At 70.0% G+C, this 57,671-nt stretch carries 45 protein-coding genes and 1 pseudogene (2 of these 46 running past the window's edge); 22 read left to right on the forward strand and 24 right to left on the reverse strand.

The window, feature by feature from the left end; genetic code table 11:
* The 3 genes from BLA60_RS15315 to BLA60_RS15325 all read right to left on the reverse strand — a co-directional run.
* Window positions 1-2,009: the 5' portion of an AMP-binding protein gene (locus BLA60_RS15315; protein ID WP_245811999.1), read on the reverse strand. Its footprint begins 2,662 nt before the window's first position; the window shows 2,009 of its 4,671 coding nt (coding positions 1-2,009); the start codon lies at window positions 2,007-2,009; its stop codon lies beyond the left edge, outside the window.
* 201 nt (window positions 2,010-2,210) lie between these two features.
* Complete coding sequence (locus tag BLA60_RS15320) at window positions 2,211-3,284, reverse strand: WxL protein peptidoglycan domain-containing protein (RefSeq protein WP_075133539.1); 1,074 nt, start codon at window positions 3,282-3,284, stop codon at window positions 2,211-2,213.
* A 64-nt stretch (window positions 3,285-3,348) separates the two neighbouring features.
* A complete protein-coding gene (locus BLA60_RS15325) occupies window positions 3,349-4,815 on the reverse strand; it encodes a choice-of-anchor M domain-containing protein (protein WP_075133540.1) in 1,467 nt (488 codons plus the stop codon).
* 405 nt (window positions 4,816-5,220) lie between these two features.
* Here BLA60_RS15325 and BLA60_RS15330 point away from each other — a divergent pair, with 405 nt between their 5' ends.
* Window positions 5,221-6,186, forward strand: coding sequence for an ATP-binding protein (locus BLA60_RS15330; protein ID WP_075133541.1), 966 nt, complete (start codon window positions 5,221-5,223; stop codon window positions 6,184-6,186).
* On the forward strand, window positions 6,183-7,202 hold the full coding sequence (locus tag BLA60_RS15335; protein WP_075133542.1) for an LLM class flavin-dependent oxidoreductase: 1,020 nt from the start codon (window positions 6,183-6,185) through the stop codon (window positions 7,200-7,202). The genes BLA60_RS15330 and BLA60_RS15335 overlap by 4 nt, the downstream gene beginning before the upstream one ends.
* Before the next feature lie 2 nt (window positions 7,203-7,204).
* Here the strand turns inward: BLA60_RS15335 and BLA60_RS15340 are convergent, their stop codons facing one another.
* Window positions 7,205-7,597, reverse strand: a complete 393-nt coding sequence (locus BLA60_RS15340; RefSeq protein ID WP_075133543.1) for an SCO5389 family protein — start codon at window positions 7,595-7,597, stop codon at window positions 7,205-7,207.
* A gap of 141 nt (window positions 7,598-7,738) precedes the next feature.
* Here BLA60_RS15340 and BLA60_RS15345 point away from each other — a divergent pair, with 141 nt between their 5' ends.
* From BLA60_RS15345 to BLA60_RS15370, 6 genes are all read left to right on the forward strand, one after another.
* The gene (locus BLA60_RS15345) at window positions 7,739-8,560 is read left to right on the forward strand and encodes a class I SAM-dependent methyltransferase (protein ID WP_075133544.1); all 822 of its coding nucleotides are present in this window, start codon (window positions 7,739-7,741) and stop codon (window positions 8,558-8,560) included.
* Window positions 8,561-8,776: 216 nt separating this feature from the next.
* The gene (locus BLA60_RS15350) at window positions 8,777-9,190 is read left to right on the forward strand and encodes a Fur family transcriptional regulator (RefSeq protein ID WP_425427061.1); all 414 of its coding nucleotides are present in this window, start codon (window positions 8,777-8,779) and stop codon (window positions 9,188-9,190) included.
* A gap of 121 nt (window positions 9,191-9,311) precedes the next feature.
* Window positions 9,312-10,883: an anchored repeat ABC transporter, substrate-binding protein gene (locus BLA60_RS15355; protein WP_075133545.1), complete on the forward strand. Its 1,572-nt coding sequence runs from the start codon at window positions 9,312-9,314 to the stop codon at window positions 10,881-10,883.
* Between the two features lie 10 nt (window positions 10,884-10,893).
* Entirely contained in the window at window positions 10,894-11,823 is a 930-nt protein-coding gene (locus tag BLA60_RS15360) for a choice-of-anchor M domain-containing protein (protein WP_075133546.1), read from the forward strand.
* On the forward strand, window positions 11,820-12,563 hold the full coding sequence (locus tag BLA60_RS15365; protein WP_075133547.1) for an anchored repeat-type ABC transporter ATP-binding subunit: 744 nt from the start codon (window positions 11,820-11,822) through the stop codon (window positions 12,561-12,563). The genes BLA60_RS15360 and BLA60_RS15365 overlap by 4 nt, the downstream gene beginning before the upstream one ends.
* A complete protein-coding gene (locus tag BLA60_RS15370; protein ID WP_075133548.1) occupies window positions 12,563-13,462 on the forward strand; it encodes an anchored repeat-type ABC transporter permease subunit in 900 nt (299 codons plus the stop codon). The genes BLA60_RS15365 and BLA60_RS15370 overlap by 1 nt, the downstream gene beginning before the upstream one ends.
* Window positions 13,463-13,518: 56 nt before the next feature.
* Here the strand turns inward: BLA60_RS15370 and ykgO are convergent, their stop codons facing one another.
* Genes ykgO through mrf form a run of 4 tightly spaced genes read right to left on the reverse strand, consistent with a single transcriptional unit; the run spans window position 13,519 to window position 15,303 of the window.
* Window positions 13,519-13,641 carry a type B 50S ribosomal protein L36 gene (ykgO, locus tag BLA60_RS15375; RefSeq protein WP_075133549.1) on the reverse strand — a complete coding sequence of 41 codons (123 nt, stop codon included), beginning with the start codon at window positions 13,639-13,641 and terminating at the stop codon, window positions 13,519-13,521.
* Complete coding sequence (gene rpmF / locus BLA60_RS15380; RefSeq protein ID WP_075133550.1) at window positions 13,638-13,820, reverse strand: 50S ribosomal protein L32; 183 nt, start codon at window positions 13,818-13,820, stop codon at window positions 13,638-13,640. The genes ykgO and rpmF overlap by 4 nt, the downstream gene beginning before the upstream one ends.
* On the reverse strand, window positions 13,820-14,086 hold the full coding sequence (locus tag BLA60_RS15385) for a type B 50S ribosomal protein L31 (RefSeq protein WP_075133551.1): 267 nt from the start codon (window positions 14,084-14,086) through the stop codon (window positions 13,820-13,822). Before BLA60_RS15385 ends, rpmF begins: the two co-directional genes overlap by 1 nt.
* Entirely contained in the window at window positions 14,083-15,303 is a 1,221-nt protein-coding gene (gene mrf, locus BLA60_RS15390; RefSeq protein ID WP_075133552.1) for a ribosome hibernation factor-recruiting GTPase MRF, read from the reverse strand. Before mrf ends, BLA60_RS15385 begins: the two co-directional genes overlap by 4 nt.
* A 106-nt stretch (window positions 15,304-15,409) precedes the next feature.
* On the opposite strand from mrf, the gene rpmB reads away from it, so the two are divergent.
* From rpmB to rpsR, 4 genes are read left to right on the forward strand one after another with little or no spacing between them, the layout of a single operon-like run.
* Complete coding sequence (gene rpmB / locus BLA60_RS15395) at window positions 15,410-15,646, forward strand: 50S ribosomal protein L28 (RefSeq protein ID WP_075133553.1); 237 nt, start codon at window positions 15,410-15,412, stop codon at window positions 15,644-15,646.
* Window positions 15,612-15,809 (forward strand): 50S ribosomal protein L33, encoded by a 198-nt coding sequence (gene rpmG, locus BLA60_RS15400; RefSeq protein ID WP_342744746.1) that lies wholly within the window; start codon window positions 15,612-15,614, stop codon window positions 15,807-15,809. The genes rpmB and rpmG overlap by 35 nt, the downstream gene beginning before the upstream one ends.
* Window positions 15,809-16,114, forward strand: coding sequence for a 30S ribosomal protein S14 (rpsN, locus tag BLA60_RS15405; protein WP_075133555.1), 306 nt, complete (start codon window positions 15,809-15,811; stop codon window positions 16,112-16,114). Before rpmG ends, rpsN begins: the two co-directional genes overlap by 1 nt.
* A complete protein-coding gene (gene rpsR, locus BLA60_RS15410; protein WP_154814369.1) occupies window positions 16,111-16,359 on the forward strand; it encodes a 30S ribosomal protein S18 in 249 nt (82 codons plus the stop codon). The genes rpsN and rpsR overlap by 4 nt, the downstream gene beginning before the upstream one ends.
* A 498-nt stretch (window positions 16,360-16,857) precedes the next feature.
* On the opposite strand, the gene BLA60_RS15415 is transcribed toward rpsR, so the two are convergent.
* Complete coding sequence (locus BLA60_RS15415) at window positions 16,858-18,489, reverse strand: choice-of-anchor M domain-containing protein (protein ID WP_075133556.1); 1,632 nt, start codon at window positions 18,487-18,489, stop codon at window positions 16,858-16,860.
* Window positions 18,486-19,928: a choice-of-anchor M domain-containing protein gene (locus BLA60_RS15420; protein WP_075133557.1), complete on the reverse strand. Its 1,443-nt coding sequence runs from the start codon at window positions 19,926-19,928 to the stop codon at window positions 18,486-18,488. The genes BLA60_RS15415 and BLA60_RS15420 overlap by 4 nt, the downstream gene beginning before the upstream one ends.
* A 112-nt stretch (window positions 19,929-20,040) precedes the next feature.
* Here BLA60_RS15420 and BLA60_RS15425 point away from each other — a divergent pair, with 112 nt between their 5' ends.
* Window positions 20,041-20,718 (forward strand): VOC family protein, encoded by a 678-nt coding sequence (locus tag BLA60_RS15425; RefSeq protein WP_075133558.1) that lies wholly within the window; start codon window positions 20,041-20,043, stop codon window positions 20,716-20,718.
* Window positions 20,719-21,090: 372 nt separating this feature from the next.
* Here BLA60_RS15425 and BLA60_RS15435 read toward each other — a convergent pair whose 3' ends face one another.
* Window positions 21,091-22,395, reverse strand: coding sequence for an RCC1-like domain-containing protein (locus BLA60_RS15435; protein ID WP_075133560.1), 1,305 nt, complete (start codon window positions 22,393-22,395; stop codon window positions 21,091-21,093).
* 256 nt (window positions 22,396-22,651) lie between these two features.
* On the opposite strand from BLA60_RS15435, the gene BLA60_RS15440 reads away from it, so the two are divergent.
* The 5 genes from BLA60_RS15440 (at window position 22,652) to BLA60_RS15465 (ending at window position 31,964) form a co-directional block, all read left to right on the forward strand.
* Window positions 22,652-24,205 (forward strand): alpha/beta hydrolase, encoded by a 1,554-nt coding sequence (locus BLA60_RS15440; protein ID WP_075133561.1) that lies wholly within the window; start codon window positions 22,652-22,654, stop codon window positions 24,203-24,205.
* Between the two features lie 275 nt (window positions 24,206-24,480).
* Window positions 24,481-25,665 (forward strand): sensor histidine kinase, encoded by a 1,185-nt coding sequence (locus BLA60_RS15450; RefSeq protein ID WP_245812000.1) that lies wholly within the window; start codon window positions 24,481-24,483, stop codon window positions 25,663-25,665.
* Window positions 25,662-26,345 (forward strand): response regulator, encoded by a 684-nt coding sequence (locus BLA60_RS15455; RefSeq protein ID WP_075133564.1) that lies wholly within the window; start codon window positions 25,662-25,664, stop codon window positions 26,343-26,345. Before BLA60_RS15450 ends, BLA60_RS15455 begins: the two co-directional genes overlap by 4 nt.
* Before the next feature lie 214 nt (window positions 26,346-26,559).
* Entirely contained in the window at window positions 26,560-31,338 is a 4,779-nt protein-coding gene (locus tag BLA60_RS15460) for a hypothetical protein (protein ID WP_075133565.1), read from the forward strand.
* Between the two features lie 2 nt (window positions 31,339-31,340).
* Window positions 31,341-31,964: a hypothetical protein gene (locus tag BLA60_RS15465; RefSeq protein ID WP_084734968.1), complete on the forward strand. Its 624-nt coding sequence runs from the start codon at window positions 31,341-31,343 to the stop codon at window positions 31,962-31,964.
* Window positions 31,965-32,221: 257 nt separating this feature from the next.
* On the opposite strand, the pseudogene BLA60_RS43275 reads toward BLA60_RS15465, so the two are convergent.
* Window positions 32,222-32,344 (reverse strand): annotated as a pseudogene (locus tag BLA60_RS43275) (transposase); the annotation flags it as partial.
* Between the two features lie 188 nt (window positions 32,345-32,532).
* On the opposite strand from BLA60_RS43275, the gene BLA60_RS15475 reads away from it, so the two are divergent.
* From BLA60_RS15475 to BLA60_RS15485, 3 genes are all read left to right on the forward strand, one after another.
* Complete coding sequence (locus tag BLA60_RS15475) at window positions 32,533-35,418, forward strand: glycoside hydrolase family 9 protein (RefSeq protein ID WP_075133566.1); 2,886 nt, start codon at window positions 32,533-32,535, stop codon at window positions 35,416-35,418.
* Between the two features lie 69 nt (window positions 35,419-35,487).
* Complete coding sequence (locus BLA60_RS15480) at window positions 35,488-36,777, forward strand: ricin-type beta-trefoil lectin domain protein (RefSeq protein WP_075133567.1); 1,290 nt, start codon at window positions 35,488-35,490, stop codon at window positions 36,775-36,777.
* 165 nt (window positions 36,778-36,942) lie between these two features.
* A complete protein-coding gene (locus BLA60_RS15485) occupies window positions 36,943-40,419 on the forward strand; it encodes an alpha-glucuronidase family glycosyl hydrolase (protein WP_075133713.1) in 3,477 nt (1,158 codons plus the stop codon).
* Between the two features lie 641 nt (window positions 40,420-41,060).
* Here the strand turns inward: BLA60_RS15485 and BLA60_RS15490 are convergent.
* Window positions 41,061-45,011 carry a S8 family serine peptidase gene (locus tag BLA60_RS15490; protein WP_075133568.1) on the reverse strand — a complete coding sequence of 1,317 codons (3,951 nt, stop codon included), beginning with the start codon at window positions 45,009-45,011 and terminating at the stop codon, window positions 41,061-41,063.
* Between the two features lie 114 nt (window positions 45,012-45,125).
* On the reverse strand, window positions 45,126-48,104 hold the full coding sequence (locus BLA60_RS15495) for a helix-turn-helix transcriptional regulator (protein WP_075133569.1): 2,979 nt from the start codon (window positions 48,102-48,104) through the stop codon (window positions 45,126-45,128).
* A 317-nt stretch (window positions 48,105-48,421) separates the two neighbouring features.
* Here BLA60_RS15495 and BLA60_RS15500 point away from each other — a divergent pair, with 317 nt between their 5' ends.
* Entirely contained in the window at window positions 48,422-49,240 is an 819-nt protein-coding gene (locus BLA60_RS15500) for a metallophosphoesterase (RefSeq protein ID WP_075133714.1), read from the forward strand.
* 64 nt (window positions 49,241-49,304) lie between these two features.
* Here BLA60_RS15500 and BLA60_RS15505 read toward each other — a convergent pair whose 3' ends face one another.
* The 10 genes in view from BLA60_RS15505 to BLA60_RS15550 are tightly spaced (at most 1 nt apart) and all read right to left on the reverse strand, a layout consistent with a single transcriptional unit that may run on beyond the window.
* Complete coding sequence (locus BLA60_RS15505) at window positions 49,305-50,723, reverse strand: MmgE/PrpD family protein (RefSeq protein ID WP_075133570.1); 1,419 nt, start codon at window positions 50,721-50,723, stop codon at window positions 49,305-49,307.
* A complete protein-coding gene (locus BLA60_RS15510; protein ID WP_075133571.1) occupies window positions 50,720-51,514 on the reverse strand; it encodes an alpha/beta fold hydrolase in 795 nt (264 codons plus the stop codon). The genes BLA60_RS15505 and BLA60_RS15510 overlap by 4 nt, the downstream gene beginning before the upstream one ends.
* Window positions 51,511-52,521, reverse strand: a complete 1,011-nt coding sequence (locus BLA60_RS15515) for an ABC transporter ATP-binding protein (RefSeq protein ID WP_211288737.1) — start codon at window positions 52,519-52,521, stop codon at window positions 51,511-51,513. The genes BLA60_RS15510 and BLA60_RS15515 overlap by 4 nt, the downstream gene beginning before the upstream one ends.
* Window positions 52,518-53,330, reverse strand: coding sequence for an ABC transporter ATP-binding protein (locus BLA60_RS15520; RefSeq protein ID WP_075133573.1), 813 nt, complete (start codon window positions 53,328-53,330; stop codon window positions 52,518-52,520). The genes BLA60_RS15515 and BLA60_RS15520 overlap by 4 nt, the downstream gene beginning before the upstream one ends.
* 1 nt (window position 53,331) lies before the next feature.
* A complete protein-coding gene (locus BLA60_RS15525) occupies window positions 53,332-54,171 on the reverse strand; it encodes an ABC transporter permease (protein WP_084734969.1) in 840 nt (279 codons plus the stop codon).
* On the reverse strand, window positions 54,164-55,219 hold the full coding sequence (locus BLA60_RS15530; RefSeq protein ID WP_245812001.1) for an ABC transporter permease: 1,056 nt from the start codon (window positions 55,217-55,219) through the stop codon (window positions 54,164-54,166). Before BLA60_RS15530 ends, BLA60_RS15525 begins: the two co-directional genes overlap by 8 nt.
* Complete coding sequence (locus BLA60_RS15535) at window positions 55,216-55,938, reverse strand: SDR family NAD(P)-dependent oxidoreductase (RefSeq protein ID WP_075133574.1); 723 nt, start codon at window positions 55,936-55,938, stop codon at window positions 55,216-55,218. Before BLA60_RS15535 ends, BLA60_RS15530 begins: the two co-directional genes overlap by 4 nt.
* Window positions 55,931-56,713 (reverse strand): maleate cis-trans isomerase family protein, encoded by a 783-nt coding sequence (locus tag BLA60_RS15540; protein WP_075133575.1) that lies wholly within the window; start codon window positions 56,711-56,713, stop codon window positions 55,931-55,933. Before BLA60_RS15540 ends, BLA60_RS15535 begins: the two co-directional genes overlap by 8 nt.
* Complete coding sequence (locus BLA60_RS15545) at window positions 56,713-57,441, reverse strand: DUF2848 family protein (RefSeq protein WP_075133576.1); 729 nt, start codon at window positions 57,439-57,441, stop codon at window positions 56,713-56,715. Before BLA60_RS15545 ends, BLA60_RS15540 begins: the two co-directional genes overlap by 1 nt.
* Window positions 57,438-57,671: the 3' portion of a carboxymuconolactone decarboxylase family protein gene (locus BLA60_RS15550; RefSeq protein WP_075133577.1), read on the reverse strand. Its footprint extends 150 nt past the window's final position; only the last 234 of its 384 coding nucleotides appear in the window; its start codon lies beyond the right edge, outside the window; the stop codon is at window positions 57,438-57,440. Before BLA60_RS15550 ends, BLA60_RS15545 begins: the two co-directional genes overlap by 4 nt.

The following is a 57,671-nucleotide window of genomic DNA, read 5'->3' on the forward strand; positions in this document are numbered from 1 at the left end:
CCGATTCGCTGGTCCAGCAACCACATCCAGCGCTGGGCGTCGGTCGGCTCCCCCAGCTCGGGGGTCGTCCATCCACCTGTCCCGGTCGGGTCGCCCTCGTCCAGTGCCCGGGCGAGTTGGCGGGAGGTCATCCCGTCGAGCAGGCGCTCGACCCCGACGTCGATGGCGTACCGCTCGCGCACCGCACCAGCGAGCCGCATGCCGGTCAGCGAGTCGAGGCCGAGCCCGACCAGTGAGGTGTCCGGGTCGACGCGGTCCTCGGGCAGGTCGAGCGCGGCGCCGACGAGCCCGAGGACGCCCGCGGGGTCCAGGCCGTCGGCCGGCGGGGTGGTCGTGGGTTCGGGGCCGGTCACTCCGGACAGCGCGCCGGTCGACCAGCGTTCCCGGCAGGCGGATCGCCGAATCTTGCCGCTGGTCGTGCGCGGGATCGTGCCCCGGCGGACCAGCACGACATCGTGCAGCGTCAGGCCGTGCCCGGCGGCGACGGCGTCGCGCGTCGCCGCGATCGCGGCGGGCGCGTCCCTCGGTTCGAAGCCGCGGACCACCTCGTGGACGAGGACGACCCGTTCGGCGTCGCCGTGGTCGACTCCGAACACCGCCGCCCCGGCCGGTTGGAGCCCGGGATGGGCACGCGTGGCCGTCTGCTCGATGTCGTGCGGGTGGTGGTTGCGGCCGCGCACGACGATCAGGTCCTTCACCCGGCCGACGAGGTACAGCTCGTCGCCGTGCACCGAGCCGAGGTCCCCGGTGCGCAGGAAGAGTCGGTCGCCGTGTCCGAGGAGCCCGGCACGGAAGACCCGTGCGGTCTCGTCGGGCCGGCCCCAGTACCCGTCGGTGACCCCGGCACCGCCGACCCACACCTCGCCGACCTCACCGGGCGCGCACTCCCGGCCGGTCCGCCGGTCCACCACGACGACCAGGTCGTCGCCGTGCGTTCGCCCGCAGCCGGTGAGGGTGACCGAGCTCCGGCCGTCCCCCGCCGGGGCGACCCTGCCCCGCGTCAGCTGCTCGCGGTCGGCGTCGAGCACTGCGGGCCCCTGTTCGCGCACCGGGGACATGGTGACCAGCAGGGTCGCCTCGGCCAACCCGTAGCAGGGGCGGAACGCCGACCGGTCGAACCCCGCCGGCGCGAACGCCCGGGCGAACGAGTCCAGTGTGCTGGCCCGGACCGGCTCGGCGCCGACCAGCGCATGCCGCCAGGTGCTCAGGTCCAGCCCCGCGCTCTCCTCGGCGCTGATCCGGCGGGCGCATTCCAGGTAGGCGAAGTCGGGGGCCACCGACATCGTCGCCCCGGTCCGGCTGATCGCCTCGAGCCAGCGCGCCGGCCTGCGCAGGAAGGTCGACGGTGCGAGCAGGGTGGCGGGAAAGCCGGCGAAGACGGGTTGGAGGATGCCGCCGATGAGGCCCATGTCGTGGAACGGGGGCAGCCAACTCACGCTCCGGCTCTCCGGCCCGGCGCCGACAACCTCGCTGATCGCCGCGGAGTTGTGGACGAGGTTGTCGTGGCGCACCATCACGCCCTTCGGGGTTCCGACGGAACCGGAGGTGTACTGCAGGAAGGCGAGGTCCGTGGCCAGCGGCACCCGGCCGTTCCAGTCCTCCGCCCCGTCGGTGATGTCGTCGGTGGCCAGCGTGCTCAGCCGCCCGGCGAGCTCCGCCCCGGAGCCGAGCGCGGCGAGGGTGACGCGGTCGCCGAGGGCGAGCGCGGCGCCGGCGTCGGCGGCCACCGCGAGCATGGTGGCCGGCCCGCGCCGACCGGTCGGCGGGGAGACCGGCACGGCGACCACTCCGGCGTAGAGGCAGCCGAAGAACCCGATCACGAAGTCGATTCCGGGCGGGTGGAGCAGCAGCGCGCGTTCGCCCCGCGCCCCTCGGTCGTCGAGGTGCGCGGCGACCCTCCTCGCCCCGGTGTCCAGGTCGGCGTAGTCGACCACCCGGCTGGCACCGTCCTCGTCGACGAACTCCAACGCGGTTCTTCCCGGGGTCCGCGCGGCCCGGTCACGCAACACGTCGACGAATGTCCGCGATGAGTGAGGCAAAGCCGGTCCTCCCGTGACGACAGCCGTCGGACCAGAATCCAGGCTCACCCGTGGCCGAGGCAGTCAGGACAATCCCCTACGACCCGTGGCGTCAATGGCACAATCCTCCTCGAGGTGAGTCATGGTCCGGGGTGTTCACCAACTACCGGGCACGGGAAGAACCCGGCGAGTTCAGACGGTGGTGGTACCAGGACATCGCGGTCCAGGCCGTGGCGGAACAGCTGCTGTGGCCACAGGGGAGTCCGCACGGCGCGCCGATGCACGGGCGGGCGAGTGTGCCGCTTTCGGACTTGGCCGCTCCCGCCGACGACCCCGTCGGCGGTGCCACCACCACACCGCCGCGGCGACGAGGAGCGCCAGTACCACGAGCGGGAGCCATGGCACCGCCCACAGCGTCGCCGACCCAGCGGCAGGCGCCGGGGGTGGCGTCAGCTCCTGGCCGCCGGACGCCTCCAGCGTGACGGTGACCTCGGCGGTCAGCCAGCCGAGCTGCCACGCGCCGGGGACGGTCGTATTGGCCCGGATGGAGTCGCCGGGTTTCAGCTCCGTCAGACGTTCGCCGGTCACGACCCGTTCACCCCAGCCGAACAGGCCGGTGACCCGCGCCGAGAGACGGCCCGCGAGACGGAGGTTCCCGTCGTTGCGCACAACGTAGTCCAGCCGGACATCACCGGGCACGCCGAGCGGGGAGCCGTCGAAGGTGGCCCGCAGGTCCACGACGGTCAGCGAGGGGTTCAGTGTGCCGGTGACCCGTGCGTAGATCCGTGCACCCACCCGGCGGTCCACGGCGACGCCGTCCTCACCGTTCGCGAGCAGGCTCGCGACGATGCCGCCCGCGTGGTCGCCGGGGGTGGCGTTCGCGGGCACCGTGACCGTGAACGGGACGTCCACTCTGGACCGGGGGGACACGGTCACGGTCACGGCCTCGACCCGCGTCCACGCGCCGACGTCGGACGGTTTCCCGGCCGAGGGCAGCAGGTCGAACCCACCGTCGGTGCTGCGCACGGCGTCACTCGCGTACACGCGCAGTGTCAGGATTTTCTCGGTGTAGTTGACGACACTGACCGCATCGGTGATCTCCGCACCAGGGTCGAGTGTGTAGGTGAACGCGCCGCGGCCGTTCTCGCCCGCCGGGACCACACCCCAGACCACGGGGGCCTCGTCGGCGGGCTGCGCCGTGACGGGCCCGGCGGAAAGGACCGTGGCGAGCAGGGCAAGCGCGGTGGCGCGCAGAAGCGTGGGCATCGGTCTCCGATCCGTGCGGCCGATATCCACTGTGGCCGGAAGCATCCGGCCACAGTGGACTCGATCAGATCACCGTGAACGTGATCGTCGCGGTGTAGGTGCCCGGCCGCAGCGTGGTCGGCGCCTCGATGACGAGGCCCGCACCGAGTTCGCTTGAGCCGAACCCTGTACCCGGCTCCGCCGACGCGAGCACACTCACGGCCGACAGGCCGTCACCGCCGCTGAACCCGGACGGGACGGACGGCCCCGCCACCACCCCGGCGCCTTCCGCCTGCTGGGCGACCACGGGGGTCCAGCCGAGACTGCCGCCCCGCAACGTCTCCGCGCCCGCGGTGAAGTCGCCGACCTGGGCAGACACCGTCCACCCCGGAGCGGCAGACCGCGTGTCGGTCACCATCACCGGCCGCAGGTCACCGCTGGAGACCCACCGGTCACCGGAGGTGCCGAGCTCGAGATCGCTCATCAGCACCCGCCAGTCGTCCGGGTCCACGCTGATGACCAGCGCGCCGGCGTTCTCGGCCAGGGTCGCCTCGATCTCCTGGCTGGCCGCCGGCGGCGGCTCCTCGCCGTGGTCGTCAACCACCACGGTCACCGGCTCGGACTCCGCGACCACGTTGTGGTCGTGGTCGTAAAGCCGCGCGATGACAGCGAGCCCGTCGTGCTGGGCGCTCGCGGTGAAGCTGTACCGCGCGCCACCCGCGTCCGGCACGATCTGCCACTCCGTCGTTCCCGCCGCACGCGTGAACCAGTGGTAGTGGTCCAGGTCCGTCACCGGATCCTGCACCGCCGTCAACGTCACCACATCACCCGAATGATAGTGATCCGCCAACCCTGTCACACTCAACGACGTCGTCGGCGACTCCTCGCCCACGTCGCCGACCTGGAAGGTGTAGGCCCGCTCGACGGAGGTCGCCGTGCCGCCACCGGCCAGGGTCCCGCTCGCCACGACGGTGAACGTGTAGGCGCCCTGCTCGGAGAAGGCCCACTCCGCGTGCGCGTGCACGCCGACGTTCGGCGAGATCGTGCCCGGCAGCTGGTAGCCGCCACCGTTCAGCACAGAGATCGGGTTGCCCACCGCGCCGGTCTGCCACAGGAAGACGTTACCTGGCCCAGTCACCTCAGTGATGTCGATGCGCAGCGGGTTGGTGAACACGCCACCCGGGATCCGCTCCGTGCTCCACCCCGGCCAGATCAGGTTCGGGTCCTGGGTCTGCGGGAGGTGGTGGATGACCTCGCCCGGCTCGCCGAGGAAGCTGAGCGCGGGCGGCACCGGGTCGGGCAATTCGAACGCCGCCTCCGGTTTCACCTTCAGCAGCACGTCCTCCGGCGCATGGAGGACGTGACTACCGGTCACGTCCTCCTGCAATTGGAGGTCCAGCTTGTTGTCGGTCCACGTCAGGGTGAAGGCGTCGATGTGGCCGTGATCGAGGACCAGCTGGTCCTCGGCCATCGCCGTCGTCGCGGCACCGGTGGTGACGAGTGCCACCGCCGTCGCGACGACAAGCCAGGGTCTCGCTCGTGTGCGTAACATCCGTTCCTCTCTCTGATTGTCCTCCGTGGCCACCGGATGCGACGCCGTGTGCGGGCAGGTGGCGCCCTGCCGGTCGACCGGAGGTACGCACATCCACGTCACAGCTACGCGTGTGATCCACACAGCGAGCTGGTCCCCGCGCCGCCGCCGCACCCATACCCTAACCGGACATGAATATCGTTATCAATAGAGTGAAGGTGACATCTCACGCCTCGCGGTGCCGAGGTCCGCCAGGCAGCGGTTGTTTGGCGCCGACACGGCCACTCGTCCGGCCAGGGGCGGTGCTGCGCACGAAAGGGTGCTGGGGACTCGCTGGAGTCCGCTTGGCCGAGGACTTCCCCGGCCCGGTACCCTCAGAACACCTGAACATGGATGTCATTCCTTTTATCCCTGGAGCTCCCGACAGTGAAGATCGCCTTCGTCGGCAAGGGGGGCAGCGGCAAGACCACGTTGTCCTCGCTGTTCGTCCGGCACCTCGTCGCCCGCGGCCTGCCCGTGCTGGCCATCGACGCCGACATCAACCAGCACCTGGCCACCGCGCTGGGCGCCACCCCGGAGCAAGCCGACGCGCTGCCGACACTCAGCGCCCACCTGCCGCTGATCAAGGACTACCTGCGGGGAGACAACCCCCGGATCAGCTCAGCCGCCGCCATGGTGAAGACGACCCCGCCTGGCACCGGGTCACGGCTGCTGACCGTGACCGGGGACAACCCCGTCTACGCGGCGTGCGTGCGCGAAGTTTGCGGGACCCGGCTCGCTGTCACCGGGCCGTTCACCGAGGAGGACCTCGGCGTCGCCTGCTACCACTCCAAGATCGGCGCTGCCGAACTGCTGCTCAACCACCTCGTCGACGACCGAGGTGAGTACGTCGTCATGGACATGACCGCGGGCGCGGACTCGTTCGCGTCCGGGCTGTTCACCCGGTTCGACCTCACCGTGCTGGTGTGCGAGCCGACGATGCGCAGTGTGGGCGTCTACCGGCAGTACCAGAGCTACGCGTCCGACCACGGTGTGCGGATCGCGGTCGTGGGCAACAAGGTCTGCGACGCCGAGGACCTGGAGTTCCTGCGCGGCCAGCTCGGCAAGGACCTCCTGTGCTGGTTCCGCCGGTCGGATTTCGTGCGTGCCTCGGAACGCGGTGTCGTGCGGCCGTTCGACGAACTGGAACCCGACAGCGCCGTGGCCCTGTCTGCGATCCAGGACGAGCTGGACGCCATCACCCGCGACTGGGCCAGCTACCAGGCGCAGGCCGTCACGTTCCACCTCCACAACGCGCGTGCGTGGGCCAACGAGCGCGTCGGTGAGGACCTGGCGCTCCAGGTCGAGCCCGGCTTCGTGCCGCGCCCGCCCGTGCGGGCGAACATCAAGTGACGACCGGCCTCCGGGTCGGGGTTTTTCTGCTGGCCGGCCGGTTCCCCGGCCAAGACGACGGCACCGCGCTGCGACGCGCGCGGGACGCGGTGGTGCGCGCCGAGGCCGCCGGGTTCGACGACGCGTGGATCGCCGAGCATCACTTCATGTCCTACGGCACCTGCCCCTCCGCGATCACGTTCGCCGCGCACGCACTCGGGGCGACCTCGCGTATCGGGCTGGGCACGGCCGTCAGCGTGCTGTCGACCACACACCCGGTGGCACTCGCCGAGCAGGTCGCACTTCTCGACCACCTCGCCGACGGCCGCCTGTCACTCGGTGTCGGGCGCGGTGGCCCCTGGGTGGACCTCGAAGTGCTGGATACCGGGCTCGCCCGCTACGAACACGGCTTCGCCGAGGGTCTGGACCTGTTGCTGCGCGGCCTGACGGAACCGACGGTCGCCGCCGACGGCGACCACTTCGCGTTCCGCGAGGTGCCGATGGTGCCCCGGCCGTTGACCCGGCCGAGGCCACCGGTGGTCGTCGCGGCCACGTCCGAGCCGACGGCGCGGCTGGCCGCGGCACGCGGGCTGCCGATGCTGCTCGGCCTGCACATGACCGACGACGAGAAGGCCGCCATGGTGGCGAGGTACGACGCCACGGCACGCGAGGCGGGCCACGACCCGGCGTCCGTCCGGCACGTGTCCGCGATGCTCGCGCAGGTCGCTGACGACCGTGACCAGGCACGCGCACAGGTCCGGGCCGCGATGCCCGGCTGGCTCACCGAGGGGCTGGCCGGGTACGTGCCGATCGACGGTAGGCCCCGGCCACGCCGCGACCCGGTGCCCTACACCGACTTTCTCGCCGAACTGCACGCGCTGGGCAGCCCGGCCGACTGTGCGCGACGGATCCGCGACAGCGCGGACCGTACCGGCATCCGCCACGTCGTCCTCATGGTCGAGGCACGCGGCGACCACCAGGCGACCATGGACAACATCGCCCGCCTCGGCGATGAGGTGCTCCCGCTGCTGCGCTGAGTTCAGCAGTCACGCAGCTCCGGGCTCTGGTTCAGCAGTTGCCCCCTCGGCGAGATGAACGCGCGGTAGCGGTCACTGTCCACAGCGGACGGCGTGAACGCCGCGACCCGGTGGCAGTTCTGGAACGCCAGCTTGACGCCGTAGTGGCGTTCGAGACCGCCGCGGATCGCGTCCGAGGCCAGCGCCCGCAACAGCTGGCCGCGATCGGCCTCGCTGGGCGGCGGGATCTCATTGTCGGCGAAGTCCCCGCCCTCGGCACGCAGTTCGGACACCACTCCGTCGATGACCTTCCACGCGTACGGCAGGGAGTCCCGCACCACCAGGACGAAGTCGGCATCGGCGACCTCGCCCCGCTCGGCGCGCTCCAGAAGCTCCGCGGGTACGTCCAGCGACATGACAACGACCTCCAACGATCAGTCAGACGACTGCTTCCAGTGCTACTTCCCGCCGTCATCACCGACAAGGACCCTGGCACAGGATCACCGGTATGGACCAGCGGCTGCCATCCTCAAGCGACAACGATTATCATCTCAATTATGATAGCTGATTCTCGGCAGGACAACACCCGGCGCGCGTTCGACGACGCCGCCACCGACTTCACCGCCCTCGGGCGCCACCTGTGGGACCCCATCGGCGCCGCGACGGCGGCGGCCGCCCAACTCGGCCCGGGTGACCGGGTCATGGACGCGTGCTGCGGCGCGGGCGCCTCCGCAATCCCCGCCGCAGGCCTCGTCGGCGCGGACGGGGTGGTGGACGCGGTCGACCTGTCCGGCCCGATGGTTGGTGAGCTGCGACGGCTGTCCTCCGACCTACCCCAACTGCACGCCACCCAGGCGGACGTGACGACCTGGGACACGGCCGGCTACGACGCGGTCCTCTGCGCACTCGGCATATTCTTCTTCCCCGACATGACCGAGGGCACCCGGCACCTGATCTCCCGCACCCGGCCCGGCGGGCGCGTCGTGTTCACGATCTGGCGTGGGGACGCGATGGCCGCCGCAGGCCGTTGCCTCGGCCACGCGGTGGCGGCCGTCACCGACGCGGCCCCTCCACAGGAACGCGAACCCCATCTGTTCGACCGGATCAACAAGGCGGACACCTACCTGGCCTGGCTGACCGAACTGGGACTGACCGACGTGGACGTGGCCACCCACGAACTGCGGCTGCCCCTCACCCCGGACCTGGCGTGGCTGGTGATCACCGGCTCTGGCTACCGGGGCGCCCTCGGCAACCTCGAACCCGACGTCGTCGAGGACGTGCGCAAGCGCTACCTTGACTCGCTCCACGCCGAGGGGATCACCGAGTTCGACGGGACCACCCTGATCGGCATCGGCCTCTCCCCTCGGCACGCCAGGTAGTCCGGTGTGGATCCTGCCCAGACGCAGAACCCGAGCCACTCCGTCACCTTCCGGGTCAGCGGCACGCTGACCTCGGGGGATTACCGTGTCCGACCAGGCGACCCACACGTTCACTCCGCAGTCATGAGAGCGGTCGTGGGCCGCCGTTCGCGGCGGCCAACGACCCACATGGTCTACTCTCGACAGGAACCAGGTGCCGCACCACATGGAGTCCTGTTGAGCAGTGATCGTTCCCGGCCAGCCGTTCCCGGACAGCGGTCGACCCGGCAGCGTACCGCGGTCGCGGCCCTGCTCGAGGAGATCGCGGAGTTCCGTTCCGCCCAGGACCTGTTCGAGGAGCTGCGCAGCCGCGGCGAGGACGTCGGACTGACCACCGTCTACCGGACCCTCCAGTCGCTCGCCGACGCCGACGAGATCGACGTCCTGCGCTTCGACTCCGGCGAGGCCTACTACCGCCGCTGTTCCCGCGGCCATCACCACCATCTCGTGTGCCGCGACTGCGGGCGCACCGTCGAGGTCACCGGCCCGACGGTGGAGCGCTGGGCCGACAAGATCGCCGCCGAGCACGGCTTCACCGATGTGGGCCACTCGCTGGAGATCTTCGGCCGCTGCACCGCCTGCGCGGGCTGACCTTCCCCACTCGATCCGCGACCGCGACAGCGGCCGCGGATTCCGGCATGGACGCCATCCGCGCTTATCGCATATGGTAATCATTGTCGCGAAGGTCCCACCATAGATTGGCTGCCGAGTCGTGCGTTTCCTCCGTCACTCCCGGCGACGCTCCCCGGTCGCGTGGCTGGCCGTGTTGATCGCCATCACGGGATGCGCGGCGCCACCCGCGTTGACTGACCGGGACAACCGGCTGCAGGTGGTGACCACGACCGGTCTGTTGCGGGACCTGGTATCGCGGGTGGGCGGGGATCGGGTGAACGTGACGTCCCTGGTGCCCGACGGCGCCGACCCGCACTCCTACGAGCCGAGCCTGCGCGACGTGCGTGACGTCGTCTACGCCGACGTCGCCTTCAGCAACTACGTGATGCTCGAGGAACACAACGTCATCAAGACCCTCGACGCGAACCTTGACGTGGACGCGGCGAACGTCTCGCTGGCCGAGAGCGCGGTCAAGTACGCCGCCGAGATCATCCCGCTGGTCGAGGACGTCTCCCTGGACACGATCTGGCTGGGTCTGCGCGCCAGGGGCAACGGCGCCCGGTACGGGGCGAACCGCGCGTCGGACGTGGTACTGAGCATGACCGCGGCCCGGGGACCGGGTGCGGTCTTCGGTTACCTCACCGGTTCGTTCGGTGACACCGACGTCTACTTCGACTCGAGTGACGGGTTCGACGCCGGCGACGGGTACCGCGAGGACACCGCCACACTGCCAGCCGACGCGCACACCCACATGTCGTGGGTGTTCACCGAGCCCGGCACCTATGAACTGACCCTGTCCGCCCGCCTGCGGGTCGACCAACAGAGCCGTCCCATCCCACTGGGTGAATCGACGTTCACCGTCGCGGTCGGGGTACCGCCCGCCGAGTCCGGGGTGGACGGTGCCACCGTCCTGGACCGTGGGCACGCCGACCTCACCGTCGATCTGGAGCGTGAGGAGGTGTACGCGCTCTACGACCCGGAGGGTGGCGGCGAGGCGACTCAGGAGGTCGTCCCGGCGGACCGGGCGGTGATCGAGGTGCCGAACAAGGCGCTCGCCGAGGTCCCGACGGCGTCGCAGTTCGGGTTCCTCGGCCACGCTGGTGACCAGATCTACCAGCTGGCACAGGCTGTGCTGGGCAAGCACGTGCACGGTGAGATCGACCCACATCTGTGGCAGGACGTGCACAACGCGATGTCCTACGTGGAGGTCATCCGCGACACGCTGATCGAGCGGGATCCCGGGAGCGCCAAGGAATACCGACGCAACACGACCGCCTACCTCGAAGAACTTGAGGAGCTCGACACCTACGTGCGAGACCGGACCGCGCAGATCCCGGAGTCGCGGCGTTACCTCGTGACCACACACGACGCGTTCGCCTATCTCGCCCAGGCCTACGACATGACCGTGGCCGGGTTCGTCACTCCCAATCCGGCCACGGAACCTTCTCTGGCCGACCGCCGCAAGCTCACCGACACCATCCGCAACCTGCGCGTGCCCGCGGTGTTCCTCGAACCCAACCTCGCCGCACGCTCCTCAACCCTCACCGAGGTGGCCGCGGAACAGGGCATCCGGGTCTGCCCGATCTACGGCGACACCTTCGACGACACCGTCAACACCTATGTGGCGATGATGCGGTTCAACGCGGACTCACTGCGTGACTGCCTGCGCTGAAAGGACATCGATGAGACGCGCTCTCGCGCTGCCGGGCGCCGCACTGCTCGCGGCGCTGCTCGCACCCGCCGCCCTGGCACAACCACCCAGCGACGAGCTGGACCAGACCATCGGCGCCGACCAACCGGTGTCGACCGACCGCGCCGTGCTGTCACTGGGACACGTCGACATCGGCCCCCGGTACGTCGACGGCGTGTGGACGCTCATGGTGCATGATGACACGCGCGCCATCGTGGACCGGTCGGTGTGGCGCGAGCTCGACCAGACGGTGTTCCAGGTGTCGGACACCGCGGTACTGCCGGTGCCGGAGGACCCCTCCTACTCGTTCATCGGCGAACCCGGCACGAGCGTGTACGTGTTACCGCAGGTGCAGAACCCGGACGTGGTGTGGGTGGGGTGGAACACCCAGGATCCCGACGTGATGGACACGATCGAGGGCGGGGTCACACTCACCCTCACCAGCCTCGACGGGCCCGGCGAGTTGTTCGTGTACCTGCAGGCGGGCAACTTCGGCGCCGCCGACGTGCTCTGGGACTCGACGAAGAGCGAACGGCAGGACATCTGGGTGGAGGTCAACACCCACACCCACGCCAACTGGGTCTTCACCGAACCCGGCGTCTACCTCGCCCAGGTCGAGGCGACCGCCGACCTCGTCGACGGCAGCACCGTCAACGGCACCGCGGCCCTGCGATTCGCCGTCGGGAATGCCACCGATCCCGAAGGCGCCTTCGCCGCCAAGGAACACGCCGTCCCCTCAATCCCCGCGGGTGCGACCCGGGCAGGCGCTTCCAGTGACCCGGCCGAAGAAGCGAGCTCCGGCCCGGACGTGCTCACTCTGGCCCTGGCCGGGGTCGCGCTGATCCTCGCAGCCGGGATGGTCGTCGTCGTGGTTCGCGGCCGGGCCGCGAAACGTCACGCCGCCAGCAGGGACACACCATGAGCGCGCTGGGGGTACACGGCCTGACCGTGGACCTCGGCGGTCGAACGGTGCTGACCGACGTCGACCTGACGGTGGACAAGGGTGAGCTGGTCGGACTGGTCGGGCCGAACGGTGCGGGAAAAACCACCCTGCTGCGGACGCTGATGGGCTTGTTGCGTCCTCGTGCGGGACAGGTCGTGGTAGCGGACGGGCCGGTACGCCGGGGACGGGCGAAGCTCGGCTACGTGCCGCAACGTCACGAGTTCGCGTGGGACTTCCCCATTTCCGTGGAGAACGTCGTGATGACCGGACGCACCGGCATGCTCGGACTGTTCCGCAGGCCGGGCGTCACCGACTGGCGCGCCGTGGCCGAGGCCATCGACCGGGTACGGATGACCGACCTGCGCTCCCGCCCTGTCGGCGAGCTGTCCGGCGGGCAACGCCAGCGGGTCCTCCTCGCCCGCGCGCTGGCCCTCCAGCCGTCGGTGCTACTGCTCGACGAACCGTTCACCGGCCTGGACATGCCCACCCAGGACATGCTCTCCGATCTGCTGCGCTCCCTCGCCCGTGAGGCCCACGCCGTGCTGACCACCACCCACGACCTGCCCGGGGCACTGCACACCTGCGACCGGCTCGCGCTGCTCAACCGCACGGTGATCGCTGCGGGCACGCCCGACCAGCTCCGCGACGAGCAGTTGTGGATGGATACGTTCGGCATCGGCGAGCACAGCCCGCTGCTCAAGATCCTGAAGGCGACCTGATGTCCCCCATCGACTTTCTCCACGACCTGGTCAACCCCGACCTCGCGTTCCTGCCCAAAGCGCTGCTGGTCGCGATGATGTCGTCGATCGTGTGCGGCGTGGTCGGCTGCTACGTCGTGTTGCGCGGTATGGCCTTCATCGGCGACGCCGTCGCCCACGCCGTGTTCCCCGGTCTTGCCGTCGCCTTCGTGCTGTCGGGCAACCTGATCCTTGGTGGCACCCTCGCCGGAATCGCGACTGCCATCCTCGTCGCGGTGTTCTCCCAGAACCGCCGACTACGTGAGGACTCGGTCATCGGCATCTTCTTCGTTGCCGCGTTCGCGCTCGGCATCGTCGTCATCTCCCGGGCACCGGGCTACGCGGGGTCCCTGCAGCAGTTCCTGTTCGGCTCCCTCACCGGCATCCCCGACGAGGACCTCTACGTCGTCGGCGGCACCGGGATCCTCGTGCTGGGATTGGTCTTCGCGCTGCACAAGGAGTTCGTCGCGATCACCCTGGATCGTGAGATGGCCCGGGCACAAGGACTGCGAGTGTTCTGGCTCGACATCGTGCTCTACGTCCTGGTCACCCTCGCAGTGGTGATTTCCGTGCAGACCATCGGCAACATCCTCGTGTTGGCCCTGCTCGTAACCCCTGCGGCGACCGCGCGGCTGCTCACCGACCGGCTCGCGGTGATGATGCTCCTCGCGCCGGTCATCGGCGGCCTCTCCGCGCTGGTTGGCCTGTACGTGTCGTGGTCCTGGGACTTCCCCACCGGCGGCACGGTGGTACTCGTGCTCACCGTTGCCTTCCTCACCGTCTGGGTCCTCGCGCCCCGACACGGGCTGCTCGCCCGTCGCCTCCGGCCAGCGCCCGGAGGACCGGTGGAGAAGGCGGACAACACCGCCATGGCCGGCTGACCGAACCCACACGTCTGCCGGGCCCCATCGTCGCGGCAGTCCGGCAGGCGTGTGGGTCAGCCCTGCCGGGCCTTGAACCTCGGGTTCGCCTTGTTGATGACGTAGACCTTGCCCCGGCGACGCACGACCTGCGAGCCGGGTTTGTTCTTCAATGACTTCAACGACTTGCGCACCTTCATCGGCGGTCTCCCCCGATCAGCCCGCGGCGCGCGGCGTTCGCCGCGGAGGCGGGCACCGTGATTCGCCGTCCGTCCACAGTGGTCACCTCGACCAACTGTGTCGCGGTGGCACTTCCGAGCCACTGCGCGCGACGGCTCCTGGTGCGGCTGCGGGACTTGCGGCGTTTGGGAACGGCCATCAGGCGCCACCCCCTCGGGTGCGTCGCTGGCCGTAGCGGCGGTTGAACTTCTCCACCTGTCCCGCGCTGTCGAGCACGCGCTGTTTCCCGGTCCAGAACGGGTGCGAGTCGGCGGTGATGTCGACGACGATCAGCGGGTAGGTGTTCCCGTCGGACCACTTGGTGGTCACCGCCGAGGTGGCGGTGGAGCGGGTGAGGAACTCCTTGCCGGTCGCGCTGTCGCGGAACACCACCGGCCCGTAGGCGGGGTGGATTCCCGGTTTCATGCACTGTCCTTTCGATCGGTGACAGGTTCGGCGCGCCATTCCCCGAAGGGGTCGGGGTAGTGACGCCACGCGGACTCGCCCTCGGCGAGTTCGGCGTCGGTGAGCAGCGCGGCACGCAGCGCCGCGGTGATGTCGTCCGGATCGGCCTCGTAGGACAGGATCGCCAGTTCCTGGACGCGATCACCGAACCTCGGATGCCAGTCCAGCGCCGCCTTGGCCCTGCGCTGAGCGTCGACCTGATCCCAGGCCTCGTCGTCGGCGGTGGCGAGCCAGCCACCCGCGTGACCGACCCGTAGCCCGCCGCCCGCGGACTCCAGCCACAGCGCCACATCCGGCTGGCTCGCGAGCCAGGCCCGACCCCTGGTGTGCACGACTCCCTCCAGCAGGGCGTCGATCGCCTCGTACAGGCGGCCGGGGTGGAACGGGCGGCGGTCGGTGAACAGGGTGAGGGCCACTCCGTGTCGGAGCTCGAGCGGTGGGTCGCCGCGCAGCAGCGGTGCGTGTGCGTCCTCCACCACACCCCGGCGCGCCGAGGCGGGGATGCGCGACAGCAGGCCGAGCAGTTCGTCTCCCGTGCCGAGCGGAGCGCGAGGCACACCCGGCACGAGACGATCGAGCACGGCGGCCAGCCGCGCGCCGGCCCAGCCGTAGTCGGCCCGGCCGGTGACCAGGACGGCGTCGGCGAACGCGACCTGCGCGATGGCGACCTGAGCGAGCGTGCGGTCGTCGTCGGGGATGACGTCCAGACCACGGTCAGCCAGTTCCTCCATGCACGCCTCGCCGGTCGCGTCGGCGAGCCAGGTGCCCTCGTCGAGTACGGCAAGCACCGCCTCGATGTCCAGGACGTCAGTGACGGCAACCTCCCCGACCGCGACCGTGCCGAGTGCCCAGCACACCGACTCGGGTTCCACCGCCGGGTCCAGGAGCAGCACGATCCGCCGTGTCCCCGGCCGCCCGGCGAGCCGCACGAGCAGCGGGAGCACGTCCTCGCGCAGTGTGCAGGACACACACCCGTGATCCAGCTCCAGGATCTCCGTCGACTCCTCCGAGGTCGTGCGCACCCGCCTGCGCACAGTGCCCTCACCGAGCCCGCGCAGGTCGTGATGCACCACCACGCCTCCGGGACCGGCGCGCAGCAACCGGTCACCGACCAACTCGGTCGCTCGCCGGTCCAGACCCGGCACCACCACAAGACGGACGCGCTCGCCGTCACTCACTACGATCTACTCCCCGCAATCGACAACGGTTGTCGTTTTCTGTACGACACAGTACAGTCTCCCGGGTCTAGTTGAAAACCAATCTCATTAACCGGGAGTCGATCGTATGTCGGCCGTGTGCCAGGTGACGGGACGCAAACCGTCGTTCGGCAAACAGGTCTCGCGTTCCCACCGGCGCACCTCGCGCCGTTGGAACCCGAACCTGCAGTACAAGCGTTACTGGTTGCCCAGCGAGAACCGGTGGGTCCGACTGCGACTCTCCGTCAAGGGCATGAAGACCATCGACAAGCGCGGCATCGAGTCCGTGACTGCCGAGATTCGGGCACGGGGAGAACAGATCTGATGGCCGCAACGACATCCGCCCGATCATCAAGATGCGGTCGACAGCCGGGACCGGCTACACCTACGTCACCCGCAAGAACCGCCGCAACGACCCGGACAGGCTCGTGCTGCGCAAGTTCGACCCGATAGCACGCAGGCACGTCGAGTTCCGGGAGGATCGGTAGTGGCGAAGACATCGAAGATCGCCAAGAACGACCAGCGCAAGGAGATCGTGGCCCGATACGCGCAGCGGCGCGCGGAGCTCAAGGAGATCATCCGCTCGCCGAAGTCCACCGAGGAGCAGCGGGCCGCCGCCGGCGTGGAGCTGCGGCGCCAGCCCCGTGACGCCAGCGCCACGCGCATCCGCAACCGTGATGCCGTTGACGGCCGCCCACGCGCCTACAACCGCGCGTTCGGCCTGTCACGCATTCGGCTCCGCGAGATGGCCCACCGCGGCGAGCTGCCCGGCGTCAACAAGTCGAGCTGGTGAGGACCGTGCCGAAACCACAGCGCGGCGCGCCACGCCGCAAGCAGAACATGCTCCTACGTGAGGGCATCACCACAGTGGACTGGAAGGACACCGCGCTGCTGCGGAAGTTCATCTCCGACCGCGGCAAGATCCGCGCCCGCCGCGTCACGGGGCTCACGCCCCAGCAGCAGAAGCAGGTCGCGACCGCCATCAAGAACGCGCGGGAGATGGCGCTGCTCCCCTATCCCGGCCGCGCCCGGAGCTGAGCTGCCTGCCGGTCCCGTCGATTCTCGTCACCGCTGCGGTCAGCGACGGCCGGTGACGAGCATCGACGGGTCAGCGCGTGGACAGTCGGCTCATCGAGGACGTACCCGCGGATTCTCCGGCGTCGAGCAACGCAACCACGCCCTCAATGTCCTTCTCGGGCCTACCGGCGTCGTGTCCGTGTGACTCGGCCGAGGTGTGGAAGTCACGCCGCACCGCCCTTCCAGGAACACCCGGGCACGGGGATCGACGGAGCCGGGGAGGTCCGACCGGGGGCAGGCCAGCCGACTGTCCCGCAGCGTAGTTCCGCCGCCGCCTTGACCAAGCGTTCCAGCCGGGAGTGCCCTGCCAGGAAGGTCTGTCTCCCGGTGAGCGAGACGAGCCCGCCGCCCGCGCCGGTACCCGCGTCGAGCACCTGGCGCCCTCGGCGATGCCGGGGGCCGCGTAGTCACGGTTGCTCCGCAGGTACACGGCGAGCGCGGCGAAGTCGTGGACCGGGATCACGCCGACCGGCCACGGCGGCGGACCAGCACCATCAGTGCGGCTCCCCCGGCGAGCAGCAGCACGCCGCTCGGCACGAGGTAGCCGAGGGCGCCCGCGCCGGTGTAGGCGAGGTCGTCGTTGTTGCCCTGGGGACCGGGGTCGTCGTCATCGCCGGTCGGCGCGGGCGCGGACGGGGTGGAGGTGTCGGTGTTTCCGCCGCCACCACCGGTGCACGTGCCCCCGAGGGCACCCGACGCGTTCACGTCGCCGACGGCGAACGTGTAGGTGTCGGTGTCGGTCTGCGTCTCACCGGAGGTGAGAGTGGCGGTCACGGTGAAGGTGAGACGGTAGATGCCCTCAGCCGCGAACCCCCAGTTGGCATGGGCGTGCGTACCGAGCGGGACCTCGAGCGTGTCGGGGAGCCCGTCGGCGACGTTGAAGACGATCACCGGGCTCAGCTCGGTGAGGAACACGGCGACATGGCCCGGACCGACCACTTCGGTCAGTCGCCAGGTGACGTTCCCGTCGACGGTGGAGGCGTTCAGTTCCTCGGTGTTCCACCCGGCCCACACGACCCCTGGGACCTGCGTCTGCGGAATCAGCCACACCGGATCGCCTGGTGTGCCGAGGAACGCGTAGTCGGGGTTGTCGGGCACGGTGTTCTTCGCGCCGGGGACCACGTGCAGCACGACCTTGTCCGGGTCGCGCCACACGACCTTGTCCGGGCCCGCGGTGCCGTCCTTGACCTGGGTGGTGAGCGTGCCGTCGAGCACGCGTGGCGCGACGGCGTCGACGTGCCCGTCGTCGAGCACCACGCAGTCCCGCGCCGGGGTGCTCGTGGTGGTGGTCGGGTCACCGGCTGTGGTGGTGGTCGTTGTGGCCGTGGTGGTTGTGGTGGTCGTGGTCGTTGTGGTCGTGGTGGTGGTGGGCGGTTCAGAGCCCTCACCGGGTTCGACGGTCGTGGGGTCGAGGTCGCCGATCGCGAACGTGTAGGTCTCGGTGTCGGACAGCGGCCTCCCGGTGACTGAGGTCGCGGTGACGGTGAACCGCATCCGGTACACACCCTGCGCGTCGAATGTCCAGTTCGCGTGGGCATGCGTACCGAGGGTGAGGTCATAGCTCTGTGGCAGCGGCTGGTGGGTGTCGAACACCCGGGGCAGCGGCTCACCGAACGAGCCGTTCTGGAAGATCGTCATGGCGCCGGGAGCGGCCGAGCCCTGTTCATCACCGCCGATCGCTTCCAGGGTCCAGCGCACCGAGGACGGATCCACCTGGGCGGCGGTCAGCTCCTCGGTGTTCCAGCCAGCCCAGACGACGCCCTCCACCTGCTGCTGCGGAATGATCCACAGGTCCGCGCCCGAATCGCCGAGGAAGGCGTACGCGGGATCGTCGGGCACCTGGATGACCGACTCGGGTTTGACGTGCGTGACCACCGTGTCCGGCTCCCGGTACACGGCCGCGTCCGGCTGGCTGCCGTCCTTGTACTTCACCTGTAACGCACCGTCGACGATGCGTGGCGCGACCGCGTCCACGTGGCCGTTGTCGACGACCACCCTGTCCTGTGCGGTCGCGGGCACGACGACGGCCAGCGGTAACGCGACGGCGGCGGCGAGCACACCGAGAGCGGCGACACCGCGGGTCGCCCTCATCGGATGCCCGCCTTCCTGCGCCGGCCGACGAACAGGACACCGCCGCCGAGCACGAGAAGCGCGACGCCCCCCGCGGCGAGCGGCAGCACGCCGGTGGCACCGGTGTAGGCGAGGTCGCCGTCACCACCGCCGCTGTTTCCACCGCCGTTCTCGCCGCCGTTCTCGCCGCCGGAGTCGTCACCGCCCCCGGGTGATCCCCCACCCCGGGCAGCGGAGTCCACCGCGAACGTGTAGACCTCCGTGTCGGCGACCGTCTGGCCGTTCGCCAGCTTCGCGGTCGCGTCGAAGGTCAGCCGGTAGGTGCCCTTCTTCGCGAAGCCCCAGTTGGCGTGCGCATGGGTACCCAACGGGACCGAGTGGGTGTCGGGCAGCCCGTCGGTGCTGTTGAAGATCACCGTGCTGTCGCCGAAGGACCCGGTGGTGAAGATACCGAACGCGCCCGGTCCGTCCACCTTGGTCAGCCGCCACGTGACCGCACCGCTGACCTGTGCGGCGCTCAGTGCCTCGGTGGACCAACCCGTCCAGAGGACACCCGGCTGCTGTTGCTGGGGCAAGAGGTAGATCTCATCACCCTCGTCGCCGAGGAACGCGAGAGCCGGGTCGTCAGGCAGGGTCGTCCTGATGTCCGCCTTTGACTGGAACAGCACGTCGCGGGGTTCCCGCCACCGGACCTGACCGCCGGACCGGCCGACCGTGGTGCCGTCCTTGACCTGGATCTGCAGCTTCCCGTCCACTACTCGAGGTGCCACCGCGTCCACGTGTCCCTCGGTCAGCACGACCCGGCCCGGAGTGGTCGGCTGCGCCTGCGCCGTGAGCGGTGCCGCGAGCAGCGGCTCGGCGGCCCGCCGCCCGACGGGCGGCGCCACGAACTCCTCCGGCTCCTCCGGCATCTCCGGCGTGGTCATCTCCGGCGGATCGGTCATGCCATCGCGCACGGCGACCGTGTAGTGCTCCTTGGTCGTCACCGGCTCACCGGTTAGCAGATGCCCCTCGACCATGACGGCCAGCGTGTACCGGCCGGGCGCGGGGAAGGTCCACGTGGTCGCGCCCCGCGCCCTCGCGGGCAGACGCACCGGCTCGGCCTCGACCTCGGCGGGACCGTCCACCGCGCGCATCCGCAACGTCACGGCGTCACCGAACACGGTGCCCGCGTCGACGCCCGTGGTGTCCCAGCCGACCTCGACCCCGTCCTCGCGCACCTCGGTGGTGTAGACCAGCGCCGCGGGGTCGTGTTCCTCACCGTGCATGTTGTCGGCGCGCAGGTCGATTGTGGTGCCGTCGACAGAGATCGCCGCGACGTCGACCCGCTCGGCGTCGAGGGGATGCTCGAGCGGAGCCGGCGCCGCGGCGCCCTGAGCGGCGGCGACCGGAGCCGTCGCCGCCAGCATCACCACCGCGGCGACGGACGCCGCGACACGGACCGATGTGGTCAGGTTCAAGACTGTCCCCTCAAGTTCACACACATTGCTGTCCCTCGACCCGTCACACCTTAGAGTTAACGGTTGTCGTTTTCAATAGCGATCGGGAACCACGGGAGAGAGGAATCACCCGATGCGGGAACACCCGTCCGAGCCGGTACTCGACCATGTCGTCCTCGCCGCGCGCCGACACGAGGACATCGACGAACAGCTCGCCGAGCTGGGACTCACGGCGGGCAGCGGCCGCGTCATCCCTGGCGCCGGGCTGTCGAACGTGGTGGTGGCCATCGGGTCACAGCTGCTGGAGATCCACTATCCCGACGGCAGCCCGGTCGCCGAGGGCGCGCCACCCTACGCCAGCCTGCAGCGGAAGGCTCTGGCGGCGAATCCGGGCACCACGCTGGCCCCAGTGGCTTGGGTGGTCCGTTACGGGACCGAGGACGCGCTGCGCGCGGCGAGCGAACGGGCCGGCTACCCGGTGGTTGCTGTACCAGCTGAACCGCCCAACAACGCGCCCTACCTGATGGGGGCGTTCGGGGCCGCGTTCGACCGGCCATGGCTGCCGATGTTCATCCACTGGACGAACGCGCCACACATGCCCCCGACGTTGGCCGACGACCACGGCAGGAAACCGAACGCGGGGTGGCTCGGACTGGACGTGTCCGCACCGGACGACGCGATCCTCGGCTGGTGCGGCGGAGAACCGGCCGGCGTCCGGGTCGAATCCGGGAACGCCGGCCCGCTTCGGGTGTGGCTGCACCGCGATGGTGCGGAACCGAAGGCGATCGGCCTGCCACCGACGATCCGGTGACCCGGCGGCGCCGGTGAGGGACCGTGGCGATCGTCAGTGGTCGTCGTAGTGGCCGTCGTAGTGGCCGTCGTGCGCGGCGTGCCGGTGACCGTCGTGGACGTGGTCGACGCTCGGCACGATCTACGGCCTCGCAGGCGTGTGCGCCGGCCCGCTCCTCGGCGCCGTCCTCAACTCGCCGCTCGGCGGCAACGCACTCCACGGCGGCATCGTGCTGCTCGTCCTCGCGGCGGGAACAGCGCTCCCGCTGTTCCCTCTCGCATTCCTGTGGGCTCACCTGCCGGTCGTACGACGTCTCGAGCAATTGTCCACATTTGTGGATCAGGTTGTGTCGGATGAGTGTTAGGCGGGCTCGATGAGCTTGAACGCAGTTCGTCAAGCCGAGCGGGCGGCAAGGCTGTTCCAGTACCCGGCGCTGATGAGGGTGACCCTGGTGAGAGGGCCGGACCCGTCAGGGCTGAGGACCTGTGACGGGGTGAGCTCCTTGGGGCCGGTGGTGCCGATGCCGAGCATACCGTCGAAGTTGGCGCCCCAGCTCAGCATGGTGCCGACCGCCGTTCGGGCAAGCGTGAACTGGTTGCCGGCGGCAACCGCAGTGATGCCAGTGAGCGGCTGGGCGCCACAGTCCGTCGCACCAACCGCACAGACCGGGCCAGGAAGATGGCGGTCGTTGGTGGTGCCGTCGCCGAGTTCCCCGTTGCCGTTGAACCCCCACATCAGTGGAATGCCGTTGGCACGCACCGCGATGACGTGGGAACCGGTGTGTGCCGCAGCGATCGATGTGACACCGGTGAGCGGGTTGGCCGCGCAGTCGGTCGCGCCGGGGGCGCAGACCGGGCCTGGGATGGGTCGCCCAGTCGTGGTGCCGTCGCCCAGCTGTCCGCTGCCGTTGAACCCCCAGGAGAGCACGGTCCCGTTCGACCGAAGTGCCAGGCTGAACGACGCGCCGGCGGCCACGGCAACGACATCCGTCACAGCGACCCGGACCGGGGTTTTCTGGACCCACGCACCACTTCCGTCGCCCAGCTCGCCGGAGCCGTTGTCGCCCCAGCTCACGACCGAACCGTTGGCGAGCACCGCGAGGCTGTGCAGGGGCCCCGCACCGATCGCGCGCACACCTCGCAGCGGGTTGGCCGCACAGTCGGTCGCGCCAACGGCACACACCGGAGCCGGGATGGCCCGGTGCGTGCTGGTGCTGGTGCCGTCACCCAGCTGTCCGAAACTGTTGCTTCCCCAGGACAGCACCGTCCCGTTGGCCAGCAACGCCAGGGCGTGCCGTTCACCCCCGGCGAGCGCCTTGACTCCGGTCAGCGGGTTCGCGACGCAGTCGGTCGCGCCGACCGCACACACCCGCACGGGTACGTAACGGGTGGTCGTGGTGCCGTCGCCCAGTGCGCCTCGTTCATTGGAGCCCCAGGCAGCGACCGTGCCGTCGGACAGCAGGGCGAAGCTGGAGGACCGCGCGCTGACCAACGCTTTGACTCCGGTCAGCGGGTTGGCGGTGCAGTCAGTGGCCCCGACCGCGCAGGTCCGAGACGGTAGCGAACGGTTGACCCAGGTGTTGTCCCCGGCTTGGCCGGCCAGGTTGCGACCCCAACCGAAGGTCTCCGAGCCGACCGCGTTCGCCGGCACCGCCAGCACCACCATGGCCACCGCCGAGGCGACGGCGATTCCCAACATCCTGCGCACGTGGAGTCCCCTGTGTACATGTGACAGCGGACCCCGCACAGAATTGTACGGGAGCGGGTCACGTCCGGGGCAGAAGGGGCTGCTGCTCGACGCAGCCACACCCGGCAGGACTTGCTGACCACATCCCCCGTGAGAGCTACACCAGTTGTCCGTTTTGAGGGGACGTGCCGGGCCCCCGGTCCTCGTTAGCTTCTGCGCCGTCGAGGGGCGAACGGACGCCCTGCGGAACAACGGAAGGCGAGCAATCATGGGCAGGACAAATGGTGCGGGGGCACTGGCGCTGCGCCGGGTCGCCATGGCGGTGGCGGCCTCGGCGCTGGTCGCCGGGGTGACCGCGTGCGATGCCGCCTACGAGGAGGAGAACGCGGCGGCGAACGGGACCGCCACGAAGTCCGCGCTGGCCTGGGGTGACTGCCCGCCCACGGCACCGGGTGTGACCAGGGACCCGCGGCTGACCTGTACGGCGGTCGAGGTGCCGCTGAACCACACGGACCCGGACGGTAGGAAGATCGACGTGGTGGTGTCCAAACTGGCCGCCACCGGCGACCGGCGCGGGGTGCTGGTGGTGAACCCCGGTGGGCCCGCCCTGCCGGGTCTCGACACTCCCGGCCAGTGGGCCGCCGAGCTTCCGGAGTCCGTCGTGGACAGCTACGACCTGGTCGGCTTCGACCCGCGCGGGGTCGGGCACAGCACGCCACAGAGTTGCGGGCTCGAGGTGACCGACCCGGCCGGGCTCTTCCCCTACCCCGCGGCCGATGGCTCGATCGACGCCAACGTCGCGGTCGCCCGGGCGACGGCCGGGCAGTGCGCCGACACGATCGGCGACGACCTGCGGTACTTCACCACCGCCAACACCGCCCGCGACCTGGACCTGATCCGCGAAGAACTTGGCGAGGAGAAGATCTCCTACTGGGGCCAGTCGTACGGCACCTACCTTGGCGCCGTGTACAGCACGCTCCACCCAGACCGGACCGACCGCATCGTGCTGGAGGGCAACGTCGACCCGGGCAACGTCTGGGCCGGGGAGGCGGCGCGCTGGAGCAAGGGCCTGGCCGACCGTTTCCCGGACGCGGCGAAGGTCGCCGCGGCCCAGGGAGTTCTCGGGAGCACCCCGGACGAGGTCGCCGACGCCTACCTCGCGCTCGCGGAACGGCTCGACCGTGAGCCCGCGCCGGTGCCGGGCACGCAGGTGTCCCTGAACGGCGCGATGCTGCGCAACGTCACCTACGCCCTGCTGCTCGACAACGAGACGCTGCCCGTGCTCGCGCAGGTCTGGAAGACCGCCACGAACATCGTCGACGGCACGCTCACCGCGGCCGACGCCGATGTCATCAAGCAGGTCTTCGCCGGGGCGCCGGCCGTGCCGGGCGTGCCCGCGGACAACCAGGCGACCATGTTCCTCGCGCTGACATGCGGCGACGCCACGTGGTCCCACGACGTCGCCGACTATGCGGCCCGGGTCAGGCAGGATCGCGAGGAGTGGCCGCTCACCGCGGGCATGCCGAGGAACATCTGGCCGTGCGCGTTCTGGCCGGAGCCGGTCGAGGACCCGGTCACCGCGAACGACGAGGGCCCGCACAACGTCATGGTCCTGCAGAACCATCGCGACCACGCCACCTCATGGGAGTCCGGGGTCGCGCTGCGGGAGGCGCTCGGCGACCGCGCTACGCTCGTCGGGGTCGACAACGGCGGCCACTACGTCTTCGGCGCGGGTTCGGCGTGCGCGGACGAGGCGACCGTCGAGTTCCTGACTGGCGGCGACCTGCCCGGCGACGACATCGAGTGCACCGACGTCACGTGATGACATGACGAGGCTCGCCAGGATCAGCAGGCATCCCCTCGAGGTGGCTGGCCGCCGGGGTCACAAGGGTCGGCTGGTGTCGGCCGGGCCGGTGTTCGGGCACACCGCTGACGGGCTGTTCGTCACGGAGATGTCCGGGCCCGCTGTCCTCACGGGCGGCGGATTCGGGCTGGAGGCCTCGTTGGTGCCGGCCCTCATCAGCTTCGCGTTGACGGTACCCGTACTCGTTCTGACCAGGCGACATGGTATCGCGACGCACCGCTAGGCTGCGGGCCGTGTTCGTGACCGCGACCCGGCCGCTGCGCGTCACCGTTGACCGGTGGCGCGCACTGCCGGCGTCCGCACAGGACATCGCGCTCGCGGTCCTGCTGGCGGTGCTCGCGTTTGTACCGTTCTTCGCGGACATCGGGGCGCAGGTCAACGACGCGCCACGGCGGGAGACCGACGCCATCGCCGTGGCACTGGGGCTCATCCAGTGTCTTCCGCTCGCGGTGCGTCGCGGACAACCCGCGCTGTGTCTCGGGGTGATCGCCGCCGGTTTCGCCGTGCACCAGGCGCTCGCGTATCCGCTGACGTTCGGCAGCGTCGGGCTGTACCTCGCGATCTACGCGGTCGGCGCGCACCAGACCAGGCACCGCCGCGGACTCGCGACCGCGCTGACGCTCAGCTACCTGGGTTTCGCGGTCTTGTTGCGTGCCTGGGGATCGCCGAACGAGCCGATGGACTTCGCCACGTTCTTCATCGTGCTGGTGGTGATCTGGCTCGCGGGGACAGTGGTACGCCGGTGGCGTGACGAGGAGGCGGAGCGACGGCGGCTGTCGGCCGAGATCGCCACCGCCGGTGAGCGGGCCAGAATCGCCAGGGAGTTGCACGACGTGGTGACCCACCACGTGACCGCGATGGTCGTGCAGTCCGACGCCACCCAGTTCCTGCTGGACAGCCGGCCGGACCGGGCGCGTGACGGCATGGCGGCGATCAGTGAGACCGGGCGGCAGGCGCTGACCGAGCTGAGGCACCTGCTCGGCGTGCTGGAAGCGACCGGCGACTCCGCACCCGCCACGCGCACCCCCGCGCTGGGTAGGGTCACCGACCTTGCCGAGCAGGCACGGCTGTCCGGCCAGCCGGTGACAGTCACCGAGCACGGCACCCCGCTGCGGCGCGCGGTGGACGTGGAGCTGGCCGCGTACCGGGTGGTGCAGGAGGCGCTGACGAACGCGGTGAAGTACGCGACCGGCAACCCGACGGCGGTCGCCCTGCATCACCACGCCGACCGCGTGGAGATCGAGGTGACCACCAGTGGTGCCGCGGTCACAGCGACGACGGTCGTGCCGTCGGGCGGGCGCGGCTTGCACGGTCTGGGTGAACGGGTGCGGATGCTCGACGGCGACCTCGTCGCCGGCGACCTGCCGGACGGCGGGTTCCGGGTGCACGCACGGATTCCGGGGCGGGGTGAGGGATGAACGACGGCCCAATCACGGTGCTGGTCTGCGAGGACCAGCCACTGGTCCGCGCGGGATACTCGACGATCTTCTCGGCACAGCCCGACATGACGGTGGTCGGTGAGGCCGAGGACGGCCGCGCCGCGGTCGAGGCCGCCAAGCGCCTGCACCCGGACGTCGCGGTGATGGACATCCGCATGCCTGTGGTGGATGGCATCGAGGCCACCCGGCAGCTGGCGGGACCGGGTGTGACGGCGCCGGTGAAGGTCCTGGTGGTGACTACGTTCAACGTGGACGAGTACGTGTACGAGGCCCTGAAGGCCGGGGCGAGCGGGTTCCTGCTCAAGGACTCCCAGCCCGCCGAGCTGGTGCGCGGCGTCCGCACGATCGCGAAGGGCGAGTCCCTGCTGGCCCCGGCCGTGACCAGGACGTTGATCGGCCGCTACGCGGCACACCTGCGCCCCACTGCGACGGGCGGCGCCGAACGTGCGGCAGTGGAACGCACCCTCACCCCGCGCGAGCTGGAGGTTCTGCGCACGCTGGCGGCCGGCCTGTCGAACGCCGAGATCGCGGCAACCCTGTTCATCACCACGGAGACCGTGAAGACCTACGTGTCCCGCATCCTCACGAAGCTCGACCTCCGCGACCGCGTGCAGGCGGTCGTCCTCGCCTACCGCGTCGGCCTCGCCGAACCGGCCTGACCCGGCATGTCGCGCACGGGCTCACTGCCCGAGCAGCGGCCACGAGACCGTTCCGGCTCCTTGGGGCGATGTTTGGACACGCCGACCGGTACTTCCCCTTGAACGTCGATACCCCTGGGCGACCGGTGACGCCGTGGTGACGTCCTGGCCGCGGCACCGTGACGCGCGGCTGCGACCCTCGTGCCACCAGCACATCCGGGGTGATCAGCGCCGCATGCCGCAACCTGTCAAGATCCGTACGTCGCGCCCGGCGAAGGCGGTGTCGCCCGCGCCGGACGTCGCGGCGCTCGCCGACGTGCGCGGCCCGCAGGGCGGTACGGCGATGGAGTCCGGTCCGGCCGCTGTGGTGGCGGCACGCGCGCGGGCGGGCAACGCGGCGGTGACGGCCGCGATGGGTGGCCTGCCGCGCGGTGCGAAGCCCGACGCGTCCGGGTGGGCCGGGCAGATGCTGCTGGCCGGGCAGAATCTGGTCGGCAACCAGGCCGTCGCGGCCCAGGCCACCGCGCCGCCGGAGCAGCGGCAGCAACCAGCGAAGCAGCGGCAGCAACCGGCGAAGCAGCAGAAGCCGAAGCCCGTGCGGAAGGCCAAGGCGCCACCCGCGCCGGCGCCCGGCAAGAAGGACACGGGTCAGGTCTCGGCACGCGGCGACAAGGAGACGAAGGAGGAGGCGGCCGGCGCTCGGTCGCCGGGCGAGGACCCGAAGTTCCAGGCGTTGAAGAAGGACGTCGGCGCCAAGAAACGCCGCATCGGCACGAGCCACCCGCCCGCGGCGACGGAGGCGGACGCGGCGCAGGGCGCGGCGGCGGCGCCCGACGACGACCAGGAGGCCCGTGGCAAGGCGGCCCACGCCGAGGACATGGACGCCGCGCAGCCGAAGGAGTTCGACAAGGCGTCGTTCATCGCCGCGGTGGAGAAGGCGATCAAGGACCGGGCCCCGAAGAACCTCGACGAGGCCGACAACTTCGGCGACTCGGGCAAGGCGGAGGAGGTCAAGACCGAGGTCCAGGGCAAGGTCGGCGAGGGCAAGGACGCCGCGGCCTGCGAGATCGCGGACACCACCGCCGCGACGCCGCAGCCGGCGCCGGATGCCAAGGCGGTCGTGCCGCTGGCGGCCGACAAGGTGCCGGGTAAGCCGGGTGTCCCGAACCCGAACCAGGCCGCGCCCGACGTGCTGCCACCGTCGGCGACGGACATGTCGGCGGGCCCGAAGAAGGTCAACGACCAGATGGCGGCCGCGGGCGTCACCGAGGAGCAGCTGTCGTTCACGAAGTCGAAGGAGAAGTCCTTCGACAAGGCCGTGGGCGACAAGAAGGAGATGGAGGCCCACTCGAAGGCCGCGCCCAAGCAGCTGCGTGCCGGTGAATCCCGCGAACTGAAGAAGGTCAAGGGCGCCGCCGCGCAGAACGGCACGGCGGCGATGGGCGGCATGCACGCCACCCGCGTGAACTGCGGCAGGCAGGTCACCACGGGCAAGGAGGGCACGAAGGGCCGCGACGAGGACAAACGCGCCCAGGTCACCGCGCTGCTGCAGAAAGTCTTCGACGACACCAAGAGCGACGTCGAGAAGACCCTGGCCGACCTGGACAAGAAGGTCGACGACCAGTTCACCAAGGGGGAGAAACGGGCACGGGACCGGTTCACCGACGAGCACACCCGCGGCATGGACGAGTACAAGGACCGCCGGTACTCGGGGCTTACCGGCAAAGCCCGGTGGGTCAAGGACCTGTTCGCGGACCTGCCGGAGGAGGCCAACCGGATCTACGAACGCGCCCGCGACAACTACCTGACCGCGATGCGCCAGGTCATATCCGACGTCGCCGACATTGTCGTCGGTGAGCTGAAGAAGGCCAAGGACCGCATCGCCAAGGGCCGCAAGGAGCTCAAGGACGCGCTCGACAGACTCCCCAAGGACCTCAAGGCCATCGGCAAGGAGGCGGCCGCCGACTTCGAGGGCCAGTTCGACTCACTGCAGGACTCGGTCAACGACAAGGGCACCCAGCTCGTCGACGCGCTGGCCACCAGGTACACGGACGCGGTCAAGGCGGTCGACGAGGAGATCGCGGCGGAGAAGGAGAAGAACAAGGGCCTGGTCTCCAAGGCCGCGGCCGCGATCGGCGGCGTCATCAACACGATCAAGGAACTGGGCCGCCTGCTGATGGGCGTGCTCCGCAAGGCCGCCTCGGCGGTCGGCCTGATCCTGCGCGACCCGATCGGCTTCCTCGGCAGGCTCGTCTCCGGCGTCGGCGGCGGCCTGCGGCTGTTCATGAAGGACGCTGGCCGCTACCTGCAGCAGGGTGTGCTGGCCTGGCTGCTGGGCTCGGGCGTCGGCGGTGGCCTCCAACTGCCCGCCACGTTCGACATCCTCGGCATCCTGGTGATGATCGCCGGGCTGCTGGGCCTGAACTGGCCCACGATCCGCGCTCGCCTGTCCCGCAAGGTCTCCCCGAAGACCATGGCCGCGGCGGAGACCGGCAAGGACGCCATCCCGATCGTCGTCGAGGTAAAGAAACGCGGCGTGGCGGGCATGTGGACGGACCTGAGGTCGCGGGTCGGCGACCTGAAGAAGGACCTGATCGGCAAGCTGGTCCAGTACCTGTTGCCAACGATCATCATCGCGGGGGTCACCTGGATCGTGTCGTTGTTCAACCCGGCCTCGGCGTTCATCCGCGCCTGCAAGATGATCATCGACATCGTCCGCTTCATCGTGACGCAGGCACGCCAGATCATCGAGTTCGTCAACGCGGTCCTGGACGCGGTGATCGCCATCGCCCGCGGCGCCGCGAACGTCGCGGGACTCGTCGTCCGGGCCCTCGCCCGCTCGATCCCGGTGCTGATCGGCGCACTGGCCGCGCTCCTCGGCATCGGCGGCATCGGCGGCCGGGTCAAGCAGATCTTCCACCAGATCGCACGACCAGTGAAGCGCGCCATCGACTGGGTCATCGACAAGATCGGTGGCCTGCTGAAGAAACTGGGCGTCAAGCTCAAGCCCAAGGTCAAGCCGAAGAAGAAGCGCCCGGACAAGCCGCGCCGTCCCGCCCGGGACCGGACACGCAGGCGGCGCCGCCGCGACGACGACCGGCGCGGGCCCAGGAAGAGGCGCCCGGACCGCCGCAGGGACCGCCGCCGCGACAAGCGCGACGCGCGCGACAAGAAAAAGAAGAAGCGCTCCCTGGACGCCGCGCTGCGCGAGGCCACCCGCCTGCTGAAGGACAACGAGGCGACGCCGGAGAGCATCAAGCGCAAGCTTCCCGCCATCAAACGGCGGCACAAGCTCAGGTCGATCCAGCTCAAGAAAATCGGCAAGGACTCCTACGCGATCCGGCTCTCCATCAACCCGGAGGCGCAGACCCGGCCGGAGGAGCTGTTCCCCTACGAGATCGCCAGGGCCAAGGGCGAGTTCACCATCAGCAGGCGCGAAGGCGCCTTCGAACAGCTCAGCCCGCACCACATCCCGATGGAAGGGCTCGACCGCCGGACCGGCTTCGTCATCACCATCGCGGCCATCCCCGACGAGGTGACCAAGAAGCCGGACATCGCCACGCGGTACCTCACCGCGGGCTGGGAGGGCGGCGCCAAGGACATCGCGGCGGCACGGACCGCGGTCGTCATCGGTGTCAACGGGCTCGAACACCTGGACCCGGCGAAGGGCAAGAAAGAGATCAGCACTGCCGTCGGGGACGTGAAGAAGACGCCCGAGCTCCTCCTGGCCGTGTTCGGGTTCATCTGGACACCGAGGTGGGTCAAACGCGGCACGCAGGACACGGTCCCCTTCTCCGAGGTCCGCTCGGCCTACAACGACCTCCAGGACGCGGACCTGCGGAAGTTCGCCGAGAACAACGAGAAGGGCCTGCGGGACAAGAAGGCGCTGCCGTACGGCCTCTTCCGCCAGGAGGTGCTCAACTCGTCCTACACCGACCAGGCGGTGAGCGTGCTCAAGGACATGAACGACGCGGTGTACGTCGTGGGTCAGGACGCCGACACCGGGGTCGCGGCCAAGAACGCGATGGGTGTGCTCGCCGCGTACAAGAAGGTGCTCGACGAGATGGCAGAGGACCCGCTGCTCGTCGTCGGCGGCTACCACTTCGCCGGGTACCAGTGGGCCGGCCGGGGAGCCAAGCGCAAGGAGCAGCTGACCGTCCAGTTCAACGAGATCGACCGGGCCGCCCGGATCGCGATCAACGAGAAGTACCCGCAGATGCTCTACCCGACCGAACCCAACATGCTGATCAAGGCGTTCGAGAACCGCGCGGGCCGCCTCCGCGGCATCTTCCAGGACACCAGGGCCAGGGCGCTGATGGCGGCACAGGGCGAGATCTACGGCATCGGCGCCGCCGAGGGCCGCTTCCTGCGCAACAAGCTGATGGAGGTCTTCGGTCCCGACTTCACGATCGTCTTCGTGCCGGAGGTGAGCACCGTGACGAGCCCGGCACCCGGCGACGTCGCGCGCCGCCTGGAACAGACCCCAGCCCACGTCCGCGCCGCACAACGGGGCAAGGAGCTCACCCCCGACGCCTCGGGCAAACCCGAGGAGACCGGCACTATCCGCCGCGCACACAGCGCCTACGCGATGATCATGCAGTCGCAGACCATGCTCAGCGCCGTGAACCTCGCCAGGGAGTTCACCATGGCCACACCGGGACTGGCCGGGCTGACCAGGAGCGGGCAGGAGAAGTTCAGAGGCGACCTCCAGGACAAGATCTTCACCCACGTCGAGGACGTCGTGCTGCTGATGGCGGACAAGCCGAAGCTGACCGCGAGCAGCCCGGAGATCCAGGCCCAGCTGGGCAAGCTCCGCGACGCCGTCGCCACTCTCGCCGACGGACTGCCCGCGCGCGGACGGGAGGCCGCGCAGGAGGCCCTCGCCAAGGCCGACGAGTTGGCCAAGGGCATCATCAACGCCATGACGGTCGATGAGCTCAAGAGCGTCTGGCGCCCGCTGAGCAGTCTGCTGAAGACGATCGACCGCGAACGGCGCAGGCGCGAAAGAGGGTAGCGGTGAACATTGACAACCTCCGCGCGGCGGCGTCGCGGGACGACTACCCTTCGATGGCGCGCCTGGCGCGGGCGCTGTACGGGACCGGCCTCGGCCCCCGCGAGGTTCTGCGCGAGTGCTACGGCGTCGACCTCCCCGACGAGTTCTTCCTGCTGTACGAGGCCGACCCGGAACTGTTGTTCCACTTCACCAACCAGCCGGCGAAACTGGCCACGCCGCTCGACCGCGGCGGCCCGCCCGAGCCGAACCCGATGAGCAAGAACGAACGGGACGTCGTGGCCCGCGACCCGGATCTCCTGCCGATCGTGCAGTGCGTCAACGACCGGGCCGGTTTCGGCGGCAAGTTCCTCTGCTACCGCCTCAGCGAGCTCGAGGCGGGCCGGCCGACCGTCTTCGTCGTCGAGTACTACCCGACAGCGGACAGCCCGGTCACGCGCGCCGCGGACTCACTGCTCGCGGGCCTGCACGCGCACCACACCGCGCACCTCGCCTGGCTCGAGAAAGAAGACCGCGCCACGGCGAGCCACAGCGGCGGCGGCACGGTGACCGAGGAATCACTCACAGTAGCCCAGGAGTTCCTCGTGGAGATCGAAGACCTGCGACGGCGACTCAGCCGACCCCACTGACAGTGGTGTGGATGCCGGGAGCGGATCGACACCGCGCTACCGCCACTTCAGCTCGTGGACAAGGAGCTTGGAGCAAAGCTGCCGTGCTGAGCACCCTCGCGCGTTTCGCCTCGGCGGTACTGGACGACCTTGCCGCCGATGGCCACGGCGGAGCCGGACGGGTCGGTCGCCGTCGCGCGGTGACGCGCCAGCTTCCGATCACAGTCCTACAATCCTCGCGGCGTATGCGGGATATGGCGCTGGTCAACGTTGGACGGGATTTCGGCGAAATGTGCGGAGATTTCGCCGGTGGTCATTCCTTTCGCATACAGCGACAGCACGATTTCGTCCACCACCGTGAGCCGCCGTTGCTTTTTCTTCACGATCCGCGGTTCGAACGTGCTCTCCAGCTCACACTGGCCCTGCGGCCAGGTCGTACCCAGCGGGTGTCGCCCGGCTCCAGTTGAGGACCGCCCTCGCTCGGATCAATCCGACTCTTGCGGAGACGAAAGCACCGACCTAGGCTCATTGGGAGCGCTCCCAGAGCATCTCGCCAACCGTCACCGCAGACGGAGGAGATCCAGTCCCCATGAGATCGCTGTTCCCTGCCCGGCGACGCCTTCGCGCCTCCGCCGCCCTTGCCCTGGCCGTCTTCGTGGCCACGTTCACCTCCGGTTCCGCCCAGGCCGCGAACTACGAGCGGATTCTCAACGGCACCTTCAGCGCGGGTACGGCCGAGCCGTGGTGGGCGAGCGCCGGAGTGACCAACCGACTCGTCGACGGCGAGCTGTGCGCCTCGGTCACCGGCGGCACGACGAACCCGTGGGACGCCCTGATCGGCCAGAACGGAGTGCCGTTCGAGGCCGGGCAGCAGTACACGATGTCCTTCGACGCCTACGCCACCACGCCCCAGCGCATCGCGGCCAACGCGGGTGAAGGGGTCAGCCCGTACCGGACGATCGCCCGGCACGAGGTCCAGCTGACCACGAGCAAGCAGAAGCACACCTTCACGTTCACCTCACAGCTGGACTTCCCGGATTCGGGCAACGGCCAGATCACCTTCCAGCTCGGCGGCAACACGGCGAACAACACCGTCTGCGTGGACAACATCTCCCTGGTCGGCGGCGTGATCCCGCCCGGCGGGCCCGGCGCGCCGACGAAGAAGGTCCAGGTCGACCAGGTCGCGTACGTACCGGGTCTGCCCAAGCACGCCACCCTCGTGTCCGGTGCGACCACCCCGCAGACCTGGGTGCTGAAGAACTCCGCCGGCACGACCGTGGCCACAGGCCAGAGCACGCCGAAGGGCGTCGACGGGCTGTCCGGCGACCCGGTGCACCTGATCGACTTCTCGTCCTACGACACGGTGGGCACTGGGTACACGCTGACCGTCGATGGGGAAACCAGTTTCCCGTTCGGCATTTCCGCCGACCCGATCAGGGAACTGCGTTACGACTCGCTGGCGTTCTTCTACCACCAGCGCAGCGGCATCGCGATCGACGCGCAGTACGTCGACGCCGCGTACGCGCGGCCTGCCGGCCACCTCAACGTCGCGCCCAACCAGGGCGACAACACCGTGTCCTGCCGGTCCGGCCTGAACTGTGGCTACACGCTGGACGTGCGCGGCGGCTGGTACGACGCGGGAGACCACGGCAAGTACGTCGTCAACGGCGGTATCTCGGCGTGGCAGGTGCTCAACACCTACGAGCGCGCACAGCTGATCGGCGACGCCGCCGCACTGGGCGACGGCAAGCTCGCCATCCCGGAGAAGGCCAACGGGGTGCCCGACATCCTCGACGAGGCCCGCTGGGAGGTCGAGTTCCTGCTGAAGATGCAGGCGCCGGACGGCATGGTGCACCACAAGGTCCACGACGAGAACTGGACCGCCCTGCCCACGCTGCCCCACCAGGACAGCCAGCCCCGCCGGCTGTCCGCGACCAGCACCGCGGCGACACTGAACACGGCGGCGGTCGCGGCGCAGGCAGCCCGCATCTGGAAGACCATCGACCCGGCGTTCTCGGCCAGGGCGCTGGCCTCGGCGACGAAGGCGTACACGGCGGCGAAGGCGAACCCGAACAAGATCGCGGACCCGAACGACAGCACCGGCGGGGGCGCGTACTCCGACACCACCCTCACCGACGAGTTCTACTGGGCCGCCGCGGAACTGTACGCGACGACCAGCGAGGCCGGCTACCGCGCGGACGTGACCGGCTCGACCCTCTACAAGGGAGTGTCGATCAACGACCGGGGCTACGACTGGGGTTACACCGGTCCGCTCGGTGACATCACGCTCGCACTGGTGCCCACCGGTCTGCCCGCGGCGGACGTCGAGGCGATCAGGGCGGCGTTCGTGGCCGCCGCCGACAAGCACCTGAACCAGATGGCGTCGCAGGGTTACCCCGCGCCGTACCGGGAGCCGGACGGCACCTACGTCTGGGGCTCGAACGGCCTGGTCGCCAACAACGCTTCGGTGCTCGCGCTCGCGCACGACTTCACCGGCGCGGCCAAGTACCGCGATGGCGTGTACGAGGCGCTGCACTACCTGTTCGGCCGCAACCCGGTGAGCTACTCCTACGTCAGCGGGTATGGCGGGCAACCGGTGCGCAACGTCCACCACCGGCACTGGGCCAACCAGCTCGACCCGACCCTGCCCACCGCTCCTGCCGGCGCACTCTCCGGTGGCCCGAACAGCGGGTTGCAGGACCCCGTCGCGGAACGCATGCTCCAGGGCTGCAAGCCACAGAAGTGCTTCGTGGACCACATCGAGGCGTACTCGCTCAACGAGGTCACCATCAACTGGAACTCGGCGCTGGCGTGGATCGCCAACTGGGCCGCGGAGAAGTCGGCCTCGCCGGTCCCGCCCGACAGCACTCCCCCGACCACGCCGGGCACCCCGGTGGCCGCCAACGTCACCGCGACGGGCGCGACGCTGACCTGGACCGCGTCCAGCGACCAGGAGAGCGGAGTCAGCAGCTACGACGTCATCTCAGTCGAGGGCGAGACCCGGCGGGTGATCACCACCGTCGGCGGCACGTCCGCGACGCTGACCGGGTTGGCGCCGAACACCGCGTACCGGCTCGCCGTGCAGGCCCGCAACGGGGCGGGACTCACGTCCGCGCTCTCCGGGGCGGTCTCGGTGACCACCGCACCGGACGGCCAGACGTACTGCAGGATCGTCTACCAGGCGACCGGATGGAGCACCGGACTGACCGGGAACGCCACCATCACCAACACCAGCGGTACGAACTGGGACACGTGGACACTGCGCTTCACCTGGCCAGGCACCCAGAGGATCACCGAGGGGTGGTCGGCGACCTGGACGCAGACCGGCGCCGCGGTCACCGCGACGCCCCTGTCGTGGAACAGCGCGGTGTCGGCCGGCGGTTCGGTGCAGGTCGGGTTCAACGCCTCGTCGTCCCCGCCGCACGCGGAGCCGACCGACTTCACGGTCAACGGACAGCCCTGCTCGAGGGCCTGACCCCGAGGCACGCACACACGTCGAAACGCCGCGATGAGTACGACTCATCGCGGCGGATAGGAGCACCTCATGAAAGGAACGCATCGCCTCGGCCGGTGGTGGGCGCCGATCGCCGCCGCCGCACTGGTTCTCGCCGGTGTCGGTGTGGCCGAGGCCCGGCCCGCACCCACGGACATCGGCACGCTCGCCGCGTCTCCCGGCTGTGGCAAGGCCCCGACACTGACCAGCGGCACACACACGATCCAGAGCGGCGGCCAGAACCGCTCCTTCATCCTGAGGCTGCCCGACAACTACGACAACAACACCCAGTACCGGCTGATCTTCGGGTACCACTGGCGGGGCGGCACCGCGAACGACGTCGACTCCGGCGGCACCGACGGCTACAACTGGTCCTACTACGGACTGCGGCGGCTGGCGAACAACACCGCGATCTTCGTCGCACCCCAGGGCAACGGGAACGGCTGGGCCAACCCCGGCGGCCAGGACGTCACCTTCACCGACGACATGATCAGGCAGATCGAGAACGACCTGTGCGTCGACACGGCACAGCGCTTCGCACTGGGCTTCAGCTACGGCGGCGGCATGAGCTACGCACTCGCCTGCGGCCGGGCGACCGTGTTCCGCGCGGTCGCGGTCTACTCCGGTGCGCAGCTGAGCGGGTGCAGCGGCGGCACGCAGCCGATCGCCTACATGGGGATCCACGGCATCAGCGACTCGGTGCTCACCATCTCGTCGGGTCGCGCGCTGCGGGACACGTTCGTCAGGAACAACGGCTGCACCGCACAGAGTCCGCGCGAACCATCGGCGGGCAGTCGCACGCACATCGTCACCGCGTACTCGGGCTGCCGAGCCGGGTATCCGGTCGTCTGGGCCGCCTTCGACGGAGGCCACACTCCCGGTCCCGTCGACGGCGGCGGCGAGGGCTGGCGCACCTGGACCTCCGCCGAGGTGTGGACGTTCTTCACCGGAGACACGACGCCGACGCCGACCGCGTTCCGGCTGCGCGGCGAGTCCTCCGGCCGGTGCCTGGACGTCACCGGCGCGAGCTCGGCGAACGGCACCCAGTTGATCCTCTGGGACTGCCACACCAACACCAACCAGCAGTTCACGCAGAGCGGGCAGGCGCTGCAGGTGCTGGGCAAGTGCCTGGACGCGCCCACCAACGCCGTCTCCGGCGCCCGGGTGCAGATCTGGGACTGCCACGGCGGCGCCAACCAACAGTGGAACGTCACGACCAGTGGCACGATCACCAACGTCGCGACCGGACTGTGCCTGGACGTCTCCGGCACCGCGAACAACGCGGCCGTGACCGTGGCGACCTGCAACGGCGGCGCCGGCCAACGCTGGGCCAAGGCCTGACCGGACCGGCGGGCGCCCACCGTGGGCACCGCGGTCGGCTGCCGCACAGCGGCCCCGAAACCATTTCCGGTGCAACTTCCGGAATCGCGCCTCACGGCGGGACGAATGCGAAACTTTCGAGACAGGTCAACGCGCTTCGACATGGCCCTGGAGGAGGAATCCGTGATGGGCACAGGTGCAGGCCCCCGGCAGTGCCGTGGAATTCCCGTGTTGTTCGTGGCGTTCCTGATGCTCGTCGGGTTGCTGCCGGGGACGTCAGCGGCCGCGGCCCCGGTGCCGGAGGACCCCTACGGTGACGGCTACGACGGCTCGAGCATGTGGATGCGGTACCCACGGGTCGACGATCCGGGTTTGCTTCGTCGGTACCGGGAGGCGATCAGCACGGTCGTCGTGGAGAACGCCGGCCGGAACAAGGCGCACCGGCACACGCCGAACCTGACCATGGCGACGGGATCGGCCGAACGGCTGGTGGAGACCACTCTTGAGGCTGCCAGGAACGAGCTGACCAGGGGTCTTGGCGGGCTGCTGGACCGCGACGTCCCGGTGTGGTCCGACCGGGGCGGTCAGGTTCCCGACGGCGCCGTGGTCGTGGGGACCCGGGACAGCTCGACGGTCGTGCGCCGGTACGTCTCCGCGCGCGATCTGGCGTCGGTCGGTGCCGAGGGCTACCTCATCCGTTCGGTCTCACGGGGCCGGCACGAGGTCACCGTCATCGCCGCCAACACCGACGTCGGAGCGCTGTACGGGACGTTCGCCTTCCTGCGGCACCTGCAGACACAGCGGCCCATCGCGAACCTGAACATCTCCGGCTCGCCCAAGGTCGAACACCGCCACCTGAACTACTGGGAGACCGAGCGCCTCTACGCCGGCAACGACGAGTTGGGGGACGGCGGGCTGGGCGGCGAGACCGGAGCGATCTTCAACTTCGCCGCCACCGGAGCCAGCGCCCACCTGAACCTGCCGGTCATCCTCGACCGCTACATCGTGGCGGCGCGGGCGTTGGCGTCCGTGGGGATCACCGGCATCACGATCAACAACGTCAACGCCAACCCCGTCTACCTCACGCGCGCCTACATCCAGCAGGAAGCCGCGCTCGCCGACGCCCTGCGCCCCTACGGCATCAGGTTGGCGGTGTCGGCCAACTACGCGGCACCGCTGGACCAGCGGTTCGCGCCGGACACCCTGACGAGGGAGCAGTTGGACCCGACGAGCACGGAGTTCCAGGGCTGGTGGAACCGGCGCGCCCGCGAACTGCAGGCGGCCATACCGGATTTCATCGGTTTCACCGTGAAGGCCAACTCCGAAGGGCAGCCGGGACCGCAGGATCACGGCAAGGACCACGGGGACGGCGCCAACGGCCTCGCGGCGGCGGTGGCACCCCTGGGAATGACGATCTTCTGGCGAACCTTCGTCTACAACCCTGATGTGGACACCGACCGGCTGAAGAGGGCGTATCTGGAGTTCGCACCGATCGACGACGAACCTCAGCCGGACGGAACGAGGGGCCGGTTCGCGGACAACGTCTTCCTCCAGACGAAGAACGGTCCTCTGGACTTCCAGGCGAGGGAGCCGATCCACCCGATGTTCGGCCGCATGGAGAACACCAACCAGGCGATCGAGCTGCAGATCACCCAGGAGTACACCGGCCAGGGCACGATGCTCACCTACCTGGGGCCCATGTGGGAGGAGGTGCTGACGACCGACACGTATGCCACCGACAGGCAGGGGCGGTTGCTGGACAAGCGCCGGGTGGGCAACATCGTCGACGGTTCCGCACAGGGCCACCGGGACACCGCCGTCGTCGGTGTGGCCAACCTGGGCAACGCCGACAACCTGACCGGACACCATTTCTCCCAGGCCAACCTGTTCGCCTTCGGCCGCCTGGCGTGGGACTGGACGCTGGACGCGGAGGACATCGCGACGGACTGGGTCCGGATGACGTGGAACAACCGCGACGACGTGGTCGAGACCATCGTCGCGATGATGATGGGCTCGTGGGAGGCGCTGGTGAGCTACCAGACGCCGCTGGGCATCGGGCACCAGTTCGAGTTCAGCAACCCGGCCGACCACTACGGACCCGGGCCCTCGGTGTGGTTCGGCAACGACGACTGGAGCCCGGTCCACTACAACAAGGCGGACAGCGTCGGGCTGGGGTATGACCGGTCACCCACCGGCAGCGACCTCGCCGCGCAGTACTTCCCCACCCTGGCGGCGAAGTACGGCGACATCGACACCGTTCCGGAGAACCTGATGATGTGGTTCCACCACGTGCCGTGGGACCACCGGATGCGCAGCGGCCGGATCTTCTGGGACGAGCTGGTCCACCGCTACCAGATGGGCGTGCAGTATGTGACCGGGATGCGGCACACGTGGGACGCGCTCGAACCGTACCTCGATGCCCGGCGCTTCGCCGAGGTCAGGGCGAAGCTCGCCAAGCACGAAGCCGACGCCGCCGACTGGCGGGACACCTGCGTGAACTACTGGCAGGAGTTCAGCGGCAGGCCCGTCCCGGTGGACGGCGGTCCGCTGTCGATCACGATCGACGTGGGCGGGCGCACGTTCGGCGGGTTCGACCTGTCCGCCGCGTCCTACCCGATTCCCGTGGCCGCGGGCGCTTCGCCACACGTCACGCACGTGTCCACGGCCGACACCGCGGCCCGGTACGAGATCATCTCGCAGCCGGCCGGTGTGCCGGGGCGGGCCGTCGTGCGAGTCACCAAGAACGACTTCTTCGGTCCGCTGGTGAAGGACCACGTCTTCACCATGGTGCGCGACACGACGCTCGAGAGCCTGACGGTGAACGGCTCGGCGCTCGCGTCGTTCCGGGCGGACGTCCTCGCGTACAACGCGGTGCTGCCGGCCGATGCGGGTTCGGTCCCGGCGGTGGCGGCGGTCGCGAGCGATCCCGCCGCCACGGTCGCCGTCGAGCAGGCGAGCACACCCACCGGGCAGGCGACGGTGACTGTCACGAACGGTGAGACGTCCACTGTGTACACCGTCCGGTTCCCCACGGCGATCACCGGAAGCGACGAGTTCACCTCGTCCGAGTTGGGAGCCCAGTGGCACTGGGTGCGCGAGGACGCCGGCAGGTGGCGTCCCGGGGACGGCGCGCTGACCGTCACGTCCCAGAACGGCGACCTGCAGGGCAGCGTGAACACCGCGCGGAACATCGCACTGCAGGACGTGAACGGGGACTGGACGGCGGAATCGCGGGTCGTCTTCTCCAGGCCGCTGGCCACGGACAACGAGCAGGGTGGCGTTGTCGCCTACGCCGACGACGACAACTACGTGAAGCTGGCCTGGGAGATGGGTGACGCGAAGGCGCCGGTCAACAAGCTCCGCGTGGTACTGCTACGGGAGGAGAACGGCGTGGCGACCGCCATGCAGGTCACCGGCGCGGCGGCACAGCGCCTCGTCGGCGAAGGCGGCGCCATCTGGCTCAGGCTCACGAAGACAGGGAACACCTACAAGGCCTACTACTCGAACGACGGAACCGTCTACAAGTACATGGGCACGACGACGCTGGCCACCGAACCGACGAGCGCGGGAATGCTGTCGTTCAATCGCGCCGGAACCTCGACCGACCTCGACGCCGCCTTCGACTACTTCCGAATCGATAGCCGGGGCGAGTACATCGGATAGCTCCGCCCAACCAACCGCGGGCACGAATCTGGACTACGCTGTGATCTCATCGAAACTACCGACAGTTTCGATCAGCGCGGCTGTGGTCGGGTGTCGACGAGGCGACGCAGGGTGTGTTTGTGGTGCTCGGCGACCCAGTACCGCGTGTGCCGAGCCGCTCGACGGCGTTGTGCGGCGACCGCGTCGCCGACGACCGTTCCCATACCGGCATGGTGTCGAACACCGACACGGCACGATGTTGGTCTTCGCTCATGGTTGGTCAATCCGTTCTGGTAGTGGTCGGGCGACTCATTCGGCGGGGACGGCCTCGGCGGTCTCCCCGGCGGGGGTCGTGTCCTGGTGTGCGGCCGGCGACTCCGGATCGGTCAGCAGCGCCCGTACGGCATCGGCCGGCTCCACGAGCGCGGCCGGCGTGAATCGGCTTGACGGTTCCCGCTGATCCGCCAGCGAAACGTGTGGCACCGAGCACGCCGGGCTCGTCGGCGACCTGTTCGAGGTCACCCTCGTCAACGACGGCACCATCGGCCACGGCATTGACGCCACCGGGGCCGAGCGGTGGATGCTCGACCCCGGTGGCATCGCCCACCGGTGTGGGTGCGCGGATCGCCGGACGGCCCGCTAGCCTTGGAGGGCTTGTGCTGTCAGGGGACTTGGACCGGGACGGTCAGCTCCTGGTTCTCTCCGCCGTTACCTCTGACCACCACCTCGACGTGGCCGGTGACGCCGGGCGGAAGTCGGTCGGCGTCGAGGGTGGCGGTGATCGATGTCGCCTTGCGGCCCTGCACCCCGCTGGTCTGGGACAGTTTGAGCCAGGGCGCGGAGGCGAGCAGGTCGTCGCCGGTGGAGTGCTCCAGGATCGCCTCGGTCGCGAAACCGGTACTGAGGAGCGTGCCGTCGTCGCGGATGTCGGTGCCCCGGAGCAACAGCGGCGTCCCGGCGGCGAGGCGGTGCGCCGCCAGCTCGATGCACGATCGCGGGTCCACCCGCACCAGGTACGGCGGCGTCGCGAGAACGCCCCGCGTGGTCTTCCAGAGGGACCCCGACCCGGGTTGGTAGGCCAGGCCGATCCCGTCGACGCCGTACATCACACACCGGTTCCGCACGGCTCCGGCATCGGCACTGCGCCACCCGGCCACTGTCAGGATGTCCGTGCCGAGTTCGCGTCGGGTGTCGGGCCCGGGGTCGAGTTCCACGAAGAACCGGTCAGTGGCCTCGTCGTATGCCAACCCGTTGATGCCACCTTCCTGTGGGATGTCGAACCTCATGGTCCGGGCCAGTTGGCCGGTGGCGGCCTTGGCACAGAGGATGCCGTTGAAGTTCATGTTGACGACGAAGCAGATCTCCTCCAGGGCGTCGACGAAGGCAAGGTCCCGCACATCCACTGTGCGGGGGTCGACGCCGAGCGAGCGCATGATCGCCTCGGTCGGGATGGTCCGCCCGGTGGCCACCCCACCGGTGGTGTATTCGGCGATCCTGTGGGTGCCGTCGAGCTTCGCGAGGGCGACCCACCAGCTGTCGTCGGCCTCCTCGATCGCCATCGAGTACATCCCGAAGGGAATGTTCACCCTGCGGGTCGCAGTGGCGGGGGCGGCCGAGTCCACCGGGTTGCGGACCGACGCCTGCCAGTCGAACTGCTCCTTGCCCTTGTTCTCGAGCTTGAAGGTGGTCGACCCGGCGCTCGCCTGGACGGTTCTCACAGTGGGCGTCGCCGAGGTCAGCGACAGGTTGGCGGTGGCGGACGTCTGGGCCGCCGTGATGCCGGCGGTCGCGGTGGCCGACCGGGTCGGGTAGCCACCGGGTTTCATCGCCGAGACGGTGTAGCGCTGCCCGGTGAAGATCTCCGCGCGGTACCGGCCGCGCGAGTCGGTGCGGTAACGCCACCGCAGCCGCCCGTGGTCGTCCACGATGTCGACCGACGCTCCCGCGATCGGCTTACGGGTCGCGGCGTCGGTGACGGTGCCCTGCACCAGGCCCGTGTCGGGAAGATCGATCCGCATCTGCGTGTCGTTGGTCCGCCATTGCCAGTTTCCGGCGTGCGGGTCCTGGATGTAGTCGGTTGTGCAGCAGGCCATGGTGGTGGGGCTGCCGCTGCTGCCGGTCATGAAGACCACTTTGCCGCCGGTCATCGACTCGGGCACCTCAGTGTCGACGCGATCGGCACCGATGGTGATGTCGCCGCCCTCGTACAGGACGACGGCGAGGTCGATCCTCGAGGTGGTCTTGGCGACCACGAAGTTGTGGAACTCGACGGTGAACGTCCGGTGCGGCGCGCTGCCGGCCGTCGCGGTCCGCACCTCCGCACCTTCCACCAGCCACAACAGGTCATCGAGCTGAATTCTGGGAGTCGGTGCGCAGTTGTCGTCGGGCCGGATCGCATGCCAGCGCGGTTCGTCGACACAGAAGCCGAGTTCGGTAATCCCGGTGGTGTGGTTCTTCACCTCGACCTTCGTCGTGGGGTAGCCCTGATACCGGAACTCGAACGGAAGTGCGAGTTCGGCCGACACCGCATTGTGGGCGTCAGGGTTCGGCGTCAGTTCGACCCGGTCCGTTCCTGGTGTCCAGGTGCGCTTCTCGACGACGCAGTCGTAGCCATACGGCGTGCCGATCTGGGACATGGTTCGACCGTCGATCGCGCGCCGCGGGACCACGACCGGCCCGAGCGACACGTCCGCGTCCACCAGGTCGACGCTGCGGAAGATCTTCCGGTCGCCGCAGATGCCCGCGTCGATCGAGACCAGGTGCGTGCGCGGGGCCGGCACGTTCTTGATCGTGTAGTTGCCGTCGAGGTCGGTGGTCGCCCCGTAGACCGAGCCGGCCACCGTCACGCTGGCGTTCGGCAGGCCGGTCCCGTTGCTCTCGTCGACGACCCGGCCGGTGATCGTGTAGCCGGGTAACGCCACCAACGACACCGCCAGGGTGGCGGTGCCACCGGCGGTGACGGTCACGGTCTCGGTGGCCTCCTCGAATCCGAAGGCCGTCACTGTGGCGCTGTACTCACCCGCCGGAATCTTGAGGGTGAACGCGCCGGTGTCGTCGGAACGGGACGAGCGGACGGTCGAACCCGCGGTGAGCTGGATGGTGGCGCCGGGCACAGCCGCACCGGACGTGCTCGCGACGGTGCCCGTGAGCGTGCCGAACGAACCCTGGTCCGTCTCCTCAAGCAGTGCCATCGCGTCGAGCCGGCCCTCGCCGTAGACATTGTTGTCCTCGGCGGTGCCGCCGCACTGGGCGTCCGCGGTGTCGACGGCCGTCGAGTCCAGCAACTGCCGGGTGCCCGCCACATCGCCGACCAGGGCGGGGTCTGCCGCCCAGAGCAGCGCGATCGCACCGGCGACGTGCGGCGCGGCCATCGAGGTGCCGTTGAAGAGGGCGTAGCGGCCCCCCGGCACGCTGGACCGGACGTTCACGCCCGGCGCCGAGATGTTCGGCTTGATCTCGCCGTCCTGCCCGGCGCCGCGGGAGGAGAACGGGGCGATGGTGTTGTTCACGTCGTAGGCGCCGACCGAGTAGTTGATGGTGCGGGAGCCGGGGGAGCTGGAGGTCGCGCAGTCCGGGCCGTTGTTGCCGTTGGACCACACCCCGAAGATGCCCGCGTCGGCCCAGGCCTGCTGGATGTCCTCCATGAACGGGTCGTTGGACGGGACCCTCGATCCCCACGAGTTGTTGATGATGTCGGGTCGCTTGCTCGGGTCGGGGGCGGTGCCGTCGACCTTCGTCGGTGCGAGCATCCACTGGGCCGAGGCGATCAGGTCGGTGTCGGAGCAGATCGCGCACCCGTTCGCGGCGATCCAGGTCGCGCCAGGGGCCACACCGGTCCGGTTGGCGGCACCGTCGTCACCGACCATCGTGCCGACGGTGTGGGTGCCGTGGCCGCTGCTGTCGGTCGGGGAACCGGAAACGCCGGAGGCGTCGAACCAGTTGTAGTCGTGGCTGAACGTGCCGTCGTTGTGGTAGCCGCGGTAGGAACTGGCCAGGGCGGGGTGGTCGAACTGCACACCCGTGTCGAGGCTGCCGATGACGATTCCGTCGCCGCGTACCCCGTAGTCCCGCCACACCTGATCGGCCCGGATGTTCTTCACTCCCCATTCGGGCTCGGCCTCGGCGTTGACGCCGACCCGGCTCTCGCTGGGTTCCGAGGAGACCGGGGCCGGGGGCTGGTACTCCTGCGGCGGGAGGATCCGGTCGACGCCCGGGTCGGCGGCCAGGGCGTGGGCCAGGCCCAGTGAGCCGTCCTCGACCCGGACCGCGTTGGTGATCCAGACGGAGGTGTACTCGACCTTCGCTTTCTTCAACCGCGCGATCGTCGCGGCCTGGCTGTCCTTCGCGGTGGCACGCAGCCGGTCCACCACCAGCGCGCCCCGGTTGTCCCAGGACCGCACATCCCGGGCGGCGGTGGTGTCCGCATCGGCGGTGAAGGTGATCCAGAAGTCCTGCGCCTCGTCGGGCGCGGCCGCGAACCTCTTGGTCAGGTCCGGTCCGATCTTGTCAGCGGCCGTTGTCCCGCTGCCCGGTTCGGCCACCGCTCCCGCGACCGGGGGCGACACCGCCACCAGCAGGGAGAGCGTCAGGCCGGCCACGGACAGCGCGGTCATGACACGCGCTGTGCGGCGCGGCGGATGGTGAGTTCTCATGGATCCGGAGAATCCCCGAGCTCACCCGACCGGTCGAGCGGTCAGATGACCTATTAGTTATGACCTACCGGCCGGTCACCTGGCAGGCACCTGGCCGCCCGGCTTCTGCCCGGCCGGCGACGGCGGCCGGATCAGCCCCGCGTGCGTGGCGGCCACGACCAGGGCGGTCCGCGAGGCCACGCCCGTCTTCTGCATCGCCTTCGACAGATGTTGGCCAACGGTCCGTGGGCTGATGAACAGGGCGACGGCGATCTCCTTGTTCGTCATCCCGCGGGCCGCGTGTTCGATCACCTGGATCTCCCGAGGCGACAGTTCGTCACCGTAACCCTGCGGGCCGCGGCGCCAGGTCCGGGCGATCTCCACGTTGTACTCACGCAGCGTGTACACCACCCGGTCGGCGTCCCAGCTCGCTCCCAGGTCCCGCAACCGCTGCTCGGTCTCGCGCAGCAGGGCGACCGCCTCCGACAGCTCGCCTGCGGCGAGCAGGCACCGACTCTGGCGTTCGGCGGCGAGCAAGGCGTCGTACGGGCGTGGCAACTCGGCCCACTGCCGGGCCGCGTCACAGAACAGCCGGGCCGCTCCGACCGGGTCGCGGCCCTGGACGAGCAACCCTCGGCAGACGGTGAGCGCAGCTGCCGACGCCGGGATCCGGCGGCCGCGGTGCCAGTCCGCCACCGCGTCGATCAGGCGCTGGGCCTCCTGCCCTCGGCCGGCGGCGAGGAGGCTCTCCACGTGCACGCCGAGGATGTCGGCCGACCAGTGCCAGACCGCCTTGTCGGCGACGACCGCCAGCACCGGTTCGGTGACCCGCAGGGCGTCGTCGACCCGGCGCCGGCCGAGCAGCAGCCGGGCCAGCGCGCCAGGCGCGATCGTGTGCTGCGGCATGAGGACGGCACCGGCGCCGTTGTCGACCGCGGCCCGCAGGTGCCGTTCGGCGACCGTGTGGGAGCCGGTGGCGATGGCCAGCTGGCCGGCCACCGCGTAGGCCCACATCCGCTCGTCCCGCCGGACGGCGCGGAAGGCGAGCGCGGTCGCCTCCTCGAGCAGTCCGTCCCAGTTGCCGGTGTGCCACCGCAAGCCGGCATCGACCACCTGCACGCTGAGGGCCAGTGCTGGCAGACTCGCGCCCGTGTCCGCCATGATCCGCCCGGCGTCGTCGAGCAGGTGACGGACGGCGGGACAGCGACCCCAGGCCAGGGTGGCGATGGCGTGGTCCACGATCCGGGACGCTGTCGCGGCCCGTTGCGACGGTGTCAACCCCGCTGAGGGTTCCGGCCCTGGCCAGGCCGCCTCCTCACCGAACAACAGCAACAACGTTGACCGGTGCGCGGCGGTGGCTGCCCGCTCCACCGGGCTGCCCGCCGCGGTGACCAGGTCGGTGGCCCGGGTCAGCCACCGCAGATGCCGCTCGGGCGCCCAGCCGGGCGTGAACGGGAAGGCGAGGTTGAGCATCGACCGGACCGCGAGGTCGGGGCGGTGGACTTCGAGGTCCGGTACCGACGCCTCGAACTCGGCGATCGCCTCGCGGGCCCGGCCGGCGCTCCACAGCGCCCGGCCCAGCCGCAGCCGCAACTCGCCCCGCTCCCCCGGGCCGCAGTCCACCGACCCGAGCAGCTCCCGGACCGCCGTCATCACCCGGTCGGCAAACCCCCCGAGTGCGTCCTCGCCGTAGAACCAGGCGTCACCCAGCTTGTCGACGAGCCGCAGGTGCCGGTCGATCGGGTGGTTCGCCTCCTCGACCAGTTCGAGCAGTGTGAGGAAGGCACCGCGGCCGTCGCCCGCGGCGACCGCCCGATCGGCGCTCGCCTCGCCGTAGCGGCACCAGGCCTCGATGTCGCCGGCGCCGCGGGAGTGCCTGGCCAGTTGGTCCAGGGCCTGCGGGTGATGGCGCCGCAGTGACTCCGCGGCCCGGGCGTGCCGGGTCCGCACCCCGGACGGCGGGACCGTGTCGAGCACCGCACGGGCGGACAGCGCGTGCCGGAAACCGTAGGTGGCGACACCGGTTTCGCCGAGGATTCCGGACTTCAGCGCCGCGTCCAGGGCCAGTTCGCCTTGCTCCGGCCGCAGGGCCGCCACCTCGGCGAGGACGGTCCCGTCGGCGGGATGGGCCAGCACCGCGGCGGCCTCCAGCAGCCGCACGGCCTCCGGTGGCAGCCGGGACAGCCGTTCCCGCACCGAGTCGGCGATGGTGCGGGGAACAGTCAACTGCGACAACACCTGTCGGTTCACGGTGCCCGTGGAGAGCGGACCGGCGTCGCGGTCCCGCAGCAGCCGCACCGTCGCCTCGACGGCCAGTGGAACACCATCGGTGTGGTCGTGGATGAGAGCCGCGAGTTCCTCGGAAACCCCGTCGCCACCCAGCACGTCGTCGATCAGCCGGCGGGCCTGATCGACGTCGAGCGGGCCGGGCGCGACCCGGAGCAGGGCGTGCGACTCCGGCATGCGGGAGGTCAGCCCCCACAGCAGGGAGTCCCGGTCGACGTCCGCCGGCCGGTAGGTGACGATCAGCGAGCACTCGCTGTCCAGGTCGCTGGCCAGCAGCAGCAGCCATTCGATGGTCGCCCGGTCGGCCCACTGCGCGTTCTCGATGACGACGAGGTCAGCACCCAGCCGCGCCACCAGCTCGGTGAGCGCCCGCAACAGGCGGTGCCGGGTGGCGGCACTGTCGTCCAGCGGTTCCGGCGCCGAGGGCAGTTCACCCGCCCACTCGGGAAACAGCGGGAGCAGCGCGCCGCAGAGGTTGCTCAGGCCGAAGGACCGCAGGTCGGCGTGCCCGAGCCGGTCGCGGAGCCGACGCACCCCGTCGACAGCCGCGCCCAGCGGGAACGGCCGATCCAGCGGCGGACAGACGCCGACCACCTGGCGGCGCTCGGCGACGTCCGGATGCCCAAGCACCTCGCGCAGCAACCGTGTCTTGCCGATGCCCGGTTCGCCCTCGATCAGCACCAGCGTGGGGCCGGCCACGATGGCCTCGACCATGCGCGCCACGAGGTCGTCACGACCGGTGACGGGCCACGCCGGCGGCGACGGTTCGCGCTGCGACTGGGGCTGCATACCGCGTCCTCTCCGACAGAATCCGCTGGTCGTCAGCCCATCAAAGCCCGTGACCGTCGTCAGCACCAGAGTCGACAGCCGTGACCGCCTGATGCGGGTGATGATCCTCACAGGAGGTGGGTGGACCTCGACGACGGCCAGCCGGACACCCCCAAACACCCGACGCGGCAAACGCTGCCAACCCCTCGGTGGGACGTCGTGGCCGCACGATCCGGTCCGGTGCCGGCCGAGTCGGGTCCGGAGGCGACCTCGCGGCCGGGGCAAGCGGTGCGAGGGTCCGTACGCTGGACGGTGTCGGGAAGTTCTCGGGAGTGACGATGGGAAGAGTCGCCGCGGTCGGCGATGTCGGAGGGCATGCGGACCAGTTGCGTCAGGCCCTGAACTGGCTGGGTGCCGACGGCGGGGGGCGGCTGCCTCCCGATCTCGTGGTGATCCAGGTCGGTGATCTCGTCGATCGTGGCCCGGACAGCGCGGGGGTGCTCGACATCGTGGAGAGGCTGCTGGACGAGCAGCCTCGTCAGTGGATCCAGCTCCTCGGCAACCACGAATCGCAGTACCTGCCCGGCGCGGCCGTGTTCTGGCCCGATCCCCTCGGCGAGGAGGGTGTGGCCCGGCTTCGCGGATGGTGGGCGGGCGAGCGCGTGCGAGTGGCCGCCGCCGTTCGCACAGCCGACGGTGACGAGTTGCTGGTGACCCACGCCGGGCTGACCCTCAGCGGCTGGCAGGAACTGGGCGAACCCAGGTCGGCGGTCCTGGCGGCGGAGTTGCTCAACGAGTGCCCGGAGTTGATCTGGCGCACCGGCGAACACGCGCGCGACGACGGGGCGGGTCCCCTGTGGGCGGAGTCCGGCGCGGCACTGCACGAACCCTGGATGGCCTACCGGGGCATCGTGCCGTTCGGTCAGCTCCACGGGCACTCGACCGTCGTGCGTTTCGCCGACCAACGCTGGCGCTGCACGGGCAGGGTCCGCCAGCGCGCGGCCGTCGACTGGCACGCCCGGCACGTCCGGGTGCGCGTCGGAGGACGCCTGTTCATCGGCGTCGATCCGGGGCACGGCCGAACCGGCGCCGCCCACTGGCAACCGTTGGTCTTCGACGACGCCACTGTCCACGCCGCGACACCCAGCCCGCGCTGAACGATCGGGTCGGGAAGGTTCGTCAAAGGTCAGCCACGTCACGGAAGCCGCCCCGACCGATCCCTCAGGTCGCCGCGCTGGTGAGCAGGTCGCCCGGCCCGGTCCCGCTGCCCAGTCCTGTCACGGACTTCTCCACCGCGGTGGCCGCGTCGTCGGTCAGTACCCCGGCCACGTTGTCGCGGAACTTCGTGCGTAGTTCGTCGGTGGTGAGCGGGTGGTCGGGGCCGCCTCGGTTGACGAGTACCTTCGCCGTCCACTCGCGCCCGTCGGACGTCCGCGCGGTCAGCACGCACGGGAACTGGTACGGGAAGATCGCCGTGCACTCGTCGTCGGCGACCACGTCCGCGCACGCCATCAGCCGGACGCGGGCCGGGTCGTCGAGCAGCGCCACGTCGTAGTCCGCGTACGAGGCACCCAGTCCGGCACCGCCGAGCAACCCGACGACCGCCGCGTACGGGCCGCTGAACTGTGCCTCGTACTGGGTTCGCGGCGCTTGTTTGCGTTCGGGAGGTTCGCCGACCGTGCGTACGACGGCGGCCGGTACGCCGATGGTCAGCGACACGATCCCCGCCGGGTCGACGCCCTGCTCGCGCAGTGCGCGCCCCGCGTCGACGATGGTGTGGGTGAAGTGGTTCGCCGGGTAGGGCTTGAAGAAGATGCCCGGCACGGCCCACCGCGAACCGAGCCCGTCGGTGATCTCGGCCGGGTCGAACTCGCCGCGCAGGAACGCCTCGAAGAACCCGAACCGGCCTTCGAGCACGGTCGGCGGACCGGTGAACCCGTGCCGCACCAGCTGTGCCGCGCTCACGGCGGCGTGCGCGGCCCACCCGCAGTGCAGGCGTTTCACCGTGCCGCCGGTGCGGTTGGCCTCCAGCAGCCCGGCGGCCATCGACGCGGACACCCCGATCGCGTGCGCGATGCCGTCGCTGTCCAGGCCGAGCAGCATGGCCGCGGCGACCGCGCCGCCGATGGCACCGCAGATCGACGTGGCGTGCTGGCCGTGCTCGAAGAACGTGGAGTTCCCTGCCTCCCGGTCATAGCCCGCCATACCGAGACGTACGCACACCTCCAGCCCGGCCGCGACCGCGGCGAGCAACGCGTCCCCGTCGGCGTTCGCGGCCTCGGCGGCGGCGAGCGCGGCGGGGATCACCGACGCGCTCGGGTGCAGCACCGACGGCAGGTGCGTGTCGTCGTAGTCCAGCGAGTGCGCGAGCACCCCGTTGGCCAGGGCAGCGAGCGCCGCCGGCACCAGGTCGGCGTCCCCGATCACGTGTGCCTGCCCGGCACCGCCCTGTTCCCGCACGTACGCGAGCGCGGCGGCGCTCGTGTCGAGTCCCCGTCCGCCGAGGCACAGGCCGAGCACGTCGAGGATCCGGTCGCGCACGCTCGCGGCCACGTCGTCCGGCAGCGGCTCGCGCCGGGTGGTGTCGGCGAAGCGCGCGAGGTGGCCGCTCAGCGTCACGTCGGCAGTCAGGTCTGTCATCGGCCCTTTCCCGTCATCACCGTGGCGAGTGCGTCGCTGAACGCCGCCGGGTCCTGTTCCGCCACGAAGTCCGTGGCGTTCGGCAGCACGACGGCTGCCCTGTGTTCGATGGCGGCGACCGCCCGTTCGTGCATGTACCCGATCCGGTCCGCGTCACCCGCGAGCAGCAGGTCGACCGGACCTGCCTTCGCGGCCGACGCGTGCAGGTCGTGCCGCCAGATCGCCCGGTACGACGCGGCGAAGTCGGGGCCCGCGTGCAGGTAGTCCCGCACCAGTTCGGTGACCAGGTCCGGCCCGGCCCACGGGTACTCGCCCGTCACCCGGCGCCAGATCCGGTCGAGGTGCCCGCCGTCGGGCGTGCGCTCGTAGGGCGGCGCGAAGTCCGCCAGCCGCTGCGCCTTCTCCTCCGGCGTGTAGACCGGGACGCCATGCAGGACAACACCGGCGGCCCGGCCGGGATCCCGCGCCGCGGCGTGCAACGCGAACACCGCGCCCGTGGCCCGCCCGAACAACCACGGCCGGTCCGCGCCGAACGCGTCCGCCACCAGCCACGCCACCTCGGCGTACCGGTCGACGGTCCACTCGCCGTTCCCGGCCTCGGACTGCCCGTACCCCGGCGTGTCCACGGCGACCGGGACACAGAACGCGGCCAGCCGGTCGAGCACGCGGCGGTAGCGCCACGACGACAGCGGGCTCTGGTGGAACATGACCAGCAACGGCAGGTCCGCGCCGACGGAGGCGGTGCGGTAGTGGAGAAGGCCCCACGGGGCACGCAGGTAACCCGCGTTCACTCCGGTTCCCCGACGGCGATGAGGTCGTCGACCCGGTCCACCCGCAGGCACGCCACGTCGTGCCGGTCGGCGACCCGCCGCGGGGCGACCGGTCCCGTCGAGCACTCGTCGATCTCGATCGGGCAGCGTCCGCTCAGGACGCACGCGACCGGGGCCGACGACGGGTTCGGGATCTCACCGCGCAGCGGCACGTGCTCGCGCTTCTCCCCCACCACCGTGGACAGCGTCGCCGACAGCAACGCCCTGGTGTACGGGTGTTTCGGGTTGCCGAGCACCTCCGCTGTCGGGCCCTGCTCCACGATCTGTCCGAGATACATCACCGCGACCCGGTCGCTGATCAGCCCGACGGTGGCGAGGTCGTGCGAGATGAAGATGTAGGAGTTGCCGTGCTCGCGTTGCAGGTCCCGCAACAGGTCGAGCACGCGCGCCCGCACCGAGACGTCCAGCGACGACGTCGGTTCGTCCAGCACCACCAGTTCCGGCTCGGTGATGACGGCTCGCGCGATGCCGATCCGCTGCTGCTGCCCGCCGGACAGGTTGCGCGGGTACCGCTCGGCGTGCTCGGGGCTGAGCCCGACCCGTTCGAGCATCGCCATCACCTTCGTGCGGCGTTCCGCCTTCGACATCCCCGGCCGGTGGATGATCAGTGGCTCCTCGACGATGTCCCCGACCCGGATGCGCGGGTTCAGCGACTCGTACGGCTCCTGGAACACCACCTGCATGCGCGAGCGGATGCCCCGCAGCGCCGCCTTCGACAGCGACCCGAGCGCGGTCCCGTCGAACGTCACGGTGCCCGCCGACGGGGTGATCAGGCCGAGTGCGATCCGGCCCAGCGTCGACTTGCCGGATCCGCTCTCGCCGATCACGGCGACCGTCTCGCCCGCGCCGACCGACAGCGAGACGCCGTTGACCGCGTGGACCTCCTTGCCACCACGGCGGAAGACCTGCCGGATGTCGGTCAGCTCCATGAGACTCGGCACCGATGGTTCGCTCGCACGCTCGCTCACGCGCCCGTCACCTCCTTCGCGGCCCGCGACCACGGCGCGGGCGGCACCGCGGCCAGCAACTGCTTGGTGTACGGGTGTCGCGGGTCGCCGAACACGTCGGCGACCGCACCGGTCTCCACCACGCTCCCCGACTTCATCACGACGACCCGCTGGCAGTACTGCGCGACCACCCCGAGGTCGTGGGTGACGAGCAGCAGCGACCGGTTGCCGGCCGAGATCTGCCCGTCGATCAGGTCGAGGATCTGGCGCTGCACGGTGACGTCCAGCGCCGTGGTCGGCTCGTCGGCGATCACCAGCGGCGGGTCGTGCAGCATCGCGAGCGCGATCACCACCCGCTGCGCCATGCCGCCGGACAGCTCGTGGGCGTACCCGCGCAGCACCCGCTCCGGCCCGCGTACCTGCACGGACTCGAGGCGCTCCAACGCGACCGCGCGCACGTCGGCCTTGCTCATCGTGCGGTGCGCGCGGATGACGTTCGCGAACTGCTTCTCGATGGACAGGATCGGGTTGAGCGAGCCGAACGGGTTCTGCGCGACGAACCCGATCCGCCTGCCGCGGATGCTCCGCAGCTGTGACCGGTTCGCCCTGATCAGGTCAACGCCGTCGAACTCGGCGCTGCCCCCGATGACCTTGCCGGTCGCGGGCAGCAGGCCGAGGATGGACCTGATGGTCACGGACTTGCCGGAGCCGGTCTCGCCGACCAGCCCGACGGCGACGCCCTGCGGCACGTCGAACGAGATGTCCTCGATGGCCCGCACCCCGCTCACGCGGGTGCGGAACTCGGTGGTGAGTCCCGAGACGGTCAGCATGTCAGCTCCCCTCCACGCGTCGCTGGATGCCGTTCGCGAGGATGTTGAGGCTCGCGATGGCGATGAAGATCGCCACGCCGGGCCAGATCGCGACCCACCACTGCCCGGTCGAGATGCCCTGCGCACCGACCTGCACCATCGACCCCCACGTCGGGTCGGGCGGCGAGACGCCGACACCGAGGAAGTTCAGCGCCGCGATCACGATCACCGCGTTGGCCGCGGTGAGCGAGCACTGCACGAGGCACACGTCGACCACGTTGGGCATCACGTGCCGGAACACGATCCGGCGTGGCCGTGCGCCGGTGGCGATCGCGGCCTCGATGAACCGGCCGTCCCGGATGGACAGTGCCTCGCCGCGGATCAGGCGGATGAACCTCGGTCCGTTGATGATCACGATGGCGTAGACGATGTTCTGGATGTTGTTGCCGGTCAGCGACACGATGGTCACCGAAAGGACGATCAGCGGGAACGACTGGAACGCGTCGAGCGCACGCATCAGCCGCTCGCTCCACGGGCTCTTCGTCGACAGCGGCAGCCCGATGAGCAGGCCGAGGATCAGCGACGCGAGGGTGCCGATCAACGCGAGCGGCAGGTCGCGCTGTCCGGCCGCGATCACCCGGGAGAACACGTCGAACCCGTTGGCGTCGGTGCCGAAGATGTGCGTGCCGGACGGCTCCTGCAGCACGCTGGCCGGGTCCGGGGTGGTCGGCCCGTACGGCAGCGGCGCGAAGAACGCGGCCAGCAGCATCAGCGCCAGCATCCCGCCGCCGACGGCGATCCCCGGGTTGGCCCGCACGAACAGCCGCAGCGACGCCCGGCGGGTGGTCAGGGTCTCACTCATAGCTCACCCTCGGGTCCAGGGCCAGGACCACCAGGTCCAGCAGCAGGAACAGGGTCAGGGTCATCAGGCCCGCGGTGATCACGAAGCCCTGGATGACCGGCACATCCACCTTCAGCACGCCTTCAAGGGCCCACTGGCCCATGCCGCGCCAGTTGAACACCCGCTCCACAATGGATGCGCCGCCGAGCAGCGAACCGAACAGGATCGCGATGTAGGTGATGACCGTGGTGCGCGAGGCGAGGAACGCGTACCGCACGACGGTGCGTTCACGCAGCCCGCACGCCCGCGCGAACTCGACCTGCGGGGTGGTCAGCGCGGTGCCCATGCTGCCGCGCGCGGTCTTCGCGAAGTACGCGGAGTAGACGAGCCCGAGCGCGAGCACGGGCAGGGCGGCGTGGCCCAGCGCGGCACCGAACGTGGAGAAGTCGCCGCGGAACAGGCTGCCGAAGATGAGGAACGGCGGGTGGTCGGTGCCCGCGTCGATCGGTAGCCGCCCGATCGGGGCGGGCGCCCAGCCGAGCAGGAAGAAGAACACGTAGATGCCGACGAGCGCGAGGAAGAAGTCCGGCACCGACTGCAACGCCGAGGTGACGCCGCCGAGCAGGCGGTCCGGCCAGCGGCGTGCGAAGTAGGCGCCGGTGACGCCGATCAGCAGGCCGAGCCCGACCGCGATGAGCAGCGACAGCAGGATCAACTCGATGGTGTTGGGCAGGAACTTGCCGATGTCGGACAGCACCGGTTCGTTGGTGAAGAAGGAGGTGCCGAGGTCGCCCTGCAGGAGGTGGCTCCAGTAGGTCAGGTAGCGGTCCCACAGCGGCTGGTCGAGCCCGAGCTGGGCGTTGACGCGGGCGACCTGTTCCGGGGTGGCGAAGTCGCCGAGGATGGTGACCGCCGGGTTGCCGGGGATGAAGAACACCAGCACGAACGAGACGCTGCCCAGCACGAACAGCGAGATCGGCACGATCGCGACCCGGACGAGCGCGTACCGCAGCGCGGGGTGCCGCTTCGCCCACGACCGCCGTGCCTCGGGGGCCACCAGTGTCGTCACAGCACACTCACCCCACCGTCGACCGCGACGGTCTGGCCGGTGACCATCGCCGACCCGGCCGACGCGAGCCACCGCACCGCGTCGGCGACCTCCTGCGCGTCGGCGATCCGGCCGAGCGGGATGGTGGAGAGCTTCGCGGTCATGTACTCCGCGTTGTCGAGCACGTCCTCGGTCATCGGCGAGGGCACGATGGTCGGCGCGACCGCGTTGACCCGGATGCCCGCGCCCGCCCACTCCAGCGCGAGGGTCTTCGTGAGGTGGATGATCGCGGCCTTGGTGATGCCGTACATGGCCGAGCCCGCGATCGCGACGATGCCGCCGGTCGACGCGAGGTTCACGATCGCGCCGCCGTGTGCCGCCAGCGGTGCGTACGCGGCCTGGCACATCCGGAACGTGCCGCTCAGGTTGACCTCGGCGACCGCGTGCCAGATCTCCTCCGGCATCTCCTCGGTCCTGCCGCGCGCGTTGATGCCCGCGTTGTTGACCAGGAGATCGAGGCCGCCGAACCGGTCCACGGTGGCCGCGACCGCGGCACGGCACGACGTCCGGTCGCGCAGGTCCAGCTCGACCGCGTGCGCGGCGCCGGGGGCCGGGGCGCCGCTCAGGTCGGCCGCGACGACCGTGTAGCCGTGTGTGGCGAGGTCGGCGCAGATGACGCGGCCGATGCCGCCGGTCGCGCCGGTCACGAGCGCGACCGGCGGCCCGTCACGTTCAGCCATGGTGTGCTCCTTGTGTGGTGGTGGTCCACTCCGCGCGTGCGGAAGCCGGCAGCGGCCGGGACATCAGCGCCACGTCCGGGCTCAGTCGGTCGTCGATCCCGGCCAGCCGCAGCAGCGCCCACAGGGTCGCCAGGTTGCTGCTGATGGCGGGCGTGCCGGTCTCCGCCTCGATCGCGGCGAGCGAGTCGAGGGTGCGCCAGTTCGTGCAACTGACCACGACGGCGTCGGCGGCGGTGTCCAGGTCGGTGGCGGCGCGGTAGGACGCCGCCGGTTCGAGGCGCCCCTTGTCCAGGTTGGACAGGATGTGCAGGTCGTTGCGGGCCGCCACCCGGAAACCCGCCTCGGTCAGGTACGCGGCCGCGCCGTCCGCGACCGGCGTGACGTACGGCGTGACCACCGCGAGCGCGGACGCCGACAGCGCGTGGAGGGCCGCCACCAGCGCGCTGCTGGTGGTCACGATCGGGACGCCGTGCCGCCGGGTCAGCTCCGCGCACATGACCTGGTCGGAGTCCCGGCCCGCGAGGAAGCTGCCCGACGTGCACGCGTAGGCGATGGCGTCGACGCCGGCGCTGGCCAGTTCGGTCACCGCGCGGTCCATGCCGTCGTGCATGGCGAGCAGGCTCGCCGCCTTCTCCGCCTCCGTGGCGACCTCCGCGACGAGCACCCGCGTCGCGAAGACCGCCACATCCCTCGGCAGGTAGGCGGCGAACTCCGGCTCGACGGTCGTGTTCGTCGACGGGACGATCACGCCGAGCCGCGCCCTCCTGCCGTACATCAGCCCACCTCCGGCCGCAGCGGCACCCGGTAGCCCGGCTCGATCTCGTCGAGCAGGTTCACCACGTCGTAGGCGACGTCGATGCGGTCGCCCGCGTCCGGGTCCCGCAGCGTCGCCGTCCACCGGTCACCGAAGCGGATCTTCTTGGCGATGCTGGTGTACGTGCCGCAGTAGACGAGGTAGGAGTCCGGCAGCGACGTGACCCGCTCGGCGAGGATCGCCAGGATCTTCGGTGGAGCGAGGAAGACCGACGCGAGCGAGCTCTGGTACAGCTCACCGTCCACCGTGGACTCCAGCAGCAGGGTCCCCCACCGAGCCTCGATGTCGGCCCACCGCCACACCCGCGTACCGAGCGCGCTCGGACTGTACTGCTTGGACCAGATGATGCTCGTCCGCTCCAGCTCCCGGTCCGTGTGGTCGGACCCGACGCCGACGAACAGCTCGCCGTCCTGCACGACGAGCACGATCTCGGCCTCACCCGACGTGGTCGCGCTGTGCACGCCGATCGCGACGTCGGTGGTGATCGAGCTGACGGCCATCGGGTAGATCCGCGGCGCCGGGATGTCGAACGCGATCCGCACGCCGACGTCCGCGACCTCCTCCTGGTGGGCCACCGCCGACGACGCGTCGACGGTGGCCGAGCCCAGGTTGTACACGCGCGCCGGTGTCACCGCGAGCTGGGTGTCCACTCCGGACTGTTCGGCAACGAGCAGGGAGAAGGTGGTCACGACTCGTCGAACACCTTCTTGAGCGCGTGCGTGGCCTCCTCGATCGTGGGCATGCCACCCGGCAGCCCCGACATGAGGACCGCTTCGAGGACCTCGCGGCGGCTCGCACCGTGCTGCATGGCGCGCTTGGCCGACCAGATGATCCCGTCCGGGTCGCCCTTCACCGCGGTGGTGACGCCCACGAGCACGAGGTAGTGCGTCTTGTGGTCGAGCGCCTTGGGCTCCTCGGG

It is taken from the genome of Actinophytocola xinjiangensis, assembly GCF_001921215.1.
Classification (GTDB): Bacteria; Actinomycetota; Actinomycetes; order Mycobacteriales; family Pseudonocardiaceae; genus Actinophytocola; species Actinophytocola xinjiangensis.

Coding starts and splice junctions, on each gene's coding strand:
- BLA60_RS15440 (WP_075133561.1), top strand. CDS start 22,652: ATGGGCAGGACAAATGGTGCGGGGGCACTGGCGCTGCGCCGGGTCGCC.
- ykgO (WP_075133549.1), bottom strand. CDS start 13,641: ATGAAGGTGCGCAAGTCGTTGAAGTCATTGAAGAACAAACCCGGCTCG.
- BLA60_RS15490 (WP_075133568.1), bottom strand. CDS start 45,011: ATGACCGCGCTGTCCGTGGCCGGCCTGACGCTCTCCCTGCTGGTGGCG.
- BLA60_RS15455 (WP_075133564.1), top strand. CDS start 25,662: ATGAACGACGGCCCAATCACGGTGCTGGTCTGCGAGGACCAGCCACTG.
- BLA60_RS15340 (WP_075133543.1), bottom strand. CDS start 7,597: ATGTCGCTGGACGTACCCGCGGAGCTTCTGGAGCGCGCCGAGCGGGGC.
- BLA60_RS15485 (WP_075133713.1), top strand. CDS start 36,943: ATGGGCACAGGTGCAGGCCCCCGGCAGTGCCGTGGAATTCCCGTGTTG.
- rpmF (WP_075133550.1), bottom strand. CDS start 13,820: ATGGCCGTTCCCAAACGCCGCAAGTCCCGCAGCCGCACCAGGAGCCGT.
- BLA60_RS15425 (WP_075133558.1), top strand. CDS start 20,041: ATGCGGGAACACCCGTCCGAGCCGGTACTCGACCATGTCGTCCTCGCC.
- BLA60_RS15495 (WP_075133569.1), bottom strand. CDS start 48,104: ATGCAGCCCCAGTCGCAGCGCGAACCGTCGCCGCCGGCGTGGCCCGTC.
- BLA60_RS15365 (WP_075133547.1), top strand. CDS start 11,820: ATGAGCGCGCTGGGGGTACACGGCCTGACCGTGGACCTCGGCGGTCGA.
- BLA60_RS15505 (WP_075133570.1), bottom strand. CDS start 50,723: ATGACAGACCTGACTGCCGACGTGACGCTGAGCGGCCACCTCGCGCGC.
- BLA60_RS15360 (WP_075133546.1), top strand. CDS start 10,894: ATGAGACGCGCTCTCGCGCTGCCGGGCGCCGCACTGCTCGCGGCGCTG.
- BLA60_RS15520 (WP_075133573.1), bottom strand. CDS start 53,330: ATGCTGACCGTCTCGGGACTCACCACCGAGTTCCGCACCCGCGTGAGC.
- BLA60_RS15460 (WP_075133565.1), top strand. CDS start 26,560: ATGCCGCAACCTGTCAAGATCCGTACGTCGCGCCCGGCGAAGGCGGTG.
- BLA60_RS15435 (WP_075133560.1), bottom strand. CDS start 22,395: ATGTTGGGAATCGCCGTCGCCTCGGCGGTGGCCATGGTGGTGCTGGCG.
- BLA60_RS15370 (WP_075133548.1), top strand. CDS start 12,563: ATGTCCCCCATCGACTTTCTCCACGACCTGGTCAACCCCGACCTCGCG.
- BLA60_RS15535 (WP_075133574.1), bottom strand. CDS start 55,938: ATGGCTGAACGTGACGGGCCGCCGGTCGCGCTCGTGACCGGCGCGACC.
- BLA60_RS15345 (WP_075133544.1), top strand. CDS start 7,739: ATGATAGCTGATTCTCGGCAGGACAACACCCGGCGCGCGTTCGACGAC.
- BLA60_RS15525 (WP_084734969.1), bottom strand. CDS start 54,171: ATGAGTGAGACCCTGACCACCCGCCGGGCGTCGCTGCGGCTGTTCGTG.
- BLA60_RS15475 (WP_075133566.1), top strand. CDS start 32,533: ATGAGATCGCTGTTCCCTGCCCGGCGACGCCTTCGCGCCTCCGCCGCC.
- BLA60_RS15385 (WP_075133551.1), bottom strand. CDS start 14,086: ATGAAACCGGGAATCCACCCCGCCTACGGGCCGGTGGTGTTCCGCGAC.
- BLA60_RS15320 (WP_075133539.1), bottom strand. CDS start 3,284: ATGCCCACGCTTCTGCGCGCCACCGCGCTTGCCCTGCTCGCCACGGTC.
- BLA60_RS15415 (WP_075133556.1), bottom strand. CDS start 18,489: ATGAGGGCGACCCGCGGTGTCGCCGCTCTCGGTGTGCTCGCCGCCGCC.
- BLA60_RS15325 (WP_075133540.1), bottom strand. CDS start 4,815: ATGTTACGCACACGAGCGAGACCCTGGCTTGTCGTCGCGACGGCGGTG.
- rpmB (WP_075133553.1), top strand. CDS start 15,410: ATGTCGGCCGTGTGCCAGGTGACGGGACGCAAACCGTCGTTCGGCAAA.
- BLA60_RS15540 (WP_075133575.1), bottom strand. CDS start 56,713: ATGTACGGCAGGAGGGCGCGGCTCGGCGTGATCGTCCCGTCGACGAAC.
- BLA60_RS15500 (WP_075133714.1), top strand. CDS start 48,422: ATGGGAAGAGTCGCCGCGGTCGGCGATGTCGGAGGGCATGCGGACCAG.
- BLA60_RS15480 (WP_075133567.1), top strand. CDS start 35,488: ATGAAAGGAACGCATCGCCTCGGCCGGTGGTGGGCGCCGATCGCCGCC.